The organism is uncultured Bradyrhizobium sp. (genome assembly GCF_936943645.1).
Classification (GTDB): Bacteria; Pseudomonadota; Alphaproteobacteria; order Rhizobiales; family Xanthobacteraceae; genus Bradyrhizobium.
This window is the reverse complement of record NZ_CAKZJO010000063.1, coordinates 1-57,671: the sequence shown is the minus strand read 5'-3', so window position 1 is coordinate 57,671 and position 57,671 is coordinate 1. Positions and strand designations below refer to the sequence as shown.

At 64.5% G+C, this 57,671-nt stretch carries 44 protein-coding genes (1 of these 44 running past the window's edge); 19 read left to right on the top strand and 25 right to left on the bottom strand.

Annotated features, from left to right (window positions below; all coding sequences use genetic code 11):
* The 3 genes in view from Q0743_RS18385 to Q0743_RS18375 are tightly spaced (each overlapping or abutting the next) and all read left to right on the top strand, a layout consistent with a single transcriptional unit that may run on beyond the window.
* On the top strand, positions 1-757 hold the 3' portion of the coding sequence (locus Q0743_RS18385) for an ABC transporter permease (protein ID WP_298242923.1). It extends 137 nt beyond the left edge of the window; only the last 757 of its 894 coding nucleotides appear in the window; its start codon lies off the left edge, out of view; the stop codon is at positions 755-757.
* Complete coding sequence (locus tag Q0743_RS18380; RefSeq protein WP_298242922.1) at positions 757-1,764, top strand: ABC transporter ATP-binding protein; 1,008 nt, start codon at positions 757-759, stop codon at positions 1,762-1,764. The genes Q0743_RS18385 and Q0743_RS18380 overlap by 1 nt, the downstream gene beginning before the upstream one ends.
* Entirely contained in the window at positions 1,761-2,756 is a 996-nt protein-coding gene (locus Q0743_RS18375; RefSeq protein WP_298242921.1) for an ABC transporter ATP-binding protein, read from the top strand. The genes Q0743_RS18380 and Q0743_RS18375 overlap by 4 nt, the downstream gene beginning before the upstream one ends.
* Before the next feature lie 6 nt (positions 2,757-2,762).
* Here Q0743_RS18375 and Q0743_RS18370 read toward each other — a convergent pair whose 3' ends face one another.
* A complete protein-coding gene (locus Q0743_RS18370) occupies positions 2,763-3,575 on the bottom strand; it encodes a hypothetical protein (protein WP_298242920.1) in 813 nt (270 codons plus the stop codon).
* Positions 3,576-3,820: 245 nt separating this feature from the next.
* On the opposite strand from Q0743_RS18370, the gene Q0743_RS18365 reads away from it, so the two are divergent.
* A complete protein-coding gene (locus Q0743_RS18365) occupies positions 3,821-4,234 on the top strand; it encodes a hypothetical protein (protein ID WP_298242919.1) in 414 nt (137 codons plus the stop codon).
* 4 nt (positions 4,235-4,238) lie between these two features.
* On the opposite strand, the gene Q0743_RS18360 is transcribed toward Q0743_RS18365, so the two are convergent.
* From Q0743_RS18360 to Q0743_RS18330, 7 genes are all read right to left on the bottom strand, one after another.
* The gene (locus tag Q0743_RS18360) at positions 4,239-6,227 is read right to left on the bottom strand and encodes an acetyl-CoA carboxylase biotin carboxylase subunit (protein WP_298242918.1); all 1,989 of its coding nucleotides are present in this window, start codon (positions 6,225-6,227) and stop codon (positions 4,239-4,241) included.
* A complete protein-coding gene (locus Q0743_RS18355; protein WP_298242917.1) occupies positions 6,224-7,840 on the bottom strand; it encodes an acyl-CoA carboxylase subunit beta in 1,617 nt (538 codons plus the stop codon). Before Q0743_RS18355 ends, Q0743_RS18360 begins: the two co-directional genes overlap by 4 nt.
* A gap of 140 nt (positions 7,841-7,980) precedes the next feature.
* Positions 7,981-8,847, bottom strand: a complete 867-nt coding sequence (locus tag Q0743_RS18350) for a 3-keto-5-aminohexanoate cleavage protein (RefSeq protein WP_298242916.1) — start codon at positions 8,845-8,847, stop codon at positions 7,981-7,983.
* 205 nt (positions 8,848-9,052) lie between these two features.
* On the bottom strand, positions 9,053-9,853 hold the full coding sequence (locus Q0743_RS18345) for a helix-turn-helix domain-containing protein (protein ID WP_298242915.1): 801 nt from the start codon (positions 9,851-9,853) through the stop codon (positions 9,053-9,055).
* A gap of 176 nt (positions 9,854-10,029) precedes the next feature.
* Positions 10,030-10,686 carry a glutathione S-transferase family protein gene (locus Q0743_RS18340; protein WP_298242914.1) on the bottom strand — a complete coding sequence of 219 codons (657 nt, stop codon included), beginning with the start codon at positions 10,684-10,686 and terminating at the stop codon, positions 10,030-10,032.
* Entirely contained in the window at positions 10,686-11,849 is a 1,164-nt protein-coding gene (locus tag Q0743_RS18335) for an acyl-CoA dehydrogenase family protein (RefSeq protein WP_298242913.1), read from the bottom strand. Before Q0743_RS18335 ends, Q0743_RS18340 begins: the two co-directional genes overlap by 1 nt.
* A gap of 139 nt (positions 11,850-11,988) precedes the next feature.
* Positions 11,989-13,125, bottom strand: a complete 1,137-nt coding sequence (locus Q0743_RS18330) for an acyl-CoA dehydrogenase family protein (protein ID WP_298242912.1) — start codon at positions 13,123-13,125, stop codon at positions 11,989-11,991.
* 266 nt (positions 13,126-13,391) lie between these two features.
* Between Q0743_RS18330 and Q0743_RS18325 the strand changes: the two genes are divergently transcribed.
* Together Q0743_RS18325 and Q0743_RS18320 are read left to right on the top strand one after the other, a co-directional pair.
* The gene (locus tag Q0743_RS18325; protein ID WP_298242911.1) at positions 13,392-14,942 is read left to right on the top strand and encodes a long-chain fatty acid--CoA ligase; all 1,551 of its coding nucleotides are present in this window, start codon (positions 13,392-13,394) and stop codon (positions 14,940-14,942) included.
* Between the two features lie 84 nt (positions 14,943-15,026).
* Complete coding sequence (locus Q0743_RS18320) at positions 15,027-16,250, top strand: ABC transporter substrate-binding protein (RefSeq protein ID WP_298242910.1); 1,224 nt, start codon at positions 15,027-15,029, stop codon at positions 16,248-16,250.
* Between the two features lie 203 nt (positions 16,251-16,453).
* On the opposite strand, the gene Q0743_RS18315 is transcribed toward Q0743_RS18320, so the two are convergent.
* The gene (locus Q0743_RS18315; protein WP_298242909.1) at positions 16,454-17,977 is read right to left on the bottom strand and encodes a glycosyltransferase; all 1,524 of its coding nucleotides are present in this window, start codon (positions 17,975-17,977) and stop codon (positions 16,454-16,456) included.
* 52 nt (positions 17,978-18,029) lie between these two features.
* Positions 18,030-18,800, bottom strand: a complete 771-nt coding sequence (locus Q0743_RS18310) for a helix-turn-helix transcriptional regulator (RefSeq protein ID WP_298242928.1) — start codon at positions 18,798-18,800, stop codon at positions 18,030-18,032.
* A gap of 185 nt (positions 18,801-18,985) precedes the next feature.
* Here Q0743_RS18310 and Q0743_RS18305 point away from each other — a divergent pair, with 185 nt between their 5' ends.
* From Q0743_RS18305 to Q0743_RS18295, 3 genes are all read left to right on the top strand, one after another.
* Complete coding sequence (locus Q0743_RS18305) at positions 18,986-21,244, top strand: marine proteobacterial sortase target protein (RefSeq protein WP_298242908.1); 2,259 nt, start codon at positions 18,986-18,988, stop codon at positions 21,242-21,244.
* A 105-nt stretch (positions 21,245-21,349) separates the two neighbouring features.
* A complete protein-coding gene (locus Q0743_RS18300) occupies positions 21,350-21,916 on the top strand; it encodes a class GN sortase (protein WP_298242907.1) in 567 nt (188 codons plus the stop codon).
* A gap of 162 nt (positions 21,917-22,078) precedes the next feature.
* On the top strand, positions 22,079-23,071 hold the full coding sequence (locus Q0743_RS18295) for a glycosyltransferase family 2 protein (protein WP_298242906.1): 993 nt from the start codon (positions 22,079-22,081) through the stop codon (positions 23,069-23,071).
* An 11-nt stretch (positions 23,072-23,082) separates the two neighbouring features.
* Here Q0743_RS18295 and Q0743_RS18290 read toward each other — a convergent pair whose 3' ends face one another.
* Entirely contained in the window at positions 23,083-24,729 is a 1,647-nt protein-coding gene (locus Q0743_RS18290; RefSeq protein WP_298242905.1) for a glycosyltransferase family 2 protein, read from the bottom strand.
* Between the two features lie 213 nt (positions 24,730-24,942).
* Between Q0743_RS18290 and Q0743_RS18285 the strand changes: the two genes are divergently transcribed.
* Both Q0743_RS18285 and Q0743_RS18280 read left to right on the top strand, forming a co-directional pair.
* The gene (locus Q0743_RS18285) at positions 24,943-27,162 is read left to right on the top strand and encodes an acetate--CoA ligase family protein (RefSeq protein ID WP_298242904.1); all 2,220 of its coding nucleotides are present in this window, start codon (positions 24,943-24,945) and stop codon (positions 27,160-27,162) included.
* A 152-nt stretch (positions 27,163-27,314) separates the two neighbouring features.
* Entirely contained in the window at positions 27,315-28,148 is an 834-nt protein-coding gene (locus tag Q0743_RS18280) for an MlaD family protein (RefSeq protein WP_298242903.1), read from the top strand.
* Between the two features lie 60 nt (positions 28,149-28,208).
* Here Q0743_RS18280 and Q0743_RS18275 read toward each other — a convergent pair whose 3' ends face one another.
* The 9 genes from Q0743_RS18275 to urtA all read right to left on the bottom strand — a co-directional run bounded on the left by Q0743_RS18275 (position 28,209) and on the right by urtA (position 39,393).
* The gene (locus tag Q0743_RS18275) at positions 28,209-31,196 is read right to left on the bottom strand and encodes an autotransporter outer membrane beta-barrel domain-containing protein (RefSeq protein ID WP_298242902.1); all 2,988 of its coding nucleotides are present in this window, start codon (positions 31,194-31,196) and stop codon (positions 28,209-28,211) included.
* Between the two features lie 321 nt (positions 31,197-31,517).
* On the bottom strand, positions 31,518-32,558 hold the full coding sequence (locus tag Q0743_RS18270) for an aliphatic amidase (RefSeq protein WP_298242901.1): 1,041 nt from the start codon (positions 32,556-32,558) through the stop codon (positions 31,518-31,520).
* 57 nt (positions 32,559-32,615) lie between these two features.
* Positions 32,616-32,993: a zinc ribbon domain-containing protein gene (locus tag Q0743_RS18265; protein ID WP_298242900.1), complete on the bottom strand. Its 378-nt coding sequence runs from the start codon at positions 32,991-32,993 to the stop codon at positions 32,616-32,618.
* Positions 32,994-33,171: 178 nt separating this feature from the next.
* Positions 33,172-34,401, bottom strand: a complete 1,230-nt coding sequence (fmdA, locus tag Q0743_RS18260) for a formamidase (protein ID WP_298242899.1) — start codon at positions 34,399-34,401, stop codon at positions 33,172-33,174.
* 29 nt (positions 34,402-34,430) lie between these two features.
* Complete coding sequence (gene urtE / locus Q0743_RS18255; RefSeq protein ID WP_097661593.1) at positions 34,431-35,120, bottom strand: urea ABC transporter ATP-binding subunit UrtE; 690 nt, start codon at positions 35,118-35,120, stop codon at positions 34,431-34,433.
* Positions 35,121-35,130: 10 nt separating this feature from the next.
* Positions 35,131-35,886 carry an urea ABC transporter ATP-binding protein UrtD gene (urtD, locus tag Q0743_RS18250; RefSeq protein ID WP_298242898.1) on the bottom strand — a complete coding sequence of 252 codons (756 nt, stop codon included), beginning with the start codon at positions 35,884-35,886 and terminating at the stop codon, positions 35,131-35,133.
* A 10-nt stretch (positions 35,887-35,896) separates the two neighbouring features.
* A complete protein-coding gene (gene urtC, locus Q0743_RS18245) occupies positions 35,897-37,039 on the bottom strand; it encodes an urea ABC transporter permease subunit UrtC (protein ID WP_298242897.1) in 1,143 nt (380 codons plus the stop codon).
* Between the two features lie 17 nt (positions 37,040-37,056).
* Positions 37,057-37,983 (bottom strand): urea ABC transporter permease subunit UrtB, encoded by a 927-nt coding sequence (urtB, locus tag Q0743_RS18240; protein WP_298242896.1) that lies wholly within the window; start codon positions 37,981-37,983, stop codon positions 37,057-37,059.
* A 150-nt stretch (positions 37,984-38,133) separates the two neighbouring features.
* On the bottom strand, positions 38,134-39,393 hold the full coding sequence (gene urtA, locus Q0743_RS18235; protein ID WP_298242895.1) for an urea ABC transporter substrate-binding protein: 1,260 nt from the start codon (positions 39,391-39,393) through the stop codon (positions 38,134-38,136).
* 171 nt (positions 39,394-39,564) lie between these two features.
* Between urtA and Q0743_RS18230 the strand changes: the two genes are divergently transcribed.
* Entirely contained in the window at positions 39,565-42,936 is a 3,372-nt protein-coding gene (locus Q0743_RS18230) for an ATP-binding protein (protein WP_298242894.1), read from the top strand.
* Positions 42,920-43,846, top strand: a complete 927-nt coding sequence (locus tag Q0743_RS18225) for a response regulator (protein WP_298242893.1) — start codon at positions 42,920-42,922, stop codon at positions 43,844-43,846. The genes Q0743_RS18230 and Q0743_RS18225 overlap by 17 nt, the downstream gene beginning before the upstream one ends.
* A 254-nt stretch (positions 43,847-44,100) precedes the next feature.
* Here the strand turns inward: Q0743_RS18225 and Q0743_RS18220 are convergent, their stop codons facing one another.
* Together Q0743_RS18220 and Q0743_RS18215 are read right to left on the bottom strand one after the other, a co-directional pair.
* Entirely contained in the window at positions 44,101-45,603 is a 1,503-nt protein-coding gene (locus Q0743_RS18220; protein ID WP_298242892.1) for an NAD(P)/FAD-dependent oxidoreductase, read from the bottom strand.
* A gap of 119 nt (positions 45,604-45,722) precedes the next feature.
* A complete protein-coding gene (locus Q0743_RS18215; protein WP_298242891.1) occupies positions 45,723-46,466 on the bottom strand; it encodes a trypsin-like serine protease in 744 nt (247 codons plus the stop codon).
* A gap of 101 nt (positions 46,467-46,567) precedes the next feature.
* On the opposite strand from Q0743_RS18215, the gene Q0743_RS18210 reads away from it, so the two are divergent.
* Entirely contained in the window at positions 46,568-47,203 is a 636-nt protein-coding gene (locus tag Q0743_RS18210) for an HAD-IA family hydrolase (protein WP_298242890.1), read from the top strand.
* 95 nt (positions 47,204-47,298) lie between these two features.
* On the opposite strand, the gene mtnA is transcribed toward Q0743_RS18210, so the two are convergent.
* From mtnA to Q0743_RS18195, 3 genes are all read right to left on the bottom strand, one after another.
* Entirely contained in the window at positions 47,299-48,405 is a 1,107-nt protein-coding gene (gene mtnA / locus Q0743_RS18205; RefSeq protein WP_298242889.1) for an S-methyl-5-thioribose-1-phosphate isomerase, read from the bottom strand.
* Positions 48,406-48,454: 49 nt separating this feature from the next.
* On the bottom strand, positions 48,455-49,330 hold the full coding sequence (locus Q0743_RS18200; RefSeq protein ID WP_298242888.1) for an S-methyl-5'-thioadenosine phosphorylase: 876 nt from the start codon (positions 49,328-49,330) through the stop codon (positions 48,455-48,457).
* A 192-nt stretch (positions 49,331-49,522) separates the two neighbouring features.
* On the bottom strand, positions 49,523-49,795 hold the full coding sequence (locus Q0743_RS18195) for a phosphopantetheine-binding protein (protein ID WP_298242887.1): 273 nt from the start codon (positions 49,793-49,795) through the stop codon (positions 49,523-49,525).
* 358 nt (positions 49,796-50,153) lie between these two features.
* Between Q0743_RS18195 and Q0743_RS18190 the strand changes: the two genes are divergently transcribed.
* The 5 genes from Q0743_RS18190 to Q0743_RS18170 all read left to right on the top strand — a co-directional run bounded on the left by Q0743_RS18190 (position 50,154) and on the right by Q0743_RS18170 (position 57,622).
* Positions 50,154-51,371 (top strand): acyl-CoA dehydrogenase family protein, encoded by a 1,218-nt coding sequence (locus Q0743_RS18190; RefSeq protein WP_298242886.1) that lies wholly within the window; start codon positions 50,154-50,156, stop codon positions 51,369-51,371.
* Between the two features lie 53 nt (positions 51,372-51,424).
* Positions 51,425-52,405, top strand: coding sequence for an amino acid--[acyl-carrier-protein] ligase (locus Q0743_RS18185; protein WP_298242885.1), 981 nt, complete (start codon positions 51,425-51,427; stop codon positions 52,403-52,405).
* Positions 52,406-52,441: 36 nt separating this feature from the next.
* Positions 52,442-53,317 (top strand): acyl-CoA acyltransferase, encoded by an 876-nt coding sequence (locus tag Q0743_RS18180; RefSeq protein ID WP_298242884.1) that lies wholly within the window; start codon positions 52,442-52,444, stop codon positions 53,315-53,317.
* A gap of 254 nt (positions 53,318-53,571) precedes the next feature.
* Positions 53,572-56,439 carry a PAS-domain containing protein gene (locus Q0743_RS18175; protein WP_298242883.1) on the top strand — a complete coding sequence of 956 codons (2,868 nt, stop codon included), beginning with the start codon at positions 53,572-53,574 and terminating at the stop codon, positions 56,437-56,439.
* A gap of 205 nt (positions 56,440-56,644) precedes the next feature.
* Positions 56,645-57,622: a tripartite tricarboxylate transporter substrate binding protein gene (locus Q0743_RS18170; RefSeq protein ID WP_298242882.1), complete on the top strand. Its 978-nt coding sequence runs from the start codon at positions 56,645-56,647 to the stop codon at positions 57,620-57,622.
* Positions 57,623-57,671 lie beyond the last annotated feature (49 nt).

The following is a 57,671-nucleotide window of genomic DNA, read 5'->3' as shown; positions in this document are numbered from 1 at the left end:
CACCGCGATCTTTGCCGACTTCATCGCGCGCTACGACCCCCTCACCATCGATTCCGCGCGCGCGCTCGCGCGCCCGAGCTGGGCGCACTGGATGGGGACGGATTCGTTCGGCCGCGACGTGTTCAGCCGCATCATCCACGGCGCGCGGATCTCGCTCGCGGTCGGCATCGGCTCGACCGCCCTCGGCGGCACCATCGGCGTCATCGTCGGGCTGACCTCGGGCTATCTGTCCGGCTGGGTCGATCTCGTGTTCCAGCGCGTGTCGGACGTTCTGCAAGCGCTGCCGCTGCTGGTGCTCGCCCTGATCATGACGGCGGCACTCGGCCCGTCGCTGCCGAACGTCATCATCGCCATCGCCATTCCGCTGATTCCGACCGTGTCGCGCGTCATCCGCGCCAACACGCTGGCGCTGCGCGAACTGCCTTTTGTCGAGGCCGCCAAGTCGATCGGCATGAGCGAGGTGCGCATCGCGCTGCGCCATGTGCTGCCGAACACGCTGGCGCCGCTGATCGTGCTCGCAACCGCCCAGCTCGGCTCCACCATCCTGACCGAAGCCTCGCTCTCCTTCCTTGGCCTCGGCATTCCCGAGCCCTATCCGTCGTGGGGCCGCATGCTCTCGGAATCCGCCGCCGAATATGTCCGCACGGCGCCCTGGCTCGTGATCTTCCCGGGCATCGCCATCAGTCTCGCCGTGTTCGGCGCCAATCTGTTCGGCGACGCCCTGCGCGACATTCTCGATCCGAGGCAGCGCGGCTGATGGCTGACAAATCCGACCTCGTACTCGATGTGAAGAACCTGCAGACGGTGTTCTTCACCAACTCAGGGCTGTTCAAGGCCGTCGACGACGTCTCCTTCACCGTGAAACGCGGCGAGACACTGGCGATCGTCGGCGAATCCGGCTGCGGCAAGAGCGTCACGGCGCTGTCGCTGATGCGCCTCGTGCCCGATCCGCCCGGCCGCATCGTCGGCGGCTCGATTTCGCTCGAAGGCACCGATTTGCTGGCGCTGGATGAAACAGAGATGCGCGCGGTCAGAGGCAACCGCATCTCCATGATCTTCCAGGAGCCGATGACCTCGCTCAATCCGGTGATGCGGATCGGCGACCAGATCGTCGAGGCCGTACGACTGCACAGGAACCTCTCGGCCAAGGAGGCACAGACCGTCGCCGTCGAGATGCTGCGGCTGGTGCGCATCCCCGAGCCGGCGCGGCGGGCGCGCGAATATCCGCATCAGCTCTCCGGCGGCATGCGCCAGCGCGCGATGATCGCGATGGCATTGGCCTGCCGGCCGGCGCTGTTGATCGCGGACGAGCCGACCACCGCGCTCGACGTCACCATCCAGGCGCAGATCCTGGCGCTGATCCTCGATCTCCAGAAGGAGCTTGGCACCGGCCTCGTGCTGATTACGCATGACCTCGGCGTGGTCGCCCAGACCGCGCAGCGCGTGATCGTGATGTATGCGGGGCGGAAGGTCGAGGAAGCCAGCGTCGAGGCGCTGTTCGCAGCACCCAAGCATCCCTATACGCGCGGGCTGATGGCCTCGATCCCCGCAGTCCCCGCCCCCGGCGTCGCCGCGCCGGCGCGGCTGAACGAGATTCCCGGCACGGTGCCGTCACTGGTGCGCCTGCCCAGGGGTTGCGCCTTCGCGCCGCGCTGCAAGCTCGCCATCAAGCGTTGCGAGGCCGAATATCCGCCGCTGGCGGATTGGGGCGGCGGCCATCTCGCCGCCTGCTGGCGCGCGGAAGAAGTCGCGGAGGTGGCATGACCGAGACGCTGCTCGAAGTCACCGATCTCAAGAAGCATTATCCGGTGCGCGCCGGCGTGCTGCGCCGGCAGGTCGGCACCGTGCACTCCGTCGACGGCGTTTCGTTCTCCCTTCATGCCGGCGAAACGCTCGGGCTGGTCGGCGAGTCCGGCTGCGGCAAGTCGACGGTGGCGCGCAGCGTGCTGCGGCTGGTCGAGCCGACCTCGGGCCAGATCCGCCTCGACGGCGAGGACATCACCCACCTCTCCAAGACGGCGCTGCGCCCGCACCGCCGCTCGATGCAGATCGTGTTCCAGGACCCGTTTGCTTCGCTCAATCCGCGCATGACGGCCGGCGACATCGTCGGCGAGACGCTTGCCGTGCACGGGCTTGCGAGCGGCAAGGAGCTGGAAGCGCGCGTCGCGAAGCTATTCGAGCAGGTCGGCTTGCGCCCCGACCAGATGCGCAATTTCCCGCATCAATTCTCCGGCGGCCAGCGCCAGCGCATCTGCATCGCGCGCGCCCTGGCGCTGGAGCCGCGCCTGATCGTCTGCGACGAGCCGGTGTCCGCGCTTGACGTTTCGATCCAGGCACAGGTGATCAACCTTTTGATCGACCTGCAGCGGCAGCACGGCTTCTCCTATCTCTTCATCGCACACGACCTTGCCGTGGTCGCGCATATCAGCCACCGCGTCGCCGTGATGTATCTCGGCCGCATCGTCGAGATCGCCGGCAAGGACGAGCTATTCCGCAACCCCAGGCATCCCTATACGCAGGCCCTGCTCGCCTCCGTGCCGATCGCCAACCCGCTGGCGAAGAAGCTCGCGCCGCTGGTTGACGGCGATGTGCCGAGCCCGGTCAATCCGCCCTCCGGATGCGCGTTTCACACGCGCTGCCGGTTTGCGATGGAGCGGTGCAAGGCGGAGCGGCCGGCGCTGCTGGAGACGGGCGACGGGCATCAGGTCGCGTGTCTGTTGAACGACGGGACGGGACGGAACAACACGATCTCGTAGCCGCTCCTAGCCTTGATAAGGGCAGGAGGTCCTACGATCGCGCGGCGCCCGGATCACCGGCCACGCCGCGAGTGCCGCAGCGAGATGCTTGAGGGTGTGGCCCGAGACAATGTGCGCTGTCGCGTCGAACACGATCACATCGCCCAGCTCGAACAGCTTCGCCAGCACATAAAAGAAGATCACACCGCCGAGCGACACGCCGAGCGCACCGGGCCGGGCAGGCGTCAACGCCAGGCCCATGGCTAGCGCCATGCCGCCGAACTGCACGACCACCCATGGCGTAAGATTGTCGCGGGCCACCCAGGCGGCCAACAGGCCCGCGATCATCATCAGCACCAGCACCGCCTCACCCGCGCGCGCACTGACGCGTTCACTGGCTGCGACACCCAAAAATCCCGCGAACGCCACGGCCATGCCCAGACGATCGGCGATGAGCCGTTGCGGCACATCGGGATCGAGATGATAGAAACCCGAGCCCAGGCAGGTGAGGATCAGGCCTGCGAAGAACCAGCTTGCACCGACGGGCGCATCAACGCGGGCGCGCAGCCGCTCCGAGCCCCAGACACCCATCGCGAGGAAAGCAAGATTGCTCAAGACGTCGCCGGCGTTGGGCACGCCGAGCCAGACGCGGCCGTCGACAAAGTGCGGGATGTGCCAGGCAGCTGCGGGCAGCGGGGGCGCCAGAAGCGCCGCCAGTGCCAGAGCGACGAGGCCGCCGATCAGGTATTTTTCGCGGGCGTGCAGCGCGCCGAACGGGAGCCGACGCGGGATGGACGGAAGCGTGGCGGCATTCGCTTCGGCGGGGTCATCGGCGCGCATGGAAAGCTCCAGAGTTGAACAATGTTCAACATTGATAGCGAGATATTGAACATCGTTCAATATGAATTTTGATCAGCCCCCTGAGCCTTTATCCAATTGGTATTATTATGGATTCTCGACCCTTTGCGTGAAGACGGAGCTGGGCGGAAGGATCTGCTTGTGAGTTCGCACACACACGATCGATCGACTTGGTGTCAGACTTCCCCCGCCACGATCGACGCGCCCTTTAACGGATGGATCCGATGATGCCTCTATCCAGACCTCTGACCGGCCTTGTTGGCCTCCTCTTCGCGTCAACCTGCTGCACCGTAGCCCACGCGGAGACGATCGACGTCTCCGACAATCACGGTGGATCGGTCGCGGCCTACAATGCGCGCTGGACCGAGCTCGCCCGCCAGGGCGTGAATGTCCGCATCGTCGGCCCTTGCCGGTCCGCCTGCACCGTTCTGCTGGGCCGGATTCCCCGCAGCCGGATTTGCGTGACACCGGAGGCGAGCTTCGGCTTCCATCTGGCGCACCGGGCTGACGCCACGACGACGCTGCGCCGCGCCTATGCGGCGGACATCACCTCCTGGATCAATGCCCATGGCGGCCTCACCCAGGATTTCATCTGGATGCGGGCGCCCGACACCTACCGCTATTTCAAGAAGTGTTCGTAACCGCTCACGCGGCCGGCGAAACTTTCCCGATCTCCGCCACGATCCGGCCCGTGGTGACCTGCTCGCCCTCGGCGACGTCGATCGCGGCGACCACGCCGTCGATGCCGGCCTTGTGGACGTGCTCCATCTTCATCGCTTCCAGCGTCAGCACGGGCTGACCGGCGGCAACGCGATCACCCGGCTTGACCAGAACCGCGACGACCCGGCCATTCATGGCGGCGCGCACCTTGCCATCACCGCCATTGCTTGCGGCGGCTTTCGGCGCGGCCAGGGTGAGGTCGGTGAGCGCGAGCGGAATGCCGCAGTGCTGGAGAAAAAGCCGATCGCCGTCGCGCAGGAATTTTGCGCTGTCCATCACGCCGTCATGGCGGAAGCGGATCGTATCGGCGTCGAGCTGATCGATCTCGAACCTGTCCTGCCCATCAGCGTTGGCAACAGTGTAGCTGCCATCGCGTTCGCGGGTGATTTCGAGCTCCAGCGTCTGGCCGGCGATCTCGATTTTCGCCGGCAGCGGGAACGTTGCCGACAGGCTCCGGCCACCTTGCCAGGATGGTGCGCGCGGGTTGGTGACGTAGAGCAGCAGGCCCGCCAGCGCGGTGTCGAACGCGGCGTTCGCGCTTGGCCCCAACAGCTCGTCGCGGTGCGCGCCGATGAAGGCCGTCGTCGCTTCGCCCTGGGCAAAGCCGGGGTGACGCAGGCACGACATCAGGAACGACTGATTGGTGGTCACGCCGAAAGCGGTGAGCTGCTCGAGGCCGACGATCAGCCGCCCCCTCGCCTCCTCGCGCGTGGCGCCGTGGCTGATCACCTTCGCGATCATGGAATCGTAGAAGGGCGGGATCTCCGAGCCCGATTGCAGCGCGTGCTCGACGCGGATGCCCTGCGGCACCTGCCAGCGCGCCATGCGGCCGGACTGCGGCATGAAATCCTGCGCGGCATCTTCCGAGCAGAGGCGGACCTCGATGGCGTGGCCGGAGAATTTGATGTCCTGCTGCTTGATCGGCAGCGCTTCGCCGCGCGCGACGCGCAGCTGCAGCTCGACGAGGTCAAGCCCGGTGATCGCCTCTGTGACGGGATGCTCGACCTGGAGGCGCGTGTTCATCTCCATGAAGTAGAATTCGCCACTCGCATCGAGCAGGAACTCCAGCGTGCCGGCGCCCTCATAACGCAGCGCTTTCACCGCCGAGACCGCGACCTCGCCCATTTTCGCACGGAGCTCGGCCGTGACCGCCGGCGACGGCGCCTCCTCGATCAGCTTCTGGTGCCGCCGCTGCACGGAGCAATCGCGCTCGCCGAGATGGATGGCATTGCCGTGGCTGTCGCCGAACACCTGGATCTCGATGTGCCGCGGATTCTGGATGGCGCGCTCGAGGATGACGGTGGGATCGCCGAACGCCGCCTTCGCCTCTGACCGCGCGCTGCGTAGCGCATCGGGGAACGACGCAGCATCCGTGACAAGCCGCATGCCGCGGCCGCCGCCGCCGGCGACCGCCTTGATCATCACAGGGAAGCCGATCTTCTTGGCCTCCGCAAGCATGACCTCGTCGCCCTGATCGGCACCCTGATAACCGGGCACGCAGGGCACGCCGGCCTTCTTCATGATCTCCTTGGCGCCGGCCTTGTTGCCCATCGCCTCGATCGCCTGCGGCGACGGGCCGATGAAGACGAGGCCGGCATCCTTGCAGGCCTGCGCGAAATCTTCGTTCTCGGCGAGGAAGCCGTAGCCGGGATGCACGGCATCGGCGCCGCTCGCCTTGGCCGCCGCGATGATCGCGGGGATGTTGAGATAGGACTGCGTCGGCAAGGCTTCGCCGATGCGCACGGCCTGGTCGGCTTGCCGCACATGGAGCGCGTCATGATCGGCATCCGAATACACCGCGACGACGCCAAGCCCGAGCTGTCGCGCGCTGCGCATGACGCGCAGTGCGATCTCGCCGCGATTGGCAACCAGGACCTTGAAGAACGGCCGGTGCTGCACTGATCCGTTCCTCATGGGCGGGCCACCGAAAACTGCATGCGCTGCGGCGTCCGCGCATCGCCCTCGCGGCAGATCGCGAGCACCTCGGACAGAACCGCGCGGGTGTCGCGGGGATCGATCACGCCGTCGTCGAGCACGCGCGCGCTGGTCGAGAACACGTCCATCTGGCCGTCGAACACGCCGATGATCTGCGCTTTCATGGCGTCCAGCTTGTCCTTCTCGATCGGCTTGCCGCGGCGGGCCGCGGCGGCCTCGGTCACGATGGCCATGGTCTCGGCGGCTTGCTCGCCGCCCATCACCGCGGTCTTGGCATTGGGCCAGGAGAAGCAGAAGCGCGGATGGAAGCCGCGGCCGCACATGCCGTAATTGCCGGCGCCGAACGAGGCGCCGCAGTAGATGGTGATCTGCGGCACCGTCGCCGAGGTCACCGCCTGGATCATCTTGGAGCCGTGCTTGATCATGCCGGCTTCCTCATAGGCCTTGCCGACCATGTAGCCGGTGGTGTTGTTGAGATAGAGGATCGGCGTGCGGGTCTGGCAGCAGGCCTGGATGAAATGCGTCGCCTTGTTGGCGCCGGCGGGATCGAGCGGGCCGTTATTGGTGATGATGCCGATGGCCTGGCCCTCGATGCGGGCGTGGCCGCAGACGGTGGCCGGGCCGTAATTCGGCGCCATCTCGGTGAAATCGGAATCGTCGATGATGCGCGCGATCACTTGGCGCATGTCGACCGGGCGCTTGTGGTCCATCGGCATGATGCCGAGCAGCTCGTCCTGGTCGTAGCGCGGCGGCTTGAATTCCGGCGCGACCCGGGCCGGCCGCTCCCATTCCAGCGCCGCCATGATCTCGCGCGCGATGCGCAAGCCGTCGCGATCGTCTTCGGCGAGATAGTCGCCGAGGCCGGAGATCTGCGTGTGCATCTCGGCGCCGCCGAGCTCTTCCTCGGTCGCGATCTCGCCGGTCGCGGCCTTCAGCAGCGGGGGACCCGCTAGGAACGCCCGGGTGCGACCACGGACCATGACGATGTAGTCGGACAGGCCCGTCTGATAGGCGCCGCCCGCGGTGGAGGAGCCGTGCGTGACGGTGACGACGGGGAGCCCGGCCGCCGAGAGCCGGGCGAGATTACGGAAGATGTTGCCGCCGCGGACAAAGTCCTCGACGCGGTAGCGCAGCAGATTGGCGCCGGCGCTTTCCACGAGCTGCACATAAGGCAGCTTGTTCTCGAGCGCGAGCTCCTGCACCCGCAGCGTCTTGTCGAGGCCATAGGGCTGCAGCGCACCGGCATCGATGCCGGCGTCGTTGGCACTGACCATGCAGCGGATGCCCGAGACGAAGCCGATGCCGGCGATGACGCCGCCACCGGGCACGCTCTTGGCCGCATCGGGAACGTCGAACATGTACCCGGCAAGCGTGGACAGCTCGATGAAGGGCGCGCCAGGATCGAGCACCAGCGCGACGCGCTCGCGCGGCAGCAGCTGGCCGCGCTTGTGGAAGCGGTCCTTCGCCGCAGCCGATGCGGCTCGCGTGCGCTCTTCCAGCGCACGCATGCGGTCGATCAGGCCGAGCATGCCGTCGCGGTTGGCGTGGTAGGCCGCGCTGCCGGGGGAGATGGTGTTTTCGAGAATGGACATGACTCTATCCTACCCGTCATTGCGAGGAGCGAAGCGACGAAGCAATCCAGTCTGTTTCCGCGGATGCACTCTGGATTGCTTTGCTTCCGCCTTTGCTCTTCGAGCTTCGGCGGACAAGTCGCTCGCTGTGACGGCTACCTTCAGCGATTCGTCCCAAAGATCTTCCGCGCCTCGGCGGGGCTTGCGATCTCGCGGCCGGCGCGGCGGGCGCAAGCGGCGATGGCCTCGATCAGCTGGCCGTTCGACGTCACCTTCTTGCCGTCGGCGAGGTAGAAGGCGTCTTCGAGGCCGGTACGCAGATGACCGCCGAGCTCGGCGCAGCGCTGGTGCAGTGGCCAGATCTCTTCGCGGCCGATGGCGGTGACCTGGAAATGCGCCTCGGGCCGCTTCAGCTTGATCAGGATCGGCAGCAATTCAGGGTCGGCAGGCATGCCGGAGGCGACGCCCATGACGAAATTGTATTCGAGCGGGCCCTTGTACATGCCGACCTGGTGGTACATGCCGACGCAGCGCACGATGCCGACGTCGAAGCACTCAAACTCAGGAATGGTGCCGACCGCGTTCATGACGTCGAGATAGTCCTTCACCTTCTCGACGGCGTTGTCGAACATCATCGGCGGCCAGGCCCAGGTATTGTCGGCCTTGACCTTCAGATAGTTCAGCGAGCCGGCGTTGCAGGCGGCGATCTCAGGCATGGTCTCGCGGATGCAGTCGAGCGCGCCGGAATAGTTCGGCCCAGAAACGCCCGAGGTGTGATTGATGATCACGCCGGGGCAGGCCTCGCGGATCGCCTGCTGGATCTCCCTGCTGACGCTGACCTCCCAGGACGGCAGGTGCCCCTTGCCCGGCGCCTGCTGGCGCAGATGGATGTGCATGATGGACGCACCGGCCTCGAACGCAGCCTTGGCCTCGCGCGCCATCTGCTCGGGCGTGACAGGCACGTTGTGCTGCTTGGGATCGGTGAGCACGCCGTTCAGCGCGCAGGTGATGACGGCCTTGTCGCTCATGCCAAAAATATCTCGCAACGTTGAATTCAACGAACGCGATCATGTGATGCAGGGCATGCGGCTTCTTGCGCGGAGAAGCTGGGAAAAACGACGAATCGCAGGGCGGGTTAGCCGAAGGCGTAACCCGCGACTTCTGTCGCCGAGGAGATCAAAGAGGCGGGTTACGCTGCGCTAACCTGCCCTACGAAGGATAACGAGAGCGAAACTAGCTCGCCTCCGCCATCCGAACTGTCTCGGTGCTGCGATAGATCGCAAGGTCGCGCGAGCCGACGAAGATCGCGCGCGGCTTCAAGCCGTAGAAGCGGCGGATCGAGTGGCTGAAATGCGTGGAATCGGGATAGCCGATGTCCTGCGCGAGATGAGCGAGGTTGAGGTCCTGATTGGCGAAGTGCAGCAGATGCCGCGCACGCTTCCAGGCCCGGAAGGAGCGGAACGAGATGCCGGTCTCCTCCTTGAACAGATGCAGGAAGCGCGAGGCCGAGAGCCCGGCTTCGGCCGCACAGGTATCGGCGGTCACCGGCTCGCCGGTGAAGCGCTCGATGCGGGCAACGGCGCGGGTCACGCGCGGGTCGAGCACACGGCGCGGCAGCGCCTCGCCAAAGCACATCTCATCGAATTCGGCGGTGGTGATGTCGCCATAGCGGCGCTGGCGCAGCAGCGCATAGGCGGCGAGGATCTTGCGGGCGTAGACGGCCCGATCGGGTCCGGTGAGCCGTTCGGCCAGGGCCTCGATCACGCCATCCGGCATGCTCTCGGGCTCGAGCGTCACGCTGATCGCGGTGCGATAGTCGCTGGCAATGGAATGCCGCTGGTTCGGCAGGGTGACAAACAGCTCGCCGGTGGCGAGGACGTCGTCGATGGTCAGGTGCAGATTGCCCTTCACCGCCACATAGACATGGCAACAGCCCGGGGTCCGCTTGCGGGGGCGACCGAGCAGGCCCGCATAAAACACCCGCTCCGGCGTGATCAGCATCAGATGGTCGGATTCGCGACCGTTATATTCCATTGGGCTCCTCCTCGCGCGGCTCTCTGGCCGCTGCGGACGGAGGTCACCTTAGCGGAAATTTGGGCGCTGTCACGACGGGATAGCGCTGTCATGGACGCGCAAAAGATTACATTCCGGGACGACGATCAGTCGCGTCCGGAACCGTGATGAGACCGTAGTCCCATCCTGCGGAATGCTTACGCCCTCACACGCGGCGCAACATTTTGCTCGGCGCCCGCCTTCTGCTCCGCAGCAACCGCGCGCTTGAACCCGTCGCGCTGCTGCAAGCGCGCCCAATAGGCCGCGACATTTGGCCCAAAATCCTTGGCGAGCCCGATATTGTCCGCCAGCCGAAGCGCATAACCGATGACAATGTCAGCGGCGGTGAAACGGCCGGCGCACAAGGTTTCAGCATTTGCAGTGGCTGCCTCGACGGCGCGCAGCCGTCCCAGGAACCACTTCGCATAGTCGGTGGCGACCTGCGGATTACGCCGCTCCTCCGGCTCGAGCTGGGTGTATCTGAGCACCAGCGTCTGCGGAAAGGTTAACGTGGCGTCGCTGAAATACAGCCAGTTCAGGAACGCGCCGTAGGCGGGATCTTCGGGACCGACCATCAGCGGCGTCGGCCCGTGCTTGATGCCGAGATAGTGGCAGATGCCGGAGGACTCCGTCATCTTGGTCTCGCCGTCGACCAGGAAGGGAATCGTGCCGAGCGGATTGATCGCCAGATATTCCTTGGCGAAGACCCGCGGCGGGAACGGCAGCATCTTCAGCTCATAGGGCAGCCCCATCTCCTCCAGCATCCAGAGCGGACGGAACGAGCGCGCGGCATCGCAGTGATAGAGCGTGATCATCAGGAGCTTCCTTTGCTGCCGGGCAGCGTACCCATCATCTTGCACAGGACCATCAGCATGACCTCGTCGGCGCCGCCGCCGATCGAGGTCAGGCGGCTGTCGCGGTAGGCACGGCTGACCGGCGTCTCGTTGGTAAAGCCCATTCCACCCCAATACTGCAAGCAGGCATCGGTCAGCTCGCGGCCGAGGCGACCGGCCTTCAGCTTGGCCATGGTGGCGAGCCGAGTCACGTCCTCGCCGGCGACCAGTTGCTCCGCGGCACGATAGATCAGCGCGCGCAACAGCTCGACCTCGGTCTGCATTTCCGCGAGCTTGAAGTGCACGACCTGGTTGTCGAGGATGCTCTGGCCGAAGGCCTTGCGGTTGCGGGTGTATTCGATGGTCTGCTCGATGATGTATTCATGCGCCTTCAGGCAGGCGGCCGCGCCCCACAGCCGCTCCTCCTGGAACTGGATCATCTGGTAGGTAAAGCCCTTGCCTTCCTCGCCGATCCGGTTGCGCTTGGGCACACGGACATTGTCGAAGAAGATCTGCGCGGTGTCGGACGAGCGCATGCCCATCTTGTCCAGCTTGCGCGCGACCGTGACGCCCTTGCTCTTCATGGGCACGCAGATCAGCGACTTGTTGCGATGAACGGGGCCGTCGCCGGTGTTGGCGAGCAGGCAGATCCAGTCGGCCTGGGTGCCGTTGGTAATCCACATCTTGCCACCGTTGATGACGTAATCGTCGCCGTCGGAGCGCGCGGTGGTCTTGATCGAAGCCACGTCCGACCCGGCACCGGGCTCGGAGACGCCGATACAGGCGACGAAATCGCCCGCGACCGACGGCGCCAGGAATTCGCGCCGCACCTCGTCCGAGCCGAACCGCGCCAGCGCCGGCGTTGCCATGTCGGTCTGCACGCCGATCGCCATCGGCACGCCGCCGCAGGTGATGGCGCCCAGCTCCTCGGCCATCATCAGCGCATAGGAATAATCGAGGCCGGAGCCGCCGAACTCGACCGGCTTGTTCAGCCCGAGGAAGCCGAGGCTGCCCATCTTCTTGAACAGCTCGTGCGCCGGGAAGATGTCGGCCTTCTCCCATTCGTCGACATGAGGATTGATCTCGTTTGCGATGAACTTCTGCAGGGAGCGGCGGATGTCGTCGTGGTCGGCGGTGAACAGCATTTCGTCCTCTCGTCATTCCGGGGCATCACGAAGCGATAAGCCCGGAATCCATTCCTCTACGGTGTTTGCGGCTCGATGGATTCTCAGGTGCGCAATTGCGCACCATAGCTCGTGCTTCGCACGCCCCGGAATGACGGGCTCACAATCCCATCTGCCGCGACGCCAGGTCCTTCATGATCTCCTCGGTGCCGCCGCCGATGGCGTTGACCTTGACCTCGCGGTAGATGCGCTCGGCCTTGATGCCCCGCATGAAGCCGGCGCCACCGAAGATCTGCACGGCTTCCGAAGCGCAGAACGCCATGGTCTGGGTTGCCTGATTCTTCATCATGCAGATCTCGGCGACCGGGCTCTCGCCCTGCTCGAGCCGCCAGGCCAGCAGCTCCAGCATCGCCTGCGAGGCCGCTACCTTCTGCGCCATGTCGACGATCTTGTGGCGGATGACCTGGTGCTGGGCGAGCGGCTTGCCGAAGGTCTTGCGCTCCTTGGCGTAGGCGATGGCTTCATCGAGGCAGACGCGCGCAAAGCCGGTACAGCCCGCCGCCATGCCCATGCGCTCGCTGTTGAAATTCTGCATGATGATCTTGAAGCCCTGCCCCTCCTCGCCGATCAAATTCTCGGCCGGCACGCGGCATTCGTCGAAATGCAGCGTCGCGGTGTCGGAGGCCCACCAGCCCATCTTCTTCAGCTTGGTGCGGGAGAGGCCGGGTGTGTCGCCCTCGATCAGGAGCAGGCTGACGCCGCCGGCGCCCTCGCCGCCGGTACGCACCGCAACGGTCAGATAATCGGCGCGGACACCTGACGTGATGAAGGTCTTTTCGCCGCTCACGACGTAGTGATCCCCGTCGCGCCGCGCCCTGGTGCGGAGGTTTGCGACGTCAGAACCGCCGCCCGGCTCGGTGATCGCGAGCGCGGAGATCTTTTCGCCCGCCAGCACCTGCGGCAGCACCCGGGCCTTCACCTCGGGGCGTGCGGCCCGCGCGATCGGCGGCGAGCCGATGGTGTGGCTCATCAGGCTGGCGCTGACACCGCCGGCGCCGGCGCGCGCAAGCTCCTGGCTCGCCACGATTTTCATGAACTGATCGGCGGCGATCCCGCCAAATTCCTCGGGAAATCCCAGCCCCAACAGGCCGATCTCGGCCGCCTTGCGATAGAGCGCGCGCGGGAATTCGCCGGCCTCGTCCCACTCATGGGCGAACGGGGTGATCTCCTTCTCGACGAAGCGACGCATGACGTCGCGGAAGGCGTCATGCTCAGCGGTATAGAACGGGCTCTTCATGGCGCACTTGCCTCTGGGGCGGATTCGTCGCGGCAACCATGGCTGGAACCTTGGCGGCTCACTTGCGCGGAGTGGCTGACTGGAGCGGAGGCCGCTGGCGCGGAAGCAGCCTAGCAACTCAACGCAAGACGATTTTCCCCGCTCGCAGGCCAACTCTGGCGCAAAAAAATGTTGCTGCACAGACTCCGGCTGGCCTCAGGGCCACGCCGGGCTTGGTGCACGGGCAACAAGAAGGAGGGCGGCACAAGACCGCCGAGGGAGGAATTTTGGCCGTTCGTTACTACGACTGGATCATTCACCACGGCCGCCGCACGCCTGACAAGGTCGCGGCGATCGACCTCGCGAGCGAGCGCCGCTTCACCTATTCGCAGCTCGACGGCCGCGTCTCGCGCCTCGCCTCGTTCCTGCGAAACACGTTGAACGTTGCACGCGGCGACCGCGTCGCGGTGCTGGCACTGAACACGACCGATACGCTGGAGGTGCAGTTCGCCTGCGGGCGGCTGGGCGCGATCTTCGTGCCGCTGAACACCCGCCTCACCGTTCCCGAACTCCAGTTCATCACCGGCGATTGCGCGCCGAAGGTGATGATCCACGATTCCGATCTCGCCGAGACGGCGCTGAGCGTCGCAAAGCTCTGCAACATCCCGACCAGCCTGTTGCTTGGCCCCGACGGATCCTACGAGGCCGGCATCGCCGCCGCAAAGCCGCTCGACCGCGCCGAGGAGGTCACGCTCGATGACGTCTCGACCATCATGTACACGTCGGGCACGACAGGACATCCGAAGGGCGCCACCATCACCCATGGCATGACCTTCTGGAATTGCGTCAATCTCGGCGGCCCCGCCTGCATCGGGCCGGCCTCGGTGCTGCTCACCGTGCTGCCGCTGTTCCACACCGGCGGGCTGAATTGCTACACCAACCCGGTGCTGCACGCTGGCGGCACGGTCATGATCATGCGTGTCTTCGATCCAGGCACTGCGCTCGGCCTGATCAACGACCCCGCGCAGGGCATCAACGCGTTCTTCGGCGTGCCCGCGATCTACCAGTTCATGGCGCAACACCCGGCCTTCGCGACGACTGACCTCTCCCGCCTGATCGTCGGCGGCGTCGGCGGCGCCCCGATGCCGGTGCCGCTGCTGAAGGTCTGGGAGTCGCGCGGCGTCGCACTCCAGCAGGGCTACGGCATGACGGAGACCTCGCCGGCCGTGCTTGTGCTCGACCGCGAGGATGCCGCGCGCAAGGCCGGCTCCGCCGGCAAGCCGGTGCTGCACACGGAAGTCCGCATCGTGCGCCCCGACGGCAGCGATGCCGATGTCGGCGAGCTCGGCGAACTCTGGGTGAAAGGTCCCAACATCACGCCGGGTTACTGGAACAGGCCGGAGGCGAACAAGACCTCCTTCACCGACGGCTGGCTGCACACCGGCGATGCGACGCGCGTCGACGAAGAAGGCTTCTACTACATCGTCGATCGCTGGAAGGACATGTACATATCCGGCGGCGAGAACGTCTATCCGGCCGAGGTCGAGAACGTCCTGCATCAGCTCAATGCGATCGCCGAAGCTGCCGTGATCGGCATTGCCGATCCGCAATGGGGCGAGGTCGGCCTAGCCATCGTCGCGGTCAAGCCCGGCCAGAAGCTGGCCGAAGCGGACGTCTTCGCACATTGCGCGGCCAATCTGGCGCGCTTCAAATGCCCGCGCCAGATCCGCTTCGTCGACGCGCTGCCGCGCAACGCCACCGGCAAGATCCACAAACCGACCTTGCGCAAGGAATTCTCGGTCGCTTCCGAGGTCGACAAGAAAGTCGCCACCGCCTGATCGAAGCGCCCCTCGCGGGAGCTTTTTCTTTTTGACGTGCCTACCAACCCAGAAGAAGTCCAAAGAAACACTCAAGGAATTTCCATGAAGAACAAGAAACTCGCCATGCTCGCCGCAGCAACCGCCCTGACCCTGTTTTCGGTTCAAGGCGCCCAGGCGCAGAAGAAATACGACACCGGCGTCACTGACACCGAGATCAAGATCGGCAACGTCGAGGCCTATTCCGGTCCGGCCTCCGCCTACGGCATCATCGGCAAGACCGAGGAAGCCTATTTCAAGATGATCAACGACCAGGGCGGCATCAACGGCCGCAAGATCAACTGGATCTCCTATGACGACGGCTACTCGCCGCCCAAGACCGTGGAGCAGATCCGCAAGCTGATCGAGAGCGACGAGGTGTTCCTGGTGTTCAACGCGCTGGGCACGCCGACCCAGACCGCCGTGCAGAAATATCACAACTCCAAGAAGGTGCCGCAGCTGTTCCTCGCCACCGGCGCCAGCAAATGGAACGACCCGAAGAACTTTCCCTGGACCATGGGCTTTCAGCCCAGCTACCGGGTCGAGGCCCAGATCTTCGCAAAATACATCCTGAAGGAGAAGCCGGACGCCAAGGTCGCGATCTTCTATGCCAATGACGATTTCGGCAAAGACTACCTAGCCGGCATCAAGGACGTGTTCGGCGACAAGGCCGCGAAGCTGATCGTCGCGGAGGAGAGCTACGAGACGTCGGAGCCGTCGATCGACGCCCATATCGTCAAGCTGAAGGGCACCGGCGCCGACGTCTTCGTCAACATCGCGACGCCGAAATTCGCGGCACAGGCGATCAAGAAGATCGCGGAGCTGGAATGGAAGCCGATGCACCTGATGACCGACGTTTCGGTCTCGATCGGCGCGGTGATGAAGCCGGCCGGTCTCGAGGCCTCCGAAGGCGTGCTGTCGGCCGGGTACCTGAAGGATGCATCGGATCCGCAGTGGAAGGACGACGAGGGCATGAAGAAGTTCATGACCTTCATCGACAAGTACATGCCCGGCGCCAACATCTCGGATGCCAATCTTGTCTACGCCTATGCGGCGGCCCAGACCATGGTCCAGGTGCTGAAGCAGTCGGGCGACAATCTGACCCGCGAGAACGTCATGAAGCAGGCGGCCAGCCTGAAGGACTTCGTGCCCGATACCCTGATACCGGGCATCAAGATCAACACCTCGGCCACCGACTTCGCGCCGATCGAGCAGCTCAAGATGTGGCGCTTCAAGAAGGGCCAGTGGGAGCTGTTTGGTGATATCATCAGCGCCGAAACCGGAGGCTAGCTCTTCGCGCATGTTCCTGCCCAACGATCCGGAGCCGTCCCTGTCCGGGGCGGCTCCGCACAACGCTGAGACAACGGCCGAAAGGCCGTTTTTCTTTCTGCATATCCGCAAGGCCGGCGGCGTCCCGCTGCGCGGCCGCACCGGCCGGGCGATCGCTATTTGCGACCGGCCACCGTTGCAGCCCGCGCGACCTTGATCCGGCTTCACCGGGCCGGCGACAGGTCGGCCTGGCCCTTGCCTGGCTCGGGCTGGATTGAGCACCCGATATCCTGGCTCACCTCGATCGACGCCACGGCAAGGCCAAGGCGGCGGGCATCGCCGATGCCCCTGAGCACCGCACACGACCATGCAAGGATGGCGACGCCCGACGGCGGTAGATCGAGGGTCATCGTATAGCAGTCGTCACCGATTGCGATTGCGGCAGCATCGACGCGCACGCCGTTGAGATAGAAATGCGCACCGATGTCGCGCAATGGTGCGCGCAAGGCCGGGCTTTGGATACGAACGATGTTGGGGCCTGCACTTCCCCGGATGCGAACGGCGGCCTGCGGCTCGCTCCAGCGGAAGACACGCCCCGCCGACGATTCGAGCGCATGGAAGCCGGCCTGTCCGAGAACACCATCTCCCAGGAATCTCGCCGCGGGCCCGGCGCGGTCGCGCACGGAGCGAATGCATTCAAGCCTCTGCAGATGGATCAGCGCGGCGATGTAGCGCCTCATCCATCGCGCGATCGCCTCGCTCGACCCGACCAGGGCTAGCGCGCTCAGGCCCAGATGCGCGCGGATGGCCTCGAGGCGCGCGGCAAGGCGCGCCTCGAGATCACCGCATAGAGCACGCGCACCCCAATGCCAGAAAGCGCGCAATTTTTCGCCGGGCCTCCTCCAGCCGCGGCCGGCAAGACTGTACTGCGCGAGCGCATTCAAGGCTGCACGGGCGAGCGAGCGATCGAAGCCCGCCCATTCCGCCCATTCGGCCGGCACTTCGAGCAGCTCGCTGCCGGGCTCGCGGCGCACCTCCCCGAGATAGCGGATCTCGCCCTCGACGAAATCGAGCGTGAACGTCTTCAGCTCGCCGATCTTGCCGACGTAATAGTGGTGGAAGCGCGCCTCTTGCAGATAGCCGATGCTGTGGCCTCTCGCGTGATAGGCCGCAGCCAACACCCATTCGGCGAAGTGGCCGAGTTCCTCGCGCAGGCCGCCGCATTCCCAATAGACGTCACGCCGCGTCACGAAGCACTGATCGAGCACCTTGCGCCAGGGATGTTGCTTCATGCCGAAGTCGATGTCGGCCTGGTACATCGTGGCTTCGGCTTTCGAGAGCCGGTTGTGGCAGATCGGGACCGAATGGCAGGAGAAGCCGGCCCAGTCGGGATGCGCCTCGATGGCGCGGATGCACTGCTCGATCACGTCGGGCTCGGGCCAGCAATGCGACTCCGTGAAGAACAGATAGCTGCCGCGGGCCTTGGTCGCACCGAAGGCGCAGAGCCCGATGTCGTGCTCGGAATCGGTGAACTCGAGGCGGGCCTCGTCGTCAGCCAGCGCCTTCAACTCCTGGCGCGCGCTAAAATCCGGCGGCACGACCAGGATGATCTCGTAGAGCGATCTGTCCGCGGTCTGCGACGTCCAGCCGAGCCAGGATTGCTCCCATTGCCCGCGGTGATATTCGAGCGGGATGATGACGGAAAATAGCGGAGATCCGCCATCGTGTGGCGCTGGCGCGTCCTGCATGGTTGATCGTTATAGACGCATGCGAGGCCGCTGCAGGACTATTTCTTGCGGACTATAGCGTCAAAAACAGAGCAAAGGGCTCTTCTACCGTGCGGCGCAGGTGCTTCCGATACAAGGCATGGTTGGTATCGTCCGCCGCTATCCGCCCCAACGTCGGCTTCGGAACGTTCCGGAGCGGCACGTAGGCGATCGGCGCCGCGATCGGCGTGAGCTGCGAGCCGGGGCCCGCGCGCAGAGTCGAGATGATGCCGTACATCTCTCCGGACACCGTCGGCCGTGAAACCGTGATCACGCGGTGCTGGCCGTGCTTGATGATGACGAGATAGATGAAGCCGGACTGATGGGGGACGGCGACCTCACCGGTATGCTCGTAGGCCGCGTCGGTCCGGTCGCCCTCGCGGAAAACCAGCGAGGAGACCTTCGGCTCCCAGACGATCTCGGTGCGGTAGGCGAAGATCGCATCCTTGTCGCCGAACGACGGCCGCAACGTGATGTAGACGTCCTCGATCCAGGTCACGGCGCGATGTGCATAGGAGCCGAGACTGTCGGGAGCGACGTCATTGGTGGGCTGAGGCGCCACCACAACGGGGCTTTTGCGCAAGGAGACGCCCAGCGCCTGCTCCAGCCGGACCGTCGTCGCCAGCGTGAACGGCCGCCGGCCGCCGAGCACCTTCTCGAGCGTCGACAGGCTGAGCTTGGCCTGCTCGGCCAGCGTCTGCCGGGAGATCCGGCGTCTGGCGAGCTCCTCGCGAATGGTCTCGGCGATCTCGCGGCTCTGCTCGTCCGAAAGCTGCCTGTCGGTGAGTTTGTCCTGGGTCTGCATCATTGGCCCTGCCTTGGGAGGGCTATTCTAGCAGGCCGGACAAACCAGCACAAAACCGCACACGGCCGCCCCGACCGCGGCGCGCCCGGCCGGCCATGGCGGAACATTGCCGATCATTCTGCTCGCGAAAACGGGCCCTCCCGGCAAATGCTCACAGCCAGCAAACGTCCTCGGGAGCAAGCCAAATGGACACCTACGACACAGCCGACAATGACGAGCATCCCATGCTGAAGGGGTTGATCAAGGTCGGATTGTTTCTTCTCGCGCAAGGCGTCGCGGTGATGCTGATGGCCTTCGTGGCCCTGCTCGTCAGCTTCGGGACGAGCTGGTCGGCAACGACCGAGCAGGCCAGCCTGCTCCAGCCCGGCGACGCTCGGTCCGGCACGCTGCTCCTGAAGGACGACGGCGCCACCACGGAGGCAATCCGTCTCGGCATCGACATCGACGTCACGGTATCGGGCCCGACGCTACGCGCCCGGGTCACCCAGATCTTCCGCAATCCGACCAAGGATTGGGTCGAGGCAACCTACGTCTATCCGCTCGCGACCGGCGGCGCCGTCGATACGCTGAAGATGGTGGTCGGCGACCGCATCATCATCGGCGACATCAAGGAGCGGCAGAGGGCGCGCGTGATCTATGAAGAGGCGCGCCGTGCCGGCCAGAAGGCCGCGCTCACCGAACAGGAACGGCCGAACATCTTCACCAACTCGGTCGCCAATATCGGTCCCGGCGAAACCGTGCTGGTGCAGATCGAATACCAGGAGCCCGTGCATCAATCCGGCAACGAATACTCGCTCCGCCTGCCGCTGGTGGTCGGACCGCGTCACAATCCGGCCCCGATCGTCCAGAGCGTCGACTTCCGCAAGGATGGATCGGGCTGGGGCGCGGCGACCTCGGACCCGGTGCCGGACCGTGACCGCATCACCCCGCCCGTGCTCGATCCCGCCAAGACTGCACCGGTCAATCCGACCACCATCACGGTGCACCTGAAGGCCGGCTTCGCGCTTGGCGAGGTCAAGAGCTCCCATCATAAGGTCAAGATCGAGAGTCCGGACAGCATGGCACGCGTCGTCACGCTCGCCGACGGTGTCGTCCCCGCCGACCGCGACTTCGAACTGAGCTGGACGCCCGCCGCCGGGAAGGCGCCGTCGATCGGCCTGTTCCGCGAGCATGTCGGCGATTCCGATTATCTGCTTGCCTTCATCACGCCGCCCAGCACCGAGCAGACGACGCAAAAGCCGCTGCCGCGCGAGGTCGTGTTCGTGATCGACAATTCGGGATCGATGGGCGGCACCTCGATCGTCCAGGCCAAGGCGAGCCTCACTTACGCGCTCTCCCGCCTTCAGCCGGCCGACCGCTTCAACGTGATCCGCTTCGACGACACCATGGACGTGCTGTTCCCCACCTCCGTGCCGGCGGACGCCGCGCATGTCGGCGAGGCCACCGCGTTCGTGAGTGCGCTGCAGGCGCGCGGCGGCACCGAGATGGTGCCGGCGATGCGCGCCGCGCTGGCCGACAAGCTCGGCGACACCGGCATGGTTCGCCAGGTCGTCTTCCTGACCGACGGCGCGATCGGCAACGAGCAGCAATTGTTCGAAACCATCACGGCGATGCGCGGTCGCTCGCGCGTCTTCATGGTCGGCATCGGCTCGGCGCCCAACACCTATCTGATGACCCGCGCCGCCGAGCTCGGCCGTGGCGCCTTCACCCATATCGGCTCCGTCGAGCAGGTCGAGGAGCGCATGCGCGGCCTGTTCGCCAAGCTGGAGAACCCCGCCGTGACCGGACTCACCGCGAAATTCTCGGAGGCCAAGGCCGACGTCACGCCTGCGATCATTCCCGACGTCTATCGCGACGAGCCGCTGGTGCTGGCAGCGAAGCTCGACAAGCTTGCAGGCTCGCTCGAGATCACGGGACGCGTCGGGGATCGCCCATGGTCGGTGACGCTGCCGCTGCAAAATGCCGCCGAAGGCAAGGGCCTGTCGAAACTCTGGGCCAGGCGCAAGATCGGTGACGCCGAGGTCGCACGCGCCATGCGGGAGCTCACGCCGGAGGAGGCCGACAAGGCGATCCTCGCGCTGGCACTCGACCACCAGATCGTCACGCGCCTGACCAGCCTCGTCGCCGTCGACAAGACGCCGAGCCGTCCCGAAGGCGCACCGCTCAAGCTGAGCGAGTTGCCGATCAACCTGCCCGCGGGCTGGGACTTCGAGAAGGTGTTCGGCGAGCGGCCGCAGGTCCCACCGCAGTTGCGCGAGCGTCATGCCGATGCGGCGACTTCACCGGCCGCGCGGCGTCCGGCGCCTGCAGCGCCCGATGCGATCCGCCTGCCCAAGACAGCGACCTCGGCCGAGTTGAAGATGGTCGCAGGCTTCGGCTTGATCGTGCTCGCCCTGATCCTGTTCGTGTTCAACCGGCGTCGGCCCTTGCTCACCGCCGCTTGAGAGAGGAGCTTCCCCGAACTCCTCTGTTTAGCGCGCGCGGTCGCCCGTCCCGTACACAACGGCCGCGCGCGTCTTTTTTCGGGTCATTGCGAGCGCAGACACAAAATGCCCCGCCTCGTCTCTCCTCCGGTTCTTGCCCTGATCGGATTCATGTTGCTCGGCGACGGCGCCTACATTCATGCCAAGGCGTGGCTTGCCCAAATGCTGCTGGAGCGCGCCTTCGACAGAAGCGTTGCGACGGGCAAGGTGATCAAGCCATGGTCATGGGCCGACACCTGGCCGATCGCGCGGATCGAGGTGAAACGGATCGGCGCCAGCGCCATCGTGCTGGAAGGCACCAGTGGCCAGGCACTTGCCTTCGGGCCCGGCCATATCCCCCAAACGGCTGACGCCGGCGAACGCGGAGTTGCCGTATATGCAGCTCACCGCGACACACATTTCCGGTTCTTGCGGAATGTTTCCGTCGGAGACGTCATTGAGATCACGCGCCGCGACGGCAAGCATTTCCGCTACCGGGCAGACTATTCGACCGTCGTCGATGCCGACGCCTCGGGCATCGATCCCTCGGCGCAGGGCGTGGAGCTCGTACTCACGACATGCTGGCCGTTCGACGCGATCACGCCCGGCCCGGAGCGGTACGTCCTGCACGCCAGCTCGATCGAAGGTGAATAGCCGTTCGCAATCCGTCCGTTACGGACCGATCGAGACCTTTCAAACCACGCCGGACCTCCCGAGCCATCGCGTTGACGGGACCGTGAACTGGCGCTGCCGGCCGGAGCCCTGTAAGAATGACCCATTGATTTTTGTACGTTGTGATTTGTGAAAGAACCTTAGATGGACGACGAGTTCAGGCCGCGCCTCGAACAGCGATTGGAGCAGCTCGAAAATCGCGTCGCGCTCCTGGAAAGGAATCTGGATCTCATCGCCGCCGGGCAAAGACGATCCTCGCTGCGGAGCCTGTGGCGTCGCCCGCCGATGTGGACCTTCGAGCAATATCCGCCGCGTCTGCTCAACCTGACGACCTTCCCGCCGCCCCCTCCGATCGGCGAGAATGCGCCGCGGATCGCAATGGTCACGCCGAGCTACAACCAGGCGCAATATCTCGACGCCACGATCGAGAGCATCGTCGGCCAGAACTATCCGAACCTGCATTATCACGTGCAGGACGGCGCCTCGATCGACGGCACGGTCGATCTCCTGAAGAGCCGCGGCGAGCGCCTCAGCTGGAAGAGCGAACCCGACGGCGGGCAGTCGAACGCCATCAATCTCGGCTTCGCCGGCGTCGACAGCGAGATCATGGCCTACCTCAACAGCGACGACATGCTGCTGCCGGGGACGCTGGCCTATGTCGCCGATTATTTCATGTCACATCCGCATGTCGACATCGTCTACGGCCATCGCGTCTTCGTCGATCGCGAAGGGCTCGAGGTCGGCCGTGCCGTGCTGCCGCCCCATGACGGACGCGCGCTGCAATATGCCGACTACATCCCGCAAGAGACGATGTTCTGGCGCAAGCGCGTGTGGGACAAAATCGGGCCGATCGACGAAAGCTTCCACTATGCGATGGATTGGGACTTCATCCTGCGGGCGCAGGAAGCAGGTTTCAAATTCGTGCGCCTGCCGCGATTTCTCGCCTGCTTCCGAATCCACGATGCCCAGAAGACGGCCTCGACCTACGCGATCGGCGTCAGGGAAATGGGCATCCTGCGGCGCCGTGTGCTCGGCTTCGACCCGACGCAGATGCAGATCCGCCGCGCCATCGCCCCCTATCTCGCGAGACAGGTCGTCTTTCATTACGCCCACAAGATGAGCCTGCTGCGATACTGAGCCGGCGGCGATCAGCGGCTTGGTGACGCACGGGCATCGTCATCGAGCCAAACCCGCTCAAGGCCGATGCCGAGCGGACGCGCGTCGGAGCTCAATCCGAGATCGGCGGGCGAGCGCGGATCGGATAGCGACAGACTGATGGTCAGCGTCCCGTCGGCGGTAATCGCGGCAGGATCGAGCATCAACCGGCGCTGGCCCGCAAACGAACCTCTCGAAAACGTCAGTTGCTGCGGCGGTCCGTTGCCGACGCGGCAAATCGCTTGCAGTCGTGGATTTCCATCCGACACGAACGCCCGGCACGCCAGCACGAGCGCGACCGGTCGTGACGGGATGGGATCAATCGCGAAGCGAAGCACGCAATTCCTGGCGACGGACCAGGTACCCCATTGCTCCGGCTCGCTCCACCCCTCGATCAACGCGGCGGTACCCGCCCCGCCACGGCTGAAATCGAGCTCCTCCGGGCCGAGCACCGGCGCGGGCACGGCAGTCTCCAGAGCAGCCGGATCGAACGGCGCCTGATCCGGAACGAACTGAGCGATCACGCGCACGGCGTCCGCAATCGAGTTGAGCCCGAGCGCAGAACCATCCAGCTCGTAGAGCACGCGGTTCTGTCCGATGACGGAAATGCCCTTTCCAGGGGGCGGCCGATCCGCAAGACGGGCAGGAATGATGATGTCGGCGACATCGAAGCCGTGCATGCGGGCGAGTTCGCCGATGGTCTGCACGGTTCGGTCATACAAGGGCGGCCGATTGTTGATATCGGTCGCTAGCGCTTGCGCCAGCGCCTTGAAATCGAGCCGCACCCCGTCGTCATCCGCCAGCAGCAGACGCTTGAGGTCGAGCATGTCCTTGGCGATGAAGAGCTGGAGAGCGTTGAGATCGGGGAGCTGACGATCGTCGTCAATAGGTCCGAAATCACGCGCCCCCCGCGACGTTTCGAGCAGATTCGTGGTCTCGAAGAACAGAGCATGGCCCGTGCTGTGCTGCGAGAATCCGGCCATGCTCAGAGGCCGTGACAGCCGGACGAAACTTTCGCTCAGCGCGGCATTGGCGATACCGGACGCGACATCGGGCGAGAGGCCGATGAAGTAGCGGCCACAGGCCGCGCGCATTCGGTCGACGACGCTGCGGCGGACGAACGAATTGTAGATCATCGGCAGGCGCGCATAGTGGGCCTGGAAGCCGAAGATGCGCGCCAGCTCGTCTCGCGAGGAGACGCGCCTTGCCGAGGACGTCAGGTCGATCTCGGCGAGCAGCCGGTTGCGGAAGGCCGGATGATAGTAGCCCGGCCAGTAATAGCTGTAGGCATCCCAGCTCAGGAGATCGACCTTTCGGTCGGCGAGCACGCTCGACGCCGTGGCGCATGCATAGGGCATCAATCCGTCGTCGTCGCCGAGAAAGGCGATGTACTCGCCCGAAGCATGGCCGAGTGCTGCCTCCCAATTGTCGGTCATGGTCAGGACGGTCTCGCTGGCAAAATGCCTGAAGCGCTCGTCCTGGAGATCCGCGACTATCTTCGCGATCTCGGGATTGCCGCCGTTGTTCTGAACGATGAACTCGCAATCGGCTTGCGCAGGCTGGCACGCCATGGTCGCGAGCGCGTGGCGAAGCGTGTCGGGACGATCGAGGGTCGGCACCACGATGGACAGAAGCGACATGATCACCATTTGAGAGAATATGCGTCGCGGTTTCCTAGCATCTTGCCGGACCGTTCGCACTTTCGCCAAAAGTCTCGTGATGCTAGCCTCATGACCGGGTCTTATCGTCGGACCTTGCCCATTCCGTCTCGCGGCATGGAGCCCGCCACGATCAGCCTCCGAAGCCGGCGTGCGACAGCGCGTTGCAACAAGAACAAGAAGTGAGGGAAGCGCATGGAAGCTCAAGTGCCTGCCGCATCGGTTTCTCAGCGCTCATGGTCTCCACCGCCCGATGCCGGAAACATCGTCAAGGGCATCCACGCCATGCTGCACCCGCACAACATCGTGCTGGTGGGAGCGACCGACAAGCCCGGCAATTATGCCGAACGCATCTGGAATAATCTGATCAAATACGGCTACGAGGGCGGCCTCTATCCGGTCAACGCCAAGCGCGACGCCATCTGGGGCGTCACCTGCTACAAGGATTTTGCCAGCCTCCCGGAGAAACCCGATCACGTCCTGGTGCTGGTGCCGGCCCGCTTCGCCGTCCAGGTGATCCGCGACGCCGCCGCAGCCGGCGCGCGCTCGGCCACCATCGTCACCTCGGGCTTCAGCGAGCTGCAGGACGAGGAGAGCCAGAAGCTCGCAACCGAATTGCAGGCGGCCATACGCGAAACGGGGCTTGCCGTCACCGGGCCGAATTGTCTCGGCAATCTGAGCGCCGGCGAAAAGCTCTTCACCAATATCGACGATCGCATCGTCACCATGGAACAGGGCGCGGTCGCGATCGCCGGACAATCAGGCGCCATCGTCATGGCGATCCGGCAAGCGCTGGAGGATCGCGGTGTCGGCGTCGGCTACATGGTGACGACCGGCAACGAGGCCGGACTCGAGACGCCGGATTTGATGCGGTATTTCGCCGAGGATCCGAGCATCAAGGTGATCGTCGTCTACCTCGAAGGCGTCCGCAACACCAAGGCGTTCCGCGAGGCCTGCAAGGCAGCGCGCGCGGCGAGTAAGCCCGTGATCGCCCTCAAGCTCGGCGCTTCCGAAGGCGGCCGCGCCGCGGCGATGGCACACACCGGCGCGCTCGCGGGCTCGATCGAAACGTTCGACGCGATCGCGACGCGCGAGGGGGTGATCAGGGTCGGCGGACTCGACGAGCTGATCGAAACGACCGAGTGCTTCGTTCATTCCGCCGTGCCCAAGGGCGACCGGCTCGCCGCCGTCACGCTATCCGGCGGCAAACGCGGCATGCTGCTGGATGCCTTCTATGCCGAGGGCCTGAACTTCGCGCCGCTCAGCCCGCATGTCGGCGCGGAGCTGGCGAAGATGCTGGGGCCGGGGTCGATCGTCGGCAACCCGCTCGATGCCGGCTTTGCCGCAGTGGTCGATCCCTCCGTCTACATGAAGTCGATCAAGCTGATGATCGACGACCCCGACATCGACATCGTCATCATCGACGCCGAGTTGCCCAAGGCGCCGCATGAGCTGCGCGAACGCAATTTGCGTATCGTCGACGAGATGGCGAGCAAGGCCTCAAAGCCCGTGATTTATATCAGCGCGATGTCGATCGGCTTCACCGACTTCACCAAATCCCTGCGCAAGTCGCTGCCGCATCTCGCCGTCATGCAGGGCATGGATCGCGCGGTGACCGCGATCAAGTCGCTGCTCGCCTATGCGAAGCTGCGGAAGGAAGTGCCCGACATCGTCTCGAACTCGAAGCCGGCCGCGCGCGCCGTGCTGGAGAAGGCGCTGAGATCGGCCAGCGGCGCGGCGCTCGACGAGGTCGCCTCGAAGAAGCTACTGAAGGCCTACGGCATTCCGATCTCGAAGGAGGCGATTGCGCAGACGGCAGCGGAAGCCGCGAAGATCGCAAAGCAGATCGGTTTCCCGGTCGTGGCGAAAGTCGTCAGCGCCGAGATCCTGCACAAATCCGACATCGGCGGCGTGGTGTTGAACCTGAACAGCGCGGCCGAGGTGAAGAAGGCATTCGCCGACATCACCGCACGGGTCGCGAAGCTGAAGGGCAAGCCGAAGCTCGACGGCATCCTGATCGCGCAGCAGGTCAAGGCCGAGCTCGAGCTCGTCGTCGGGGCCTCGCTCGATGCCGAGATGGGACCGGTCGTGCTGTTCGGCACCGGCGGCATCGACATCGAGCTGATGAAGGACGTCGCGCTCGCCGGCGCCCCGCTGGACGAGGCCGAGGCACGGCTGCTGATCGGCCGCACCAAGGCCGGGATCAAGATGCGCGGTTATCGCGGCAAGCCGGCCTTGCACGAAGCGTCGGCGGTGAAGGCTCTGGTCGGCCTGTCCAATCTGATCGCGGATGCCGGCGACCGAATCGCCTCGATCGACATCAATCCATTCCTGATCAACACCAGGACCGGCGTGGCCGTCGATGCCCTGATCGTGCTGAACAATGCTGCGGCAAAGCGCGCGGCCGGGCATTGAGTGGCCTAAAACCCGTAGGGCGGATTAGCGAAGCGTAATCCGCCGCATTTGACGAGGAGAGAAGAAGGCGGCGGGTTACGCTTCGCTAACCCGCCCTACGTACCATCGCGGCCTTCTTCCAACTTCCCTGCTTTGGCCTTAGACTCAGCCGCATGGCACGCGCGAGCAATCTGGTGATCGGAACGGTGACGCTGGTGGCGATCGCCGTGGGATTCGGCGGCCTGCTCGGCGTGCAGAAATGGCGCACCATCCAGAGCCGCAGCCAGCTGCGCGTGGTGTTCGAGGGCGGATCCGCCAGCGGCCTGCGCCGCGGCGGGCCGGTCAATTTCGACGGCGTGCCCGCGGGCCAGATCCTGTCGATCAAGCTGGACAATCCACGCAGGATCGTGGCGCTGGTGATGCTCGACAACACGGCACCGATCCGCAAGGACACCGTGGCGGGCATCGAGTTCCAGGGGCTCACCGGCGTCGCTGCGATCTCGCTGATCGGAGGCGCGCCCTCCGCGCCGCCGGTGCCGCTGGACGCGGACGGCATCCCCGTGCTGACCGCCGATCTCAGCGACGCCGAATCCATCGTCGACACCCTGCACAGCGTCGACCGCACGATCGTCAGCAACGCCCCCGCCATCAAGGAGGGCCTGCGCACGTTCGAGAATTACACCGCCGATCTCCGGAGCAAGGGCGGCGAGATCGATTCCGTCATGGCGAAGGTCGACAGTGCCTTCGCGGGTTTCGACAAAGCGGTCACGAAGATCGAGGGTGTGATGCCCGGCTTCGTCGACGGCAAAGCCGACGAGCTGTTCGAGAAGATCAAGGGGCTACACGAGCTTGCCGACGTCATGAAGAAGAAATCGGCGGGCTATCTCGAGGACATCCGTCGCTCGCTGCTCGACGTCAGCGAGGCCGCCAACAAGATGAGTGGGACACCGACACCAGCCGCTGCGGCCCCGCGCCCCCCGCGCAAGCCGCCGCAGAAGAAGCAGTAGCTTCCTTACCCTGCCCTGGAGGGGGAGGATGGCAATCCCGTCGTGGCCTATCGACCACCCCTACCAGGCGTAGCGCACGAGGCCCTTGCCGGCGTAGGAGCGCGTGACGTTCGAGAATTCGCCCTCGAAGGTCGCCGATGCGGACCAGCCGTTCATCCAGTTAATCTGCGCTGATGCGGTGGTCAGAGCCGAATCGCGTGCCTGGGCGGCGCCGTTCACGACGAAGGCCGACCCTGGCAGCGTCTGGAACACCGCTGCTGCCGAACGGTCCGGATTGTAATCATGCGCCCAGGCCAGGCGGCCGCGCAGGGTCATGAGGCCGCCGGCTGCGGCAAACGAACGGTCCGCGCGCAGGCCGAGCTCGGTGCGGGTGGCAGTCACGTCCTTGGCGGCATAGTTGAGCGCGAAGACGTTGCTGCCGACCACGGCCGACTCGGCATAGCCGGGAAGGCTGAACAGGGTGGCCTGGAGCGCGGCATAGGGCGTGACGCCGGCCCATTGCATGGCATAGCGATAGCCGCCCTCGATGCGACCCGAGACCGCGTTGGCGTTGAACTGCGCGCGCAACTGGTCGTAACCGGCAGCCGTCACGACGCGATTGGTCGTGACGTCCTGCCAGCCATAGGCGAGCGCCGCCGTGATGTAGGCCGGGCCGGCCGTATGACGCAGAAATGCGCCGGCCTGGAACAGGTCGGAGTGGCCCCAACCGAGACCGCTGACGTTGAAGCCGGTTCCGCCGCCCGCGAGCGCGAAGCCCGCAATCGTCGACGGCGAGAAGCGGTAATCGAGACCCACGGCGGTGCCATAGACGTTGCTGGTCGTATTGTTCGAGCCGAGGCCGGCATTGCCGTCGGTGCTCTGCGAGCCGCCGTAGCCGGCCGCCCACACATCCCAGCGCTGCTCGAACGACGCGGCCGGAGCCTTGATCGAGGCAAAGGCCTCGCGCGCGTTCCTGCCGCGCGCACTGGTGTCGGCGGCAAAGGGCGTCGCGCCGGGCGCGCCGCTGCGTCCCGAGCCGAAGACATCGGTCAGCAGGCCGAGAAACAGGTTCATCGCATTGAAGGTCGCCTGCTGCGACCCGGTCGCCGGCTCGCCAGAGGCCTGCGTCAAGCCGTTGGGGCCAAGGCCAGCGAATTCGGCTTGCAGGACGCCATTGGCATTGAAGAAATTCTGAAGCGTGGTGGCGACGTTCTTCTGATTGACGTTGAGAGCATATTTCGCGCCATAGTCGAGCGCAAAATCGAGGAAGACATCGTTCGATCCGACGCTCGTCGTGCCGATGAGACCGCCCGGCGCGGCGACGCCGGAGAAATTCCCGGTGGGAGTGCCGAAGAACTCCATGATCGAATAATGCTTCTTCACCGCAGCGCCCGGATACAGCGCGACGCCGACCGTGCCGTCCAGCGTGACATTGCCGTTGACGACCGCGTGGCTCGCGCTGGACCCGCTGCCGACCTGCACCAGATAGACCGAGCCCGGCTGGAAGGTGAGATCGCCCTGAACCTGCATGCTCGAGCCCGGCCCGCCGTCACCCGGCGCATAGATACCGCCGCTGGCGATCACGGTATTGCCGACGATTCCGGCACCGAACAGCGCGCCGCCGGAATTGACGGTCGTCAAGCTCGACTGTGAGATATCGCCATCGACCCGCAAGATGCCGCCGTTCACCGTGGTCGTGCCGGTGTAGGTGTTCGTGCCCGAGAGGATCAGCGTGCCGCTGCCGACCTTTTCCAGCGAGCCCGGTCCGATCGGACCGCAACCGCAGGGATCGTAATCGCCGATGACACCGCTGACCTCGGTCGAGAGGTTATTGCCACCGACGACGAGGGTATTGCCGCCGCCGATGTAGTAATAGCCGCTGCCTTCGATCGAGCCGGCGGTGATGCGGCCGTCGCTGTTCGGGCCGACGCTGACCCCGAAATCGACGATGCCCGTTCCGGTGGTGATGAAGCGGGCATTGCCGCCGGTGGAATTGTCGAAGAATTCGGTCTTGCCGCCGTCCTTGGTGACGATCGTCGCGTTGCCGGCCGTCGTGAACGCGCCGAAATTGGTGAGACCGTTGGCTTCGTTGATGATCGTCGCATTGCCGGCGGTCGCAGTGTCGGAGCCGGCCAGCGTACCGAATATGGTCCCGCTGAAATCCTTGTTCACGATCGTTGCCGAGCCTGCCGAGGCTTGTTCGAGGAATGCGGTGCCGCCGCCATTCTGGTTGGTGATGTTGGCCGCGCCGGCATTGGTCCGTCCAAAGAAGCCGGTCAAGCCGCCATCATTGATGATCGTCGCCCGACCGGCCGTTGCGGTGTCGGAGCCACCTCCGTTCGGATCACCGAAATACAGCTGGCCGTTATTGGTGATCGCCATCGAGCTGGCGGAGGTGGCGTTGAGAAACAGCGTCGTGCCGGAGAAGTCGTTCAGAAGCGACGTGATCCCCGACGTATCGGCATTGACGAGAGTGAAGAGACCTTCATTGGTGACGGCGCCGACGATGCCCGCGGTATGGGTGGCGTCGCCGAGCTGCAGGGATCCGCAATTGCAGATGAAGGTGCCGCCGGCATAGGTATTGGCGCCGAGCAGCGCAAGGGTACCTGAACCCTGAACGTTGATCCCGTCGCTGCCGACGATACGCGAAGCGATGATAGCCGAGGGATCGCTGGTGCCGGTCACGTCGGCGGTGACGAACGTCGTGCCGCCCGGCGCCAGCCTGAGGTCGCCGCCCTGGATGGTGTAAATCGAACCGTCGCCGGTGATGTCAAAGCCCACGAGGCCAGTGAGTTGCACGCCGCCCGGCGTCACCGTCACCGTGCCGCCCGACGCCGGGATCGAAGGGCCGCTGCTGCCGAATTGGACGCCCGCAGACGCTGGATCATAGGCCGCGCTGGTCGAACCAAAGAAGTCGGTCCAGTTGGTCGTGGTGTTGTCCCAAACACCACCGCCACCGTTGACGGCACCGTTCGGCGTGGTCTGTGATCCGTTGAAGACTTGAGCCCGCGCGGGGCTCGCGAGTGCGATCGCGCCGAAGACGAGGCCCGCCCCGAAGACCGCGCGCAAGGCCGCAGCACTCCGGCGCAGGCAACTCCGCCCGCTCGATTGCGACCAAACCTTCAACGCTCGCTCCTCAGCCCGCGGCGCTCCCCGGCGGCGCCGCGGGGAACTTAGGCGATGAGGGGGAGCAGTAGAACTACGGAGGTATGAGAATCCGCCAACGCGACCGCAACTCGGGCCGATTCAACAGCCCATGTTGCAGCCGCGCCACGATTCTGCCGGGCGCTATCCCATCCCGCGCATAGGCGGATGCGTCACCTTGTCCGCCCGTATGGACGGCCATTCACATCGCTGGCCAATCATCGGTCCCGTCGCGTCGGCAAGAGCTCAGTAATTGCTCGGCGACGACCCGTTGGGGATGCCGTCGATCGGGCACTCGTCGGTGCCCGGCGTTGCGCGGGTCATCGCCTCCACCATGTCGCGCGTGCCTTCGGGATCTTTGATCCAGTTCTTGTAGAAATCATATGGGCAGGCTGCGACACCGCGCGGGCCGTCGCCGGAATTGATCATGCCGGTGTAGCCGCGATGGACCAGCTTGTAGAGATGGTTCTGCGACTGGCCGTTGCGGCGCGCATCGCGGATCAGATGCTTCGACAGCTGCGCATATTGGATGCCGTAGTCCTCCTCGCCACATTCGCCGAGCGTGCGGCCATCGAAGCCGATGATCGCGGAGTGACCGAAATACGAATAGACGCCGTCGAATCCGGCGGCGTTGGCGACCGCGACGTAGACGTTGTTGGCCCACGCCATCGCCTTGGAGATCATGACCTGCTGCTCCTTGGCCGGATACATGTAGCCCTGGCAGCGCACGATCAGTTCGGCGCCCTTCATGGCGCAGTCGCGCCAGATCTCGGGATAGTTGCCGTCATCACAGATGATCAGGCTGACCTTGAGACCTTTCGGACCCTCGGAGACGTAGGTGCAATTGCCGGGGTACCAGCCCTCGATCGGCACCCACGGCATGATCTTGCGATACTTCTGAACGATTTCGCCTTTGTCGTTCATCAGGATCAGGGTGTTGTAGGGCGCCTTGTGCGGATGCTCCTCGTGGCGCTCGCCGGTCAGCGAGAACACGCCCCACACTTTCGCCTTGCGGCAGGCTTCCGCGAAGATCGCGGTCTCTTCGCCGGGGACGACCGAGGCCGTCTCGTACATCTCCTTGGAGTCGTACATGATGCCTTGCGTGGAATATTCCGGGAAGATCACCAGATCCATGCCGGGCAAGCCGACCTTCATGCCGACGATCATGTCGGCGATCTTGCGGGCGTTGTCGAGCACCTCGGCCTTGGTGTGCAGGCGGGGCATCTTGTAATTGACGACCGCGACGCCGACCGTGTCGTTGCTGCTGGAAATGTCGCCATGAAGCATATTGGGCGCTCCTGTTACTTGTTACTTGATGTGTTGCCTGACGTGTCGCGGATCGCGTCAGTGACTGATCATCCAGGGCCGCGCCGTCGGGAAACCCTTGGCGCCGCTCTTCGTCTTGGTCACCAGCCGCGCCGGCTTCTTCTTGTCCGACGAGCCCTTGTCCTTCACCGTCTTGCCCGACGAACAACAGCCGCAGCCGGGACCATGCGAGGCCTTGTATTGCGCCAGCGTCTGCGGCGCGTGCGAACTGCGCTCGTTGACGGCGTGCGCCTTGCGCTTGTCCGAGGGCATGCAGAAGAAATTCGGCGCGGTCAGAATCACCCGCGGCGCCATGGTCTCGCAGTGCGGGCAGCTCTGCGGATCGTCGCATTCCGCCATTGGGCGCAGATCCTTGAACGGACCGCAATCGTCACAGAGATATTCGTAGACCGGCATCTTGTGGTCCTTCGTGTTCTTTAATCCGTCATCCTGAGGCGCTCTAGGTGAGGCGCGTTGCGCCTCATCTAGAGCCTCGAAGGATGTACGGCCGCGATGCAGCCGGGCCGTCGTCCTTCGAGGCTCGCCTTGCCTTGCAAGGCGAGCACCTCAGGATGACGGGGATAGGACGCACCGATCATTTGTCCGGCGAGATCGGCATCTGGATATCGCCGGTGATGTGCTTGACGGGTCCCGCCGCCGACGGCATCACGTCGAAGTCGAAGATCTCCGTCGGCAGCCACAGCGTTGCGCAGGCGTTGGGCACGTCGACCACGCCGGAGATGTGGCCCTGGCACGGCGCGGTGCCGAGGATCGAATAGGCCTGCGCGCCCGAATAGCCGAACTTCTTCAGATACTCGATGGCATTGAGGCAAGCCTGGCGATAGGCGATGTGGACGTCGAGATAATGCTGCTTGCCGGCCTCGTCGACCGAGATGCCTTCGAAGATCAGATAGTCCTTGTAGTTCGGCGTGATCGGCGACGGCTTGAAGATCGGGTTCTTGATGCCGTATTTCGACATGCCGTCCTTGATCACCTCGACCTTGAGATGCAGCCAGCCGGCCATCTCGATGGCGCCGCAGAAGGTGATCTCGCCGTCGCCCTGGCTGAAGTGGAGATCGCCCATCGACAGGCCCGCACCGGGCACATAGACCGGGAAGTAGATCTTCGATCCCCGCGAGAGATCCTTGATGTCGCAATTGCCGCCATGCTCGCGCGGCGGCACGGTGCGCGCGCCCTCCGCGCCGATCTTGGCCTTGACGTCACCCTTGGCGCGGCCGCCATGCGCGGTCGCCGCGAACGGCGGATTGGCAAGGCCGGGCACGCGGGTCGGGTTGGTCGAGATCAGCTCGGCCTCGCGCTTGTTCCAGGTCTCCAGCATCTTGGGATCTGGCAGACAGCCGATCAGGCCGGGATGGATGAGACCGGCGAAGTTGACGCCGGGCACGTGGCGCGACGAGGTGTAGAGGCCCTTGATGTCCCAGATCGACTTCTGCGCCAGCGGGAAATGATCGGTCAGGAAGCCGCCGCCGTTCTGCTTGGAGAAGAAGCCGTTGAAGCCCCACAGGCTCTCCTTCATCGGGCCGACGTCGAGCAGGTCAACGACGAGAAGATCGCCGGGTTCGGCACCCTTGACGCCGATCGGGCCGGACAGGAAGTGCACGATCGACAGGTCGATGTCGCGCACGTCGTCGGCGGAATCGTTGTTCTTGATGAAACCGCCGGTCCAGTCATAGGTCTCGATGATGAAATCGTCGCCGGGATTGACCCAGGCCACGATCGGAATGTCGGGGTGCCAGCGATTGTGCACCATGTCATTTTCATAGGCCGATTTGGTGAGATCGACCTTGATCAGTGTCTCTGGCATCGAGATGCTCCCCTTTGACTTGCGGTTGGTTAGACGGACAGATATTTCGAGACCTGCGCGGCATCGACGGCGTCGCGCGGATCGTCGCGCACGATCTCGCCGTTCTCGATCACCAGCACGCGGTCGGCGATCTCGAGCGCGAAGCTCAAGACCTGCTCGGACACGACGATCGAGAGCCCCTTCTCGTCGCGGATACGCTTCAGCGTGCGCGCCATATCCTTGATGATCGAGGGCTGGATGCCCTCGGTCGGCTCATCCAGCAGCAGCACCTTCGGCTTGGTTGCGAGCGCGCGGGCAATGGCGAGCTGCTGCTGCTGGCCGCCTGAGAGATTGCCGCCGCGGCGGCCCTTCATTTCCAGCAGCACGGGAAAGAGCTCGTAGATGTCGCCCGGCACCTCAGATTCGCCCGCAACGACAAGGCCCGTCTCGATGTTCTCCTTCACCGTCATGGTGGAGAAGATCATGCGCCCCTGCGGCACGTAAGCGAGGCCCTTGGCGACGCGCTCATAGCTCTTGAGGCCGCCGAGCTCGGCGCCGTCCATGGTCACCGAGCCGCTCTTCGCGGGCAGGATGCCCATCAGCGACTTCATCAGCGTGGTCTTGCCCATGCCGTTGCGGCCCATGATCGCGACGATCTCGTTGGGCGCGACCTTGACGTTGAGCCCGTGCAGCACCTCGCTCTGGCCGTAGGCGACGTGGAGATCCGAAATTGCCAGCATGATGCGCTCCTTAGTGGCCGAGATAGACTTCGACGACCTTGGGATCGTTCTTCACCTTTTCCATGGTGCCCTCGGAGAGGATCTGGCCCTGGTGCAGCACGGTGACCTTGTGCGCGATGTCCTCGACGAACTTCATGTCGTGCTCGATCACCAGCACCGAGCGGTTCTTGATGATGCGGTTGAGCAGCTCGGCGGTCTTGGCCCGCTCCGACACGCTCATGCCGGCGACGGGTTCGTCGAGCATCAGCAAGTCCGGGTCCTGGATCAGCAGCATGCCGATCTCGAGCCACTGCTTCTGGCCATGGCTGAGCTCGTCGGCATAGGTGTTGAGCTTGTCCTTGAGGAAGATCATCTCGGCGACCTCCTCGACCCGATCCTTCACCAGCTGGTCGCGCTGGAAGGTCAGCGAGCCGAACACGGTGCGGCCGCGCGGAAACGAGATCTCGAGATTCTCGAACACGGTGAGGTCCTCGAACACCGATGGCGTCTGGAACTTGCGCCCGACGCCGGTCTGCACAATCTCGTTCTCCCGCATCTTCGTGAGCTCCTTGCCACGAAACTGAATCGAACCCGAGGTCGCTCTGGTCTTGCCGCAGATCAGGTCGAGCACCGTGGTCTTGCCGGCGCCGTTGGGTCCGATGATGACGCGAATCTCGTTCTCCTCGACGTAGAAGGAGAGGTCGTTGACCGCCTTGAAGCCGTCGAACGAGACGGTGAGTCCGGAGACAGCGAGCAGGAAGTCCTTGGGCTGATGACCGACAAGCATGCTGATCTCCTCACTCTGCCGGTGCGCCGTCGGCGACCGAATTTCCGTTCCAATCGGACTTCGACTTGCGCGAGGCGAACAGCCGGTCGATGCGCGGCTGGACGTAATCGGCCCACAGACCAGACAGACCGTTCGGGAAGGCAAGGACGACTGCGATGAACAAGGCACCGAGGCCGAACAGCCAGAGTTGCGGGAAGGATTCCGACAGGCTGGTCTTGGCGAAGTTCACGAGAATGGCGCCCCAGATCGCGCCGAAGATCGACATGCGCCCGCCGACCGCGGTGTAGATCACCATCTCGATCGACGGCACGATGCCGACGAAGGACGGCGACATGAAACCGACATTGAGCGCGAACATGGCGCCGCCGATCGCAGCGAACACCGCCGCCATGCAGAAGGCAAAGATCTTGAAGTTTGCGACGCTGTAGCCGGAGAAGCGAACCCGGTCCTCCTGCTCGCGCATCGCCACCAGGATGCGGCCGAGCTTGGTCAGGCGGATGAACTGCGCGATGCCGATGCAGGCGAACAGCAGTACCACCTCGACGAAGTACAGGATGATCTTGGCGTGGTCGGGCCGGATATCCCAGCCCTTCAGCGTGCGCAGATCGGTCATGCCGTTGATGCCGCCGGTATAGCCCTGTTGACCGACGATCAGGATGGTGAGGATGGCAGCGACGGCCTGGGTGATGATCGCAAAATAGGTACCGCCGACACGGCGCTTGAACATCGCCGTGCCGATGATCAGGGCGAACAGGCCGGGGACCAGGATGATGGCGAGAATGGTGAAGGTGAGGCTGTGAAACGGTTGCCAGAACAGCGGCAGCGACGTGATCTGATTCCAGTCCATGAAATCGGGGATGCCGGGGGTCGACTGGATCTTGGTGTTCTCGACGCTCGACGCCTCGAGCTTGAGGAACATCGCCATGCAATAGCCGCCGAGACCGAAGAACACGCCCTGCCCCAGGCTCAGGATGCCGCCATAGCCCCAGCACAGCACGAGGCCGAGCGCGACAAAGGCGTAGGTCAGGTATTTCGCGACCAGGTTGAGGCGGAATACGTCGAGCGTCAGCGGCAGGATCACGAACAGCACGGCGGCCAGAGCAATGAAGCCCATGAGTTCGGATCGATTGAAGAAGCGTGAGTTGATGATCATGACTTGCCTGCTTCCCGTTATTTGCGAACCTTGAGGGCGAAGAGACCCTGCGGCCGCAGCATCAGGATGCCGACCACCGCGAGCAGCGTGAGCACCTTGGCCATCGAGCCCGACATGAAGAATTCGAGCGTCGATTGCGTCTGCGAGATCGAGAAGGCGGAGGCGATGGTGCCGAGCAGGCTGGCGGCGCCGCCGAACACGACGACCAGGAAGGTATCGACGATGTAGAGCTGGCCCGAGGTCGGCCCGGTCGAGCCGATCATGGTGAAGGCGCTGCCGGCGACGCCGGCGATGCCGCAGCCGAGGCCGAAGGTGAGGCGGTCGACCTTCTCGGTGTTGATGCCGACCGCGCCGGCCATGATGCGGTTCTGCACCACCGCGCGCACCTGGCGGCCCCAGCGCGACATGTAGAGGACGTAAGCAACACCGATGGTGATCAGCACGGTGAGGCACATCACGAAGACACCGTTGATCGGCACCTCGATGCTGTCGGTGACGTGCAGCGAGCCGAGCATCCATTGCGGCAGCTCGACGCCGACCTCCCGCGCGCCGAACACCGACCGATAGGCCTGCTGCAGCATCAGGCTGAGGCCCCAGGTCGCGAGCAGCGTATCGAGCGGGCGCTTGTAGAGGTGCCGTATCAGCGCCCATTCCACCAGCATGCCCAATGCGCCGGATGCGAGAAAGGCCAGGATCATCGCGAGGAAGAAGTAGCCGGCGAACAGGCTCGGCAAATAGGCCTGGAAGAAGTTGGAGGTCATCCAGGTGACGTAGGCCCCGAGGATCATGAACTCGCCATGGGCCATGTTGATGACGCCCATCTGGCCGAAGATGATGGCAAGACCGAGCGCCATCAGGACATAGACCGAGAACAGGATCAGTCCGGCAAAGCCCTGCATGACGAAGATGGAGCCGAGATCACCAAGCGAGTAGTCGCCGAACATCGATGTCCTCCGTCGGGGATAAGGGTCCCGCGTCGCGATGCAGAGTCGCGACGCGGGGTCTTGCGGCGTGGACTTGCAATCCACGCCAGGGAGAGGCTGTGCTGTTGGGGAAACCGCGACTGACGCGGCCTCTCTTACTGGTAGCGCTCTTTACTGGTAGCCCTTGGGGAACGGATCCGGCTCGACGAGATCGGCGGTCTCGTAGATCAGTTCGAACTGGCCATCGAGCTTGGCGCGGCCGACGCGGGTCTTCGACCACAGATGGTGGTTCTCGTGGATGCGCACGTAGCCTTCCGGCGCGCCCTTGAACTCGACGCCCGGCGAGGCCGCAGCGATCTTGTCGACGTCGAAAGAGCCGGCCTTCTCGACCGTCAACTTCCACAGCCACGGGCCGAGATAGGCAGCCTGGGTGACGTCTCCGATGACGGTCTTCTCGCCCCACATCTTCTTGAACGCCGAGACGAAGGCCTTGTTGTTGGCATTGTCGAGCGACTGGAAGTACTTCATGCAGGCATAGGCGCCCGCGATGTTCTCGCCGCCGATGCCGTCGATTTCGTCTTCGGTCACCGAGATCGTCAGCAGCGCCTGCTTGGAGAGGTCGATGCCGGCCGCCTTGAGCTGCTTGTAGAACGCGACGTTCGAGCCGCCGACGACGTCGGTGAAGATGACGTCGGGCTTGGTCAGCTTGATCTTGTTGATGACCGAATTGAACTGGGTGTTGCCGAGCGGATAGTATTCCTCGCCGACGACCTTGCCCTTCAGCACGTTCTCGACGTGCTTGCGCGCGATCTTGTTCGAGGTGCGCGGCCAGATGTAGTCGGAGCCGATGAAGAAGAACGATTTCGCGCCCTTCTCCTTGGCGATCCAGTTCAGGCCGGCGAGAATCTGCTGGGTCGCTTCCTGGCCGGTGTAGATGACGTTCTTGGACTGCTCGAGGCCTTCGTAGAAGGTCGGGTAGTAGAGCATGCCGTTATATTGCTCGACGACCGGCAGCACCGCCTTGCGCGAGGCCGAGGTCCAGCAGCCCATGATGGCCGCGACCTTGTCGTTGACCAGGAGCTTCTTGGCCTTTTCCGCGAAGGTCGGCCAATCGCTGGCGCCGTCCTCCTGGATGAACTTGATCTTGCGGCCGAGCACGCCGCCGGCGGCGTTGATCTGCTCGATGGCGAGCTTTTCGGCCTGGATCGAACCGGTTTCGGAAATCGCCATGGTGCCGGTCGCCGAATGCAGGATGCCGACCGTCACTTCGGTGTCGGTGACGGCAAGACCGGTGGTGTTGACCGCCGAGGTCGCCGGGGCCTGGGCAAATGCCCCTCGCGGTAGCATGGTGATGGCCGGCACGGCGGCCATTCCCATCAATAGTTTGCGCCGAAGCGGCGACAACAGGCCCTTGTTTGCTTCGTCCGACATGAGCACCCCACTTTTTGTTCGAGAACACGCGATTGGTGCGGTGAGGATGGCTCGGATTTGGGCAGCGGAAGCATACGCAAGATCGCGTATACTGCACCGCAAAATGCCGACGTAGGCTTTTGGTACGGAATTTGCGAGGGCTCGGCGTCCGTATCGGGAGTGGGGTAAAGCGTGGCAGGGCGGCAGCGAATAGACCGCGTCAGGCGCCAGTACAACCAGTGGGTCGCCAACCAGACGCTGGAGGACTACGCGCTCCGCTTCACCGCCAAGAGCGCGCGCCGCTGGTCCGCCGCGCGGGTCGCCAACACCGCGCTGGGCGCGATCTCGTTCCTGGCGATGGAGGCGATCGGCGGCACCATCACCTTGAACTACGGCGTCACCAATGCGACCGCCGCGATCCTCGTGGTCTCCCTCGTCATCTTCTGCTGCGGCGTGCCGATCGCCTATTATGCCGCCAAATGCGGCATCGACATCGATCTGCTGACCCGCGGCGCCGGCTTCGGCTATATCGGCTCGACCGTGACTTCGCTGATCTACGCGTCCTTCACCTTCATCTTCTTCGCGATCGAAGCGGTGATCCTCGCGTCGGCACTCGAGATGTGCTTCGGGATCCCGCGGCCGATCGGCTATCTCATCAGCGCCGTGGTCATCATCCCCTTAGTGGCCTACGGCATCACACTGATCAGCCGGTTCCAATTGTGGACACAGCCGCTGTGGATCGTGCTTCACATCATTCCGTTCGCGGCGATCGCCTGGCACAATCCGCACTCCTTCGCGGAATGGCGCAAGTTTGCCGGCGAGCACGGCGATCTCAACGGACAGTTCGATCTGTTGCTGTTCGGGGTCGCGGCTTCGGTCGTGTTCTCGCTCGTAGCGCAAATCGGCGAGCAGGTCGACTTCCTGCGCTTTCTGCCGCGCGACCGCCGTGCGTCCAGAGCCTCCTGGTGGCTGGCGCTGATGAGTGCAGGACCGGGCTGGATCGTGCTCGGCGCGCTGAAGTTGCTGGCAGGCTCGTTCCTCGCCTTCTTCGCGCTCAGCCACGGCGTGCCGCCCGAGGAGGCAGCCGAGCCGGCGCACATGTATCTCGAAGCGTTCCGCTACGTGCTGTCCCAACCTGATCTCGCATTGGCCTTGACCGGCACCTTCGTGATCCTGTCGCAGGTGAAGATCAACGTCACCAACGCCTATGCCGGCTCGATCGCGTGGTCGAACTTCTTTTCGCGCCTGACCCACAGCCATCCCGGCCGCGTGGTCTGGCTGGTGTTCAACGTCATCGTGGCGCTGCTGCTGATGGAGATCGGCGTCTACAAGGCGCTGGAGCAGACGCTGGCGCTCTATTCCAACGTCGCAATCGCCTGGGTCGGCGCGCTGGTCGCCGATCTCGTCGTCAACAAGCCGCTGGGCCTGCGGCCGCAGCAGATCGAATTCAAGCGCGCCCATCTCTACGACATCAATCCGGTCGGCGTCGGCGCGATGACGATCGCGACCATCGTCTCCATCAGCGCCTTTTACGGCCTGTTCGGCCCCACCGCGAAGGCACTGTCGGCCTTCATAGCGCTTGCGGTTGCCTTCCTTGCAGCACCGCTGATTGCCTGGGCCACGGACGGCAAATACTACATCGCACGCAAGCCGAAGCGGAGCTGGCAGGACCTCGAGGCGATCCAGTGCTGCATCTGCGAGCACGCGTTCGAGCCGGAGGACATGGCCTCCTGCCCCGCCTATGCCGGGCCGATCTGCTCCCTGTGCTGCTCCCTCGATGCCCGCTGCCACGATCTCTGCAAGCCGCACGCGCGGATCCAGGTGCAGGTATCGGAGACGATGGGCAAGCTGATGCCGCAACCGATCTACGCGCGGATCAACTCGCAGCTCGGCCACTATGTCGGCGTCTTCGCAGTCTCCGCCGGCCTCGTCGCACTGGTGCTCGGCCTGATCTATCTGCAGACATCGGCGAGCGTGCATGGCGAGAACGCACTCGTGTCCGAGGTGCTGTGGAAGGTGTTCTTCTCGCTCAGCATCATCATCGGCGTGGTGGCCTGGCTGTTCGTGCTGGCGCAGCAGAGCCGCCGCGCGGCCGAGGCCGAGACGCGGCGGCAGACCGCGCTGCTGATCCAGGAGATCGACGCCCACAAGCGCACCGACGCCGAGCTCCAGCGCGCCAAGGAGGTCGCCGAATCCGCCAACCTCGCCAAGAGCCGCTATGTCGTCGGCCTCAGCCACGAGCTGCGCTCGCCGCTGAATGCGATCAGCGGCTATGCCCAGTTGCTGGAGCAGGATGCGACGCTGAGCACGAAGCCGCGCGACCAGGTCCGCGTGGTCCGCCGCAGCGCCGACCATCTCTCCGGCCTGATCGACGGCATTCTGGACATCTCCAAGATCGAGGCGGGACGGCTGTATCTGTCGCGCGACGAGGTGCGGCTCAGCGAATTCCTCGACCAGCTGGTCGGCATGTTCCGGCTGCAGGCCGCCGCCAAGGGCATCGACTTCGTATTCCGGCGGCCACCACACCTGCCGCTCGTGGTCTATGCCGACGAGAAGCGGCTGCGCCAGGTGCTGATCAACCTGCTCTCCAACGCGATCAAGTTCACCCAGACCGGCAGCGTTCAGTTCGTCGTGCACTATCGCAGCCCCGTTGCCGAGTTCGAAGTGATCGACACCGGCCCCGGCATCCAGGGCGACGATCTCGAACGCATTTTTGCACCGTTCGAGCGCGGCGCACTTGGTGTCTCGCAGCCACAGACCGGCACGGGCCTTGGGCTCACCATCAGCCGACTGCTCGCCGGCGTGATGGGCGGCGACATCAAGGTGTTGAGTACGGTCGGCAACGGCAGCACCTTCAAGGTGAAGATGCTGCTGTCGGAGGTCACCAATCCCCAGCGCATCGCGCCGGTGGAGGCCCCGATCTCCGGCTATCACGGCGCGCGCAAGACCATCCTCATCACCGACGACGATCCCGTGCATCGCGACCTCCTGCGCGAGGTTCTGACCCCGCTCGGCTTTATCCTGCTCAGCGCGCCCGATGGTCCCGGCTGCCTCGCGCTGGCGCAGCATTGCCGGCCCGATTTGTTCCTGCTCGACATCTCAATGCCCACCATGGACGGCTGGACCGTGGCGGAGGCCTTGCGCGCCAGCGGCCACCACCAGGCGCGCATCCTGATGGTGTCGGCAAGCGCGTTGGAGGCTCACGGAGCGCCGCTGGCACAGACCTTCCACGACGGCTATCTGATGAAGCCGATCGACATCCCGCGGCTGCTGGAGACGATCCGCCAGCTTCTCAGGATCGAATGGCAATACGGCCCGGACGAGATCGCGGTGTCGTTCTGGCGCCCCGAAAGCGGATCGAGGCCGCCAGCGCGGCACATCGAGGCTCTGATCGGGCTCGGCCAGATCGGCTACGTCAAGGGCATCCAATTGAAGCTGGACGAGATCGGCAGTGAGCATCCGGAGCATGCCGACTTCGTCGCGCAGATGCGATCCCTCGTCGATCGCTTCGATCTCGACCAGTACATGGCCACATTGAAGACGTTGCATGCGCATGAACATTGAACCGAAGAAGCGCGACATCGCGCTCGTTGTGGACGATTCCCCGGAGACGTTGCGGCTCCTCACCGACGCGCTTGACGGCGCCGGCATGACGGTCATGGTGGCACTCGACGGCGCCGCCGCGATGCGCATCGTCGACCAGATCACCCCCGACATCGTTCTGCTTGATGCCGTGATGCCCGGTATCGACGGCTTCGAGACCTGCCGCCGGCTCAAGCGCGATGCGGATCTTGCCAATGTCCCCGTGATCTTCATGACGGGTCTCGCCGAAACCGAGCACATCGTGCGCGGGCTGGAGGCCGGCGGCGTCGACTACGTGACGAAGCCGATCGTGATCGAGGAGATGCTGGCACGCATCCGCGTCCATCTCGGCAACGCCCGCCTGACGCAGAGTGCACGCGCCGCGCTCGACGTCTCCGGCCGTTTCCTGTTCGCGGTCAACCGCCAGGGCCATCTGCTATGGGCGACGCCGCAGGCGCAGAAGCTGCTGTCCGACCACCAGGGCGCGCAGGCCGACGACTTCGTCCTGTCGCCGGCACTGCTGCAATGGCTGGAGCAGGCCAAGGTCAAGGGCAGCTCGAAGTCTCAGGCGATCTCTTTGCCGGACAATCCGCAGCTCCGGCTCTTCTACATGGGCGAAACCGCGCCGAACGAGTTTCTGCTGCGGCTCTCCAGGGAATCCGGCACCACGCTGCCGGCCGAGTTCACCAGCGAGCTCGGCCTCACCACCCGGGAAGGCGAGGTGCTGGCCTGGCTCAGCAAGGGCAAGACCAACCGCGATATCGCACAGATTTTGGGACTGAGCCCGCGCACGGTCGACAAGCATCTGGAGCAGATCTACGCCAAGCTCGGCGTGGAGAACCGGACCGCGGCGGCAGCGATTGCGACGAATGCGACGCGACGAAATTCGTGAGCTGCGGTGTGGGTGTGTTGAGACGCCCCTGACTCAAATTCCGATGTCGTCCCGGACAAGCGCGCCCTTAAGCGCGCGCAGATCCGGGACCCATAGCCACAGGGAGCAGTTTGGCGAAGACTCGGAGTGAACAGCTCGCTCCATAACCACTCCCTGTGGTTATGGGTCCCGGGTTCGCTTCGCGCCCCGGGACGACAGTTGTGTGTGAGGTGAGCGTTACCGCCCCTCACAGGAGCCTTCAGCCACGCATTCCTTCACCCGTAGACGAACGCCTTGTCATCCAGATCCGTCTTCGGGATCTCGTCCTTCTCGGTCCAGTAATCCTGGCTGTGCTGCCATTCCGGCTTGTCGCCGCGCTTGGGCAGCAGGTTCATGTTGCGCATCATGTAGCCCGGGTTGAAGTTCTCCGGATCGATCCAGGGCAGGATCGGCATGTTGTGGTCTTCGGGGCGAAGCCTGACCTCGACCTTCTTCTTGCCCTTGGCCTTCATATGGCCGAGCAGCCGGCAGACGAAGTCCGCGACCAGATCGACGCGAAGCGTCCAGCTGGCGCGGAAATAGCCGAACACCCAGACCAGGTTCGGGACGCCCGTGAACATCATGCCGCGATAGGTGACGGTGTCGCCGAACGCCAGTGGCTTGCCGTCGATCTCGAAGGCGATATCGCCGAGCGCGGCGAGGTTGAAGCCGGTCGCGGTGACGATGATGTCGGCCTCCAGCACCTTCCCTGATTTGAGCTGGATGCCGTTCTCGACGAAACATTCGATCTCGTCGGTGACGACGGACGCCTTGCCGCTGGCGATGCCCTTGAACAGGTCCGCATCCGGCACGAAGGCGATGCGCTGCCGCCATGGCCGGTAGGTCGGCGTGAAATGCTTTTCGACGTCGTAATCGGGGCCGAGCACCGCGCTGATCTGGCCGATCAGCTCCTTCTTGACCTGCTCCGGCTTGGAGACGCAGAGCTTCGTGAAGGCATCCTGCTCGAACAGAATTTTCCGCCGGACAATCTCGTGGATCCAGGCCTCGTCGACCTGGAGCCGGCGCAGCTCCTCCGCGATCTCGATGGCGTTGCGGCCGAGCCGGAAATAGGTCGGCGAGCGCTGCAGCATGGTGACATGCGCGCATTTGTCCGCGATGTTCGGCACCAGCGTCGCCGCGGTGGCGCCCGAGCCGATCACGACGACCTTCTTGTTGGTGAGGTCGATATCGTCGGGCCAGGTCTGGGGATGAACGATGCGGCCCTCGAAGCGATCCATGCCCTTCCATTCGGGCGTGTAGCCTTCCGAATGGCGGTAATAGCCCTGGCACATCCAGAGGAAGTTCGCGGTGAAGGTCTTTGCCTCGCCCGTGTCGGTCGTCGTCGCCTCGATGGTCCAGAGATTCTGCTCGCTCGACCAGCTCGCGGAATTGATCTTGTGCCCGTAGCGAATGTGCCGGGCGATATCGTTGTCGTCGATCACCTCTTTCATATAGGAGAGGATTTCCTCGGCGGTCGCGATGGGCGGGCCGACCCAGGGCTTGAAGCTGTAGCCGAAAGTGTGGAGATCGCTGTCGGAGCGGATGCCGGGATAGCGATGCGTGCTCCAGGTGCCGCCGAAGGTTTCCTGCGTTTCCAGGATGACGTAGCTCGTGCCCGGCAGCTGCTTCTCGATGTGATAGGCGCTGCCGATGCCGGAGATGCCGGCGCCGACGATCAGCACGTCGAAATGTTCGGAAGCTTGCTTGGTGGCGGCGTGACCGCGAACAGCGACATTCATTGTTGCTTCTATGCCTTGGTTGTCTTGTGGCCGCCCTTGACGGACGACGCGTTTCCTCCGCGGCATGATCACCCGCCGCGCTTCAGCTTCAAAATGACATAGATCAAGTCGCGGTCAAATCACAGCGCCGCACCCCAGCTCCGCGCGGTCTGCAAGATCCAGTCGCGATAGAGCGTGAGCGGCGTGACGCCGGTCAGGCCGCCGCAGCCATCGCCGGCGTTCGGTCCTGTCGCCCAGCTGATGACGCCCACAAGCACGGCGCCGTTCGGTTTGTCCTCGAACACGGGACCGCCGGAATCGCCGGTACAAGCGCCAATTCCGTCGCGAACACCGTTGGTTACGGGATCGACGAGGCGGATCTGAAGCGTGCCGGGCTGGCCCGTGACGACGAGGCCCGCGACGCGCGTGGTCCCGCCGCTCCTGCCATCACCGCGCACGGTGACACCGGTACCGGCGATGACAAAACGGCTGCCGACCCGGATTGGAATATTCGGTGCGCCGACCGGCACCGCCGATTTTCCCTTAAGTGGAATTTCCAGTTGCAGCAGCGCCACGTCTGCGCCGGCGCGATGGACCTGCGCCTTGTAGCCCGGGTGGATCGCGATGGTGCGCACGTTCAGCAATTGCGGTGCGCCACCGCTTTGATCGACGATCTTGTAGTCCGCGCCCGGCTGCACGCAGTGAGCGCCGGTCAAGACGATCTTCGGCGCGATCAGAGTGCCGGTGCAGGAATTGCCGCGCGAGCCGACGATGGTGACGACCGCGCGCGCGACGCCGTCGGTCTGCGGCGTGCCGCCACCGACGATGGCATGAGCGGGCGTCGCGAGCATCGCGGCTGCAATGAGAATGGCAAGCTTCTTCATGGGAACACGCTTCGTGATTGGCGCCGGCAGATTGCTTCGGACTGGTCCTTGCCGATAGCGCATGCTAGCCCTCTTGGAAAGCAATTGACGAGGGTGGGATCTTGACGATCGAGGCGGTGATCTTTGATTTTGGCGGCGTGCTGACGAGTTCGCCGTTCGAGGCGTTCACGCGGTTCGAGACCGAACGCGGCCTGCCCGCTGACATCATCCGGCGCACCAACGCCGCCAACCATCTCGAAAACGCCTGGGCCAAGTTCGAGCGCGCCGAGGTCGACATCGAGACGTTCGATCGGCTGTTTGCCGCGGAGTCGCTGGCCCTCGGCGCCGAGGTGCGCGGCCGCGAGGTGCTGCCGCTGCTGCAGGGCGATCTGCGCCCCGAGATGGTCGAAGCCCTGAAGCGCATCAAGGCGCAATTCAAGACCGGCTGCATCACCAACAACCTCCCGTTCAACGCGATCGGCAGCCTGACAGGGCGCTCGCTGTACATCGCCGAGGTCATGGTGCTGTTCGATCATGTGATCGAATCCGCCAAGATCGGCCTGCGCAAGCCCGACCCGCGCATTTACAAGATGATGGTGGAGACGCTGAAGGTCGATCCCGCCAAGTGCGTTTATCTCGACGATCTCGGCGTCAATCTGAAACCCGCGCGCGAGATGGGCATGACCACGATCAAGGTGGCGAGCGGCGCGCAGGCGATTGCTGAACTCGAGGCGGCGACGGGGCTGAAGCTGGGGTAGCTCGCAATTGCCGTAGGGTGGGCAAAGCGAAAGCGTGCCCACCTCCAGCAGATGGTGGGCACGGCGCTTCCGCGCCTTTGCCCACCCTACGAGACCTATTCCGCCGCGGCGGCGATGCGCTCGGGAAACGCCGCCGCGAGCGAGGCACGATCCGGCCTCAGCACGCCGCGCTCCGTGATCAGCCCTGTGACCAGCCGCGCCGGTGTCACATCGAAGGCGTAATTCGCCACCGGCGAGCCCTCGGGCACGATGCGCACCGTCTCCAGCCGTCCGTCAGCGGTGCGACCGGTCATGTCGGTGACCTCAACGCCGCTGCGCTGCTCGATTGGAATGTCGCGGATGCCGTCATCGACGGCGAAATCGATCGTCGGCGACGGCAGCGCGACGTAGAACGGCACGCCATTGTCATGCGCGGCGAGCGCCTTCAGGTACGTGCCGATCTTGTTGCAGACATCGCCATTGGCGGCGACGCGGTCGGTGCCGACGATGGCGAGGTCGACCATGCCGTGCTGCATCAGGTGGCCGCCGGTGTTGTCGGGAATCACGGTGTGCGGGACGCCGTGGTGACCAAGCTCCCAGGCGGTGAGCGAGGCGCCCTGGTTGCGCGGACGGGTCTCGTCGACCCAGACATGGATCTTGATGCCGCGCTCATGCGCGAGATAGATCGGCGCCGTCGCGGTGCCCCAGTCGACGGTGGCGAGCCAGCCGGCATTGCAATGCGTCAGCACGTTGATCGTTTCGCCCGGCTTTTTCGCCGCGATCGCCTCGATCAGCTTCAAGCCATTGTCCGCGATGCCGCGGTTGATCTCGACGTCCTGCTCGACGATCTCGTCGGCGCGCGCGTAGGCCGCCTCGGCCCGCTCCAGCGGATCGATCGGCGCGAGCGCCAGGCGCATCTCGTCCAGCGCCCATTTCAGATTGATCGCCGTCGGCCGCGCCACAATGAGCGTATCGTAGGCGCGTTTCAGGCCGGCGTCGGAGGCGTCTTCGCGCATCGCGAGCGCCATGCCATAGGCCGCGGTGGCGCCGATCAGCGGCGCGCCGCGGACCAGCATGTCGCGGATTGCAACGGCCGCGTCGTCGCAAGAGGTCAGCTTCGCGACGACGAATTCGTGCGGCAGCCGGCGCTGGTCGATCGCTCCGACCGACCAGCCGTCGCGTTCGCGCCAGATGCTGCGGAAATGCTTGCCGTCGACCTTCATGGCGTCATGCCTTTTCGTTCTTCGTCCTTTTCGTATTTCGCCTTGCGCCTCAACCGCGCAGGATGCGCCCGGCCACCGCGTCGAGCTTCTTCAGAAGCTCGGGATCGCGCGCTTCGGGCGCCGTGATCAACGCGGTGTCGAGCGCGCGGTCCGAGCCGATCGGGCACGGCTCGTGCTCGCGCGGAAAATCCTTTGCCAGCCGTGCCACCAGCGCCTTCGCTCTGTCCGCATTGGACGTCAACACGCGGATGATGTCCTGCACGGTGACGGCGTCGTGATCGGGATGCCAGCAATCGAAATCCGTCACCATCGCGACCGTCGCGTAACAGATTTCCGCCTCGCGCGCGAGCTTCGCTTCGGGCATGTTGGTCATGCCGATCACGGAGTAACCCGCCGTCTTGTAGGTCATGCTCTCCGCATAGGTGGAAAATTGCGGGCCTTCCATGCAGACGTAAGTGCCGCCGCGTGCAATCGCGATGCCTTCGGCTTCAGCGGCGGCGGCGAGATGAATGCGCAGTCGCGGCGAGACCGGATGCGCCATCGAGACATGCGCAACGCAGCCCCGCCCGAAGAACGAGCTCTCACGCTTGTGGGTGCGGTCGACGAACTGGTCGACGAGCACGAAAGTTCCGGGCGGGAGTTCCTCCTTGAAGGAGCCGCAGGCCGACAGCGAGATCAGGTCGGTGACACCGGCGCGCTTGAGCACGTCGATATTGGCGCGATAGTTGATGTCGGAGGGCGACAGACGATGGCCCTTGTCGTGCCGCGGCAGGAACACGATCGGCAGGCCGGCGATGCTGCCGCGCCTCAACGGAGCCGACGGCTCGCCCCAGGGGCTGCCGATCGCCTCTTCGCGCGCACCCTCGAGACCTGGCAGGTCATAGATGCCCGAGCCGCCGATGATGCCCAATACCGCCTGCGTCATGCCTGCTCCACCCTGTTCGCCACGTGCGACATGGTTAAGCTATGCCAGTTTTGGGGCGGTTTTGGAACGGGGGTGGGGTGGTGGTGCCGGGGCTGTGAGGGGCGGCAGCGGTTGCCACATTTTCGGTGTCGTCCCTGCCTAGTGCGCAATTGCGCACTAGGCAGGGACGACCCGAAGGAGAGCGATGGCCGCTTAAGCCGCGTTCGCCAGCCGCAGCTGGGTCGCGACCATCCGCTCCAGCGTCTCGACCGACTGGAAATTCTCCGGCGTGATCTCGGACTGCGGAATGGTGAAGTCGAACTCGGCTTCGACGCCGAGCATCAGATTGACCATGTCCATGGAGGTCAGACCGGCATCGACCAGCTTGGCGGACGGCGTGATAGCCGCGCTGAGCGAATTCTGTTCGAGGATGCCCTTCACCAGCTTGATGATGCGATTACGCAATTCGGTATCAAAGGCCTGCATCGGCAAATTCCCGTCTGTCTGTCAAAGGTCGCACCGGCTTGCCGTTACGATGGGCGCAGCCTGGCGGTCCCGCAATGGGCGACATCAATACTTCGCGTTTGTTAGTAAACGATGACTCAGATTGTCTGGAATTCGTCCCTCTTCCAGATTCCTAACGCGATGCCGGAAAATCGGCAGATGCAAACAACCGGACCTTAACTGTTCGTTCGGAATTGGGCTTTGTTTACCCTCTATTTCATCGACGAATTTGAATTAAATCCGTAGCCTCGTCTCACAAGCAAAGATGGCCGGAAGATCGCTTATGCGGCATCGCAAATGATGCCGGCGATCTCGAACGGCAAACCGGAGGCGGACGAGTATGAACGTGCGTGAAGCAGTCCTCACTGTCGACGAAACGCAAACGAGCTTCCTCGAGCAGGGTCCTTCCCTGATCGAACGTGCCGCCCGGACCGCCGCTGCTGCGGCCGCCGACGCCGACGGCGTCGATCGCGACGCCCGTTTCCCGCACAAGGCTTTCGAGATCGCCCGCGAGCAGAAGCTGCTCGGCGTCATGATCCCGGTCGAGTTCGGCGGCTTCGGCGCCTCGATCCACGACGTCACCGACATCTGCTACACGCTCGGACGCGCCTGCGCCTCGACCGCGATGATCTACGCAATGCACCAGACCAAGGTTGCCTGCATCGTCAGGCACGGCCACGGCATTCCGTGGATGGAAACCATGATGCGCCGGGTCGCCCGCGACCAGTGGCTGCTCGCCTCCTCCACCACCGAAGGCCAGAACGGCGGCAACATCCGCGCCAGCGCCGCCGCCGTCGACCACGCCGGCGACACCGTTTCGCTGGTGCGCGACGCCACCGTGATCTCCTACGGCGCCGAAGCCGACGGTCTCGTCACCATCGCGCGCCGTGCCACCAACGCCGCGGCTTCCGACCAGGTGCTGCTGGCGCTCGCCAAGGACGACTATTCACTGAAGCAGACCCAGGGCTGGGAAACGCTCGGCATGCGCGGCACCTGCTCGACCGGCTTCGAGCTGAAGGTCGATTGCCCCGCCGACCGCGTCTTCCCGGAGGCCTACGACAAGATCCACGCCCAGACCATGACGCCGTTCGCGCATCTGTGCTGGTCCTCGGCCTGGGCCGGCATCGCGGCCGCGGCCGTGACCCGCGCGCAGGCCTTCATCCGCAAGGCGGCCCGCACGTCCGGCGGTCAGATGCCGCCCGCTGCGGCACATTTCACTGCGGCCAAGATGTCGTTGGCCAAGCTTCGCGCGCTGATTTCGGCCAACATCGACGCCTTCTCCCGCGCAGAGCATGACGAACGCGCGCTGAGCTCGCTCGACTTCCAGTCCTCGATCACGCTTCTGAAGGTCCAGGCCTCCGAGCTCGCGGTCGAGACCGTGATGCATGCGATGCGCACCGCAGGCCTCTCCGGCTACCGCAACGACGGCGAGTTCACCATGGGCCGGCACCTGCGCGACGTGCTGTCGTCCCCGATCATGATCAACAACGACCGTATTCTGGCCAACGCTGCGACATCGACCCTGATGAGCGGCGTGCCGTCAAGCCTTCACGACTAAGCGCCTTGCGACTGAACCAACAAGAACAATTTTGAGAATAGCAGGACATCGCCATGACCATTGCCGTCCTTCCCGACTCGCCCGCGACCGCGCCGCAGATGATCGATCCGCTCGATCATCTCGCCGACAAGCTGTTCCATCGCATGGGCGCCGACGGCGTCTATGCCCGCACCGCGCTCTATGAAGGCGTCGTCGACAAGCTGGCCGCGCTGATCACCGGCCATCGCGAGGCCGGCACCGAAGTGATGCGCTTCCCGCCGGTGATGAGCCGGGCCCAGCTGGAGAAATCCGGCTACCTCAAGAGCTTCCCGAACCTGCTCGGCTGCGTCTGCGGCCTGCACGGGACCGAGCGCGAGATCAACGCCGCCGTGAGCCGCTTCGATGCCGGCGGCGACTGGACCAGTTCGTTGTCGCCGGCCGACCTCGTGCTGTCTCCGGCCGCCTGTTATCCGGTCTATCCGATCGCGGCGAGCCGTGGCCAATTGCCGAAGGGCGGCCTGCGCTTCGACGTCGCCGCCGACTGCTTCCGCCGCGAGCCGTCGAAGCATCTCGACCGGCTGCAATCGTTCCGGATGCGCGAATATGTCTGCATCGGCACCCCCGACGACGTCGCCGATTTCCGCGAGCGCTGGATGGTGCGCGCGCAGAAGATCGCGACCGATCTCGGCCTCACCTTCCGCGTCGACTATGCCAGCGACCCGTTCTTCGGCCGCGTCGGCCAGATGAAGGCGGTGAGCCAGAAGCAGCAGCAACTCAAGTTCGAGCTCCTCATCCCGCTGCGCTCGGAAGAGCAGCCGACGGCCTGCATGAGCTTCAACTATCACCGCGAGCATTTCGGCACGACCTGGGGCATTCAGGACGCCCATGGCGAGCCGGCGCACACCGGCTGCGTCGCCTTCGGCATGGACCGGCTCGCAGTCGCCATGTTCCACACCCACGGCACCGACCTCTCCGCCTGGCCCGCCAAGGTGCGGGACGTCCTGGGCCTGCAGCCGCTGGTTGCGGCCGATGCGCATGTCGAAGGCTGGCGCTAACCAAAGGGGCCTGTCATTTCCACGGGTAAGACGAGCGTGATCCATACCAAGGTCAGATGCCGCGAGATCACCGAGTCCGACGCAGAGGCGGTCGCGGACTTGCTGACGCGCGGCTTCGTGGGCCGCTCGCGCAACTATTGGATCCAGGGTCTGCGCCGACAGGCGTTCCGGTCCGTTCCGGAAGGCTATCCGCGCTTCGGCTACATGCTCGACAACGAAGGCACGCCGGTCGGCGTGCTGCTGCTGATCTACACGGCCCGCAAGAATGGCGAGGAGACCGCCGTCCAGTGCAATTTGTCGAGCTGGTATGTCGATCCGGCCTTCCGCAACTACGCTCCGCTGCTGACCAAGATCGCCCAGCGGCACAAGGACGTGACCTATTTCAACATCAGCCCGGCGCCGTGGACCTGGCCGATCATCGAGACCCAGGGCTTTCGCGCCTATTGTCGCGGCATATTCTTCTCGGTCCCCGCACTGGCGCGCGTTCCGCGCTGGAGCGAGATCGAGGTCATCTCGCCTCACGCCAAGACGATCGAGGGGCTTTCCGACTCCGAGACCGAGTTGCTGACGCGGCATGCGCGGTACAATTGCCTCAGCCTCGTCTGCCGCACGCCGAAGGGAACATTTCCCTTCATTCTGCAACCGGTGCGGATCCGCCGCGGCTTCCTTGCCCCCCCGGCGATGAAGCTGATCTATTGCCGGAACGCGGCGGAATATGCCGCCTGCGCCGGCCGTATCGGCCGGCTGCTGCTTCGGCTCGGCAAGCTCGCGGTGGCCATCGATACCAATGGGCCGATTCCCGGCCTTGTCGGTTTCTACACCGAGCGGCGCGGCCGCAAATATTTCAAGGGCCCGCACCGGCCGCAGCTCGGCGACCTCACCGATACTGAGCTCGTGCTGTACGGGCCGTAGGACGGCGGTCGGGCCAAGACCAAACCGTCGTCCCTGCCTAGTGCGCAATTGCGCACTAGGCAGGGACGACACCTCATTTGACGCGCGCTGATGGCCAACTCTTGCAGGCACCTCAGCAATCAGGACGCGCTCTCCATCGCCGGTCACCCTCCGTAAACTACTGCGCTTAAGGGAATTTTCCCGCCTCTTCGCTACCCTCGGTGGCTGAATTAGGTTGCGTTAAGTCTATTGCTCGCCGAGATCCCGCCGATCCCATGATTTCGACCCGCGACAACGAGCTTGGTGCACGCCGCGAGCAGGGCCCGGAAGCCCTGGTCGCGTTGAGCCAGCTTGCGCTCGACCACATGGAACAAGGCGTCTGCGTCTACGACGCCGACAACCGGATCGTTCTGGTTAACCATCGGTACCTGTCCCTGTTCGACATGTCGGCCGACATCGTGCGGGTGGGCACGAGCTACCGCGACGTGCTCGCGCACAGCGCCGGACGCGGCAACTTTCCGGAAAGCGAGCTCGACGCGCTCTATTCGACGCGGATCGCGCAGATCGCTGGGGGAAAGCCATTCCGGACCGAGCAGCGGCTGGCGACCGGCCTCGTCATGTCGCTCGAGCTGAAGCCGCTTCCCGGCGGCGGCTGGATGACGATCTGCGACGATGTCACCCGCCTCGCCCGGCTCGAAGCGGAATTGCGCGTGCAGACCGAGCGCAGCCAACACGCGCTCTCGAACATGTCGCACGGCCTCATCATGTACGATGCCGACAGCCACGTCGTCGTCTGCAACGAGCGTTTCCTGAAACTCTACAACCTCGATCCCCAGATCGTGAAGCCGGGGGCTTCACACCGTACGGTGCTCGACCATTGGGTGGCGCGCGGCAATTTGCCGGGCATGCCGACCGACGAATTCCATAACTCCAGGCTGGAGGACGTGCGCGCCAGACGGGCGAAAGCGCTGCTGGTGATGCGTTACGACGGACGCATGGTGCAGACCGTCTCCCGTTTCCTGCCCGACGGCGGCTGGGTGACCGTGCACGAGGACGTCACGGAGCGGCTGCAATACGAGGAAACGCTGAGGCAGCAGAACTTCATCCTCGATGCAGCGCTCGAGAACATGGCGCACGGGCTCGCCTTCTACGACAGCGACATGCGCCTTCGTGTCTGCAACACCACCTATCGCAAGATCTACCTGCTGTCGCCGGAGGAGACCAGGCCCGGCACGCATCTTTCCGAATTGATCGAGCGCTCGATGGAGAACGGCGCGTTCGCATCGGAGTACAGCCCGCAGCAAATCCTCGAAGCCGCCAGCGCGCGGATCGCGAACCGCGATTGCTCGCCGATGCGGCGGAGGATGTCGAACGACACCGTGATCTCGGTGCGCTATTGCGCATTGGCCGAGGGCGGCTTCGTCGCCACCTATGAGGATATCACCGAGCGGGAACATGCGATCGGAGAGCTGAGCGAACAGTACCGCCGCTTCGACGCAGCGCTGAACAACATGAGCCAGGGCCTGTGCATGCTCGATGCGAGCCTGCACGTGATCGTCTGCAATCGCCGCTATATCGAGATGTACGGCCTGTCGCCTGACGTCGTGAAGCCCGGTGTCTCGATGCGCGAGATCATGGAGCACAGCTGCGAGCTCGGCATCCACCCCAACACGACAGGCGCCAAGCTCTATGCCGACTATGTCGAACGGCTGCGCGAGGGCGAGCACACCTTGCACCGGCATTTGAACGACGGCCGCATCATCAAGCTCAACCACAAGCGCATGGAGCAAGGCGGCTGGGTCGTCACCTACGAGGATGTCACCGAGCGCCACAAGGCCCAGGCCCGCGTCGCGCACATGGCGCGGCACGACTCCCTGACCGACCTGCCCAACCGCACGCTGTTCCGCGAGAAGATGAGCGAGGGGCTGAACCAGGTCGCGATCGCCGGCGGTGCGATGGCGGTGCTGTGCTTCGACCTCGATAATTTCAAGACCGTCAACGACCGGCTCGGCCACGCCGCAGGCGACCGCCTGCTGCGCTGGGTCGCAGCGCGCCTGAAGGAGAATGTCGGCGAACACGACACCGTCGCACGTCTCGGCGGCGACGAGTTCGCCGTCCTGCAGCGCGGACCGCAGCCGCAATCGGCGGAGAAGCTCGCCCGGCGCCTGGTCGAGGTCATCGGCCGTCCGCCGCCGCTGGAAAACCAGTCGATTCACGTCGGCGCCTCCGTCGGCATCGCGATCGCGCCCGATCACGGGCTCGATGCCGACGAGCTGATGAAATGCGCCGACCTCGCGCTGTATCAGGCCAAGGCCAAGGGGCGCGGGGCCTACCAGCTGTTCGAGCCCGAAATGGAGGAAGAGGCGCGCAGCCGGCACGCACTGGAGCAGGATCTGCGCGGCGCGCTGGAAGCGCGCGAATTCCACCTGGTGTTCCAGCCGCAGGTGCGGCTCGATTCGTCGGAGCTCACCGGCTTCGAGGCGCTGCTGCGGTGGAAGCATCCGTCGCGCGGCTTCATCTCGCCGGCCGAGTTCATTCCAATCGCGGAAGAGAACGGACTGATCGTTCCGATCGGCGAATGGGTGTTGCGCAGCGCCTGTGCGACGGCTGCCGCCTGGCCCGGTGTCGCGGTCGCGGTGAACCTGTCGCCGGTGCAATTCCGCTCGCGCGGGCTGGTGGCGATGGTCACAAGCGCGCTGGCCGAAGCGGGTCTGCCGCCGCAGCGGCTCGAGCTCGAGGTCACCGAGACCGCCCTGCTCGACGACAGCGAGGCGACGATCGAGATCCTGCACCAGCTCCGCTCCCTGGGCGTCCGTGTCAGCCTCGACGATTTCGGCGTCGGCTATTCCTCGCTGAGTTACTTGCGCAAGTTTCCGTTCGACCGCATCAAGATCGACCGTTCCTTCGTCGGCACGCTTGGCGAAAGCCCTGAAAGCGTTGCCATCGTCCGCACCATCGCAAGCCTCGGCTCCGTGCTCGGCGTCGAAACGACGGCCGAGGGCGTGGAGACCGAGGAGCAGCTCGACTTCGTGCGCGAATGCGGCTGCACGGCCGTGCAGGGCTATTATTTCGGCAAGCCCTGCCCGGCATCGGAGGTCGGCCGCACCATCGAGACGCTGAACACGGTCCGGCGCGTGGCTTAGCGGCTTCGACACCCTCAAATTCCGCCTCTCGGCACACGAGCAAACGACCAATTGTCGCATGTTCCGGTTCTGCCGGGATTGCTGCACACGCCGCGGCCCGCGGTCCGCGCAATGCGCTTTTCTTCTCCTTCGATTTCGGGAACAATCCTCTCACAAGAACGAAGGACGGCGGCCGCAGGAAGGCCGCCGCGAGGGAGGAATTCCGATGCCGCGATACGGGCTGAAGACGATCGCACTTGCCGCGATGAATGTTGTCATGGGCGCGCTGCTCTCGACGGCTGCCGGTGCGCAGGATTATCCCAGCAAGCCGATCACGCTGATCGTGCCCTGGCCAGCCGGCGGATCGACCGACATCTCGATGCGCGCCATTGCCGACAGCGCTTCGAAGGTGCTGGGACAGCCGATCGTGATCGACAACAAGGCCGGCGGCGGCGGCACGGTGGGACCGGCGACCATGGCGGCCGCCGCGAAGCCGGACGGCTACACCATCTCGCAGATTCCGATCACCGTGTTCCGCCTGCCCTTGATGCAGGACGTGTCGTGGGATCCGGCGAAGGATTTCACCTATATCGTCCATCTCACCGGCTACACTTTCGGTGTGACCACCAGCGCAGAATCGCAGTTCAAGAGCTGGAAGGACGTGGTGGAGTTCGCGAAGGCGAACCCGGGCAAGGTGACCTATGCCACGCCGGGCGCCGGCACCTCGCTGCATATCGGCATGGAGCAGATCGCCGGGATGTCCGGCATCAAGCTGACGCAAGTCCCCTTCAAGGGCGGCGCAGAGACCAACGCCGCGGTGCTGGGGCAGCACACGATGCTCCAGGCGGACTCCACGGGATGGCGACCGCTGGTCGACGCCGGCAAGCTCCGGCTGCTGATGGTGTGGACCGGCGCACGCTCGCCGAACTATCCCGACGTGCCGACGCTGAAGGAGCTCGGCTACCCCATGGTCTATGACTCCCCGTTCGGCATTGCCGGCCCGAAGGGACTCGATCCAAAGATCGTCGCCAAATTGCACGACGCCTTCAAGAAGGCGGTCGAGGATCCGGCCGTCGTGGCCACGCTCGCCAAATACGACATGGTGCCGAACTACAAGAACACCGAGGACTACAAGAAGTTCGTCGTGGAAGTCACCGAGTCCGAGCGCAAGGTGATCGAGACCCTCGGGCTCGCGAAGAAGTAAAGTCTGCTGCCACACGCGATGGCGTCATCCTGAGGTGCGAGCCGCGTTT

Bases quoted from the DNA above. Each gene is read 5' to 3' on its own strand.
- Q0743_RS18380 (WP_298242922.1), top strand. From the start codon at position 757: ATGGCTGACAAATCCGACCTCGTACTCGATGTGAAGAACCTGCAGACG.
- Q0743_RS18375 (WP_298242921.1), top strand. From the start codon at position 1,761: ATGACCGAGACGCTGCTCGAAGTCACCGATCTCAAGAAGCATTATCCG.
- Q0743_RS18370 (WP_298242920.1), bottom strand. From the start codon at position 3,575: ATGCGCGCCGATGACCCCGCCGAAGCGAATGCCGCCACGCTTCCGTCC.
- Q0743_RS18365 (WP_298242919.1), top strand. From the start codon at position 3,821: ATGCCTCTATCCAGACCTCTGACCGGCCTTGTTGGCCTCCTCTTCGCG.
- Q0743_RS18360 (WP_298242918.1), bottom strand. From the start codon at position 6,227: ATGAGGAACGGATCAGTGCAGCACCGGCCGTTCTTCAAGGTCCTGGTT.
- Q0743_RS18355 (WP_298242917.1), bottom strand. From the start codon at position 7,840: ATGTCCATTCTCGAAAACACCATCTCCCCCGGCAGCGCGGCCTACCAC.
- Q0743_RS18350 (WP_298242916.1), bottom strand. From the start codon at position 8,847: ATGAGCGACAAGGCCGTCATCACCTGCGCGCTGAACGGCGTGCTCACC.
- Q0743_RS18345 (WP_298242915.1), bottom strand. From the start codon at position 9,853: ATGGAATATAACGGTCGCGAATCCGACCATCTGATGCTGATCACGCCG.
- Q0743_RS18340 (WP_298242914.1), bottom strand. From the start codon at position 10,686: ATGATCACGCTCTATCACTGCGATGCCGCGCGCTCGTTCCGTCCGCTC.
- Q0743_RS18335 (WP_298242913.1), bottom strand. From the start codon at position 11,849: ATGCTGTTCACCGCCGACCACGACGACATCCGCCGCTCCCTGCAGAAG.
- Q0743_RS18330 (WP_298242912.1), bottom strand. From the start codon at position 13,125: ATGAAGAGCCCGTTCTATACCGCTGAGCATGACGCCTTCCGCGACGTC.
- Q0743_RS18320 (WP_298242910.1), top strand. From the start codon at position 15,027: ATGAAGAACAAGAAACTCGCCATGCTCGCCGCAGCAACCGCCCTGACC.
- Q0743_RS18315 (WP_298242909.1), bottom strand. From the start codon at position 17,977: ATGCAGGACGCGCCAGCGCCACACGATGGCGGATCTCCGCTATTTTCC.
- Q0743_RS18310 (WP_298242928.1), bottom strand. From the start codon at position 18,800: ATGCAGACCCAGGACAAACTCACCGACAGGCAGCTTTCGGACGAGCAG.
- Q0743_RS18305 (WP_298242908.1), top strand. From the start codon at position 18,986: ATGGACACCTACGACACAGCCGACAATGACGAGCATCCCATGCTGAAG.
- Q0743_RS18300 (WP_298242907.1), top strand. From the start codon at position 21,350: ATGCCCCGCCTCGTCTCTCCTCCGGTTCTTGCCCTGATCGGATTCATG.
- Q0743_RS18295 (WP_298242906.1), top strand. From the start codon at position 22,079: ATGGACGACGAGTTCAGGCCGCGCCTCGAACAGCGATTGGAGCAGCTC.
- Q0743_RS18290 (WP_298242905.1), bottom strand. From the start codon at position 24,729: ATGTCGCTTCTGTCCATCGTGGTGCCGACCCTCGATCGTCCCGACACG.
- Q0743_RS18285 (WP_298242904.1), top strand. From the start codon at position 24,943: ATGGAAGCTCAAGTGCCTGCCGCATCGGTTTCTCAGCGCTCATGGTCT.
- Q0743_RS18280 (WP_298242903.1), top strand. From the start codon at position 27,315: ATGGCACGCGCGAGCAATCTGGTGATCGGAACGGTGACGCTGGTGGCG.
- Q0743_RS18270 (WP_298242901.1), bottom strand. From the start codon at position 32,558: ATGCTTCATGGCGACATTTCCAGCAGCAACGACACGGTCGGCGTCGCG.
- Q0743_RS18265 (WP_298242900.1), bottom strand. From the start codon at position 32,993: ATGCCGGTCTACGAATATCTCTGTGACGATTGCGGTCCGTTCAAGGAT.
- fmdA (WP_298242899.1), bottom strand. From the start codon at position 34,401: ATGCCAGAGACACTGATCAAGGTCGATCTCACCAAATCGGCCTATGAA.
- urtE (WP_097661593.1), bottom strand. From the start codon at position 35,120: ATGCTGGCAATTTCGGATCTCCACGTCGCCTACGGCCAGAGCGAGGTG.
- urtD (WP_298242898.1), bottom strand. From the start codon at position 35,886: ATGCTTGTCGGTCATCAGCCCAAGGACTTCCTGCTCGCTGTCTCCGGA.
- urtC (WP_298242897.1), bottom strand. From the start codon at position 37,039: ATGATCATCAACTCACGCTTCTTCAATCGATCCGAACTCATGGGCTTC.
- urtB (WP_298242896.1), bottom strand. From the start codon at position 37,983: ATGTTCGGCGACTACTCGCTTGGTGATCTCGGCTCCATCTTCGTCATG.
- urtA (WP_298242895.1), bottom strand. From the start codon at position 39,393: ATGTCGGACGAAGCAAACAAGGGCCTGTTGTCGCCGCTTCGGCGCAAA.
- Q0743_RS18225 (WP_298242893.1), top strand. From the start codon at position 42,920: ATGCGCATGAACATTGAACCGAAGAAGCGCGACATCGCGCTCGTTGTG.
- Q0743_RS18220 (WP_298242892.1), bottom strand. From the start codon at position 45,603: ATGAATGTCGCTGTTCGCGGTCACGCCGCCACCAAGCAAGCTTCCGAA.
- Q0743_RS18215 (WP_298242891.1), bottom strand. From the start codon at position 46,466: ATGAAGAAGCTTGCCATTCTCATTGCAGCCGCGATGCTCGCGACGCCC.
- mtnA (WP_298242889.1), bottom strand. From the start codon at position 48,405: ATGAAGGTCGACGGCAAGCATTTCCGCAGCATCTGGCGCGAACGCGAC.
- Q0743_RS18200 (WP_298242888.1), bottom strand. From the start codon at position 49,330: ATGACGCAGGCGGTATTGGGCATCATCGGCGGCTCGGGCATCTATGAC.
- Q0743_RS18195 (WP_298242887.1), bottom strand. From the start codon at position 49,795: ATGCAGGCCTTTGATACCGAATTGCGTAATCGCATCATCAAGCTGGTG.
- Q0743_RS18190 (WP_298242886.1), top strand. From the start codon at position 50,154: ATGAACGTGCGTGAAGCAGTCCTCACTGTCGACGAAACGCAAACGAGC.
- Q0743_RS18185 (WP_298242885.1), top strand. From the start codon at position 51,425: ATGACCATTGCCGTCCTTCCCGACTCGCCCGCGACCGCGCCGCAGATG.
- Q0743_RS18175 (WP_298242883.1), top strand. From the start codon at position 53,572: ATGATTTCGACCCGCGACAACGAGCTTGGTGCACGCCGCGAGCAGGGC.
- Q0743_RS18170 (WP_298242882.1), top strand. From the start codon at position 56,645: ATGCCGCGATACGGGCTGAAGACGATCGCACTTGCCGCGATGAATGTT.